General features: G+C 59.9%; 62 protein-coding genes (1 of these 62 cut by a window edge). 22 read left to right on the plus strand and 40 right to left on the minus strand.

The features are described from left to right. From B9Z49_RS14145 to B9Z49_RS14185, 9 genes are all read right to left on the minus strand, one after another. Positions 1-397, minus strand: a 397-nt coding sequence (locus tag B9Z49_RS14145; RefSeq protein ID WP_199225065.1) for a GTP-binding protein, incomplete at its 3' end; no start/stop codon positions are given. A 208-nt stretch (positions 398-605) separates the two neighbouring features. Then, positions 606-2708, minus strand: a complete 2103-nt coding sequence (gene fusA / locus B9Z49_RS14150; RefSeq protein WP_108354088.1) for an elongation factor G — start codon at positions 2706-2708, stop codon at positions 606-608. Positions 2709-2807: 99 nt separating this feature from the next. Next, positions 2808-3278, minus strand: coding sequence for a 30S ribosomal protein S7 (gene rpsG / locus B9Z49_RS14155; protein WP_019426275.1), 471 nt, complete (start codon positions 3276-3278; stop codon positions 2808-2810). Positions 3279-3442: 164 nt separating this feature from the next. Next, a complete protein-coding gene (rpsL, locus tag B9Z49_RS14160) occupies positions 3443-3820 on the minus strand; it encodes a 30S ribosomal protein S12 (RefSeq protein WP_011466063.1) in 378 nt (125 codons plus the stop codon). A 151-nt stretch (positions 3821-3971) separates the two neighbouring features. After that, positions 3972-5060, minus strand: a complete 1089-nt coding sequence (locus tag B9Z49_RS14165) for a D-alanyl-D-alanine carboxypeptidase family protein (protein ID WP_233254643.1) — start codon at positions 5058-5060, stop codon at positions 3972-3974. Between the two features lie 171 nt (positions 5061-5231). After that, complete coding sequence (locus tag B9Z49_RS14170) at positions 5232-5858, minus strand: alpha/beta hydrolase (protein WP_108354090.1); 627 nt, start codon at positions 5856-5858, stop codon at positions 5232-5234. Further along, positions 5858-6202, minus strand: a complete 345-nt coding sequence (locus B9Z49_RS14175; RefSeq protein WP_108354091.1) for a ferredoxin — start codon at positions 6200-6202, stop codon at positions 5858-5860. The genes B9Z49_RS14170 and B9Z49_RS14175 overlap by 1 nt, the downstream gene beginning before the upstream one ends. 44 nt (positions 6203-6246) lie before the next feature. Next, positions 6247-7353: a VanZ family protein gene (locus B9Z49_RS14180; protein ID WP_108354092.1), complete on the minus strand. Its 1107-nt coding sequence runs from the start codon at positions 7351-7353 to the stop codon at positions 6247-6249. A gap of 19 nt (positions 7354-7372) precedes the next feature. Continuing rightward, entirely contained in the window at positions 7373-7801 is a 429-nt protein-coding gene (locus B9Z49_RS14185) for a CopD family protein (RefSeq protein ID WP_108354093.1), read from the minus strand. A gap of 322 nt (positions 7802-8123) precedes the next feature. On the opposite strand from B9Z49_RS14185, the gene hemB reads away from it, so the two are divergent. Continuing rightward, on the plus strand, positions 8124-9128 hold the full coding sequence (gene hemB / locus B9Z49_RS14190; protein WP_108354094.1) for a porphobilinogen synthase: 1005 nt from the start codon (positions 8124-8126) through the stop codon (positions 9126-9128). A gap of 32 nt (positions 9129-9160) precedes the next feature. Beyond that, the gene (locus tag B9Z49_RS14195) at positions 9161-10306 is read left to right on the plus strand and encodes a magnesium transporter CorA family protein (protein WP_108354224.1); all 1146 of its coding nucleotides are present in this window, start codon (positions 9161-9163) and stop codon (positions 10304-10306) included. 95 nt (positions 10307-10401) lie between these two features. On the opposite strand, the gene B9Z49_RS14200 is transcribed toward B9Z49_RS14195, so the two are convergent. Both B9Z49_RS14200 and B9Z49_RS14205 read right to left on the minus strand, forming a co-directional pair. Further along, entirely contained in the window at positions 10402-11091 is a 690-nt protein-coding gene (locus B9Z49_RS14200) for a dienelactone hydrolase family protein (RefSeq protein WP_108354095.1), read from the minus strand. Positions 11092-11118: 27 nt separating this feature from the next. Continuing rightward, positions 11119-11721 carry a 2-hydroxychromene-2-carboxylate isomerase gene (locus tag B9Z49_RS14205; RefSeq protein WP_108354096.1) on the minus strand — a complete coding sequence of 201 codons (603 nt, stop codon included), beginning with the start codon at positions 11719-11721 and terminating at the stop codon, positions 11119-11121. Positions 11722-11802: 81 nt separating this feature from the next. Here B9Z49_RS14205 and B9Z49_RS14210 point away from each other — a divergent pair, with 81 nt between their 5' ends. From B9Z49_RS14210 to B9Z49_RS14220, 3 genes are read left to right on the plus strand one after another with little or no spacing between them, the layout of a single operon-like run. Continuing rightward, positions 11803-12549, plus strand: a complete 747-nt coding sequence (locus tag B9Z49_RS14210) for an SDR family oxidoreductase (RefSeq protein WP_108354097.1) — start codon at positions 11803-11805, stop codon at positions 12547-12549. Then, on the plus strand, positions 12549-13010 hold the full coding sequence (locus B9Z49_RS14215) for a MaoC family dehydratase (RefSeq protein ID WP_108354098.1): 462 nt from the start codon (positions 12549-12551) through the stop codon (positions 13008-13010). Before B9Z49_RS14210 ends, B9Z49_RS14215 begins: the two co-directional genes overlap by 1 nt. Before the next feature lie 19 nt (positions 13011-13029). Further along, positions 13030-13665 carry a MarC family protein gene (locus B9Z49_RS14220; protein ID WP_108354099.1) on the plus strand — a complete coding sequence of 212 codons (636 nt, stop codon included), beginning with the start codon at positions 13030-13032 and terminating at the stop codon, positions 13663-13665. Positions 13666-13686: 21 nt separating this feature from the next. On the opposite strand, the gene B9Z49_RS14225 is transcribed toward B9Z49_RS14220, so the two are convergent. After that, a complete protein-coding gene (locus tag B9Z49_RS14225) occupies positions 13687-14622 on the minus strand; it encodes a LysR family transcriptional regulator (protein WP_108354100.1) in 936 nt (311 codons plus the stop codon). A 253-nt stretch (positions 14623-14875) separates the two neighbouring features. On the opposite strand from B9Z49_RS14225, the gene B9Z49_RS14230 reads away from it, so the two are divergent. From B9Z49_RS14230 to B9Z49_RS14240, 3 genes are all read left to right on the plus strand, one after another. Then, entirely contained in the window at positions 14876-16387 is a 1512-nt protein-coding gene (locus B9Z49_RS14230) for a CoA-acylating methylmalonate-semialdehyde dehydrogenase (protein ID WP_108354101.1), read from the plus strand. Between the two features lie 215 nt (positions 16388-16602). Continuing rightward, positions 16603-17091: a porin family protein gene (locus tag B9Z49_RS14235; RefSeq protein ID WP_108354102.1), complete on the plus strand. Its 489-nt coding sequence runs from the start codon at positions 16603-16605 to the stop codon at positions 17089-17091. A 488-nt stretch (positions 17092-17579) separates the two neighbouring features. Beyond that, positions 17580-18338 (plus strand): TSUP family transporter, encoded by a 759-nt coding sequence (locus B9Z49_RS14240; protein ID WP_108354103.1) that lies wholly within the window; start codon positions 17580-17582, stop codon positions 18336-18338. Between the two features lie 4 nt (positions 18339-18342). Here the strand turns inward: B9Z49_RS14240 and B9Z49_RS14245 are convergent, their stop codons facing one another. From B9Z49_RS14245 to B9Z49_RS14280, 8 genes are all read right to left on the minus strand, one after another. Beyond that, positions 18343-19266, minus strand: coding sequence for a DMT family transporter (locus tag B9Z49_RS14245; protein ID WP_108354104.1), 924 nt, complete (start codon positions 19264-19266; stop codon positions 18343-18345). Between the two features lie 151 nt (positions 19267-19417). Next, positions 19418-20452 (minus strand): DctP family TRAP transporter solute-binding subunit, encoded by a 1035-nt coding sequence (locus B9Z49_RS14250; protein ID WP_108354105.1) that lies wholly within the window; start codon positions 20450-20452, stop codon positions 19418-19420. 28 nt (positions 20453-20480) lie between these two features. Beyond that, on the minus strand, positions 20481-21779 hold the full coding sequence (locus B9Z49_RS14255; protein ID WP_108354106.1) for a TRAP transporter large permease: 1299 nt from the start codon (positions 21777-21779) through the stop codon (positions 20481-20483). Then, a complete protein-coding gene (locus B9Z49_RS14260; RefSeq protein ID WP_108354107.1) occupies positions 21776-22294 on the minus strand; it encodes a TRAP transporter small permease in 519 nt (172 codons plus the stop codon). Before B9Z49_RS14260 ends, B9Z49_RS14255 begins: the two co-directional genes overlap by 4 nt. Before the next feature lie 153 nt (positions 22295-22447). After that, positions 22448-23422, minus strand: a complete 975-nt coding sequence (locus B9Z49_RS14265; RefSeq protein WP_108354108.1) for an alpha-ketoacid dehydrogenase subunit beta — start codon at positions 23420-23422, stop codon at positions 22448-22450. Next, positions 23413-24384 carry a thiamine pyrophosphate-dependent dehydrogenase E1 component subunit alpha gene (locus tag B9Z49_RS14270; protein ID WP_199225074.1) on the minus strand — a complete coding sequence of 324 codons (972 nt, stop codon included), beginning with the start codon at positions 24382-24384 and terminating at the stop codon, positions 23413-23415. The genes B9Z49_RS14265 and B9Z49_RS14270 overlap by 10 nt, the downstream gene beginning before the upstream one ends. A 172-nt stretch (positions 24385-24556) precedes the next feature. Next, the gene (alr, locus tag B9Z49_RS14275) at positions 24557-25651 is read right to left on the minus strand and encodes an alanine racemase (RefSeq protein ID WP_108354226.1); all 1095 of its coding nucleotides are present in this window, start codon (positions 25649-25651) and stop codon (positions 24557-24559) included. An 89-nt stretch (positions 25652-25740) separates the two neighbouring features. Further along, positions 25741-27063: an esterase-like activity of phytase family protein gene (locus tag B9Z49_RS14280; protein WP_108354227.1), complete on the minus strand. Its 1323-nt coding sequence runs from the start codon at positions 27061-27063 to the stop codon at positions 25741-25743. A gap of 260 nt (positions 27064-27323) precedes the next feature. Here B9Z49_RS14280 and B9Z49_RS14285 point away from each other — a divergent pair, with 260 nt between their 5' ends. Genes B9Z49_RS14285 through B9Z49_RS14295 form a run of 3 tightly spaced genes read left to right on the plus strand, consistent with a single transcriptional unit; the run spans position 27324 to position 29369 of the window. Then, on the plus strand, positions 27324-27959 hold the full coding sequence (locus B9Z49_RS14285; protein WP_108354109.1) for a DedA family protein: 636 nt from the start codon (positions 27324-27326) through the stop codon (positions 27957-27959). An 11-nt stretch (positions 27960-27970) separates the two neighbouring features. Continuing rightward, positions 27971-28864 (plus strand): DMT family transporter, encoded by an 894-nt coding sequence (locus tag B9Z49_RS14290; RefSeq protein ID WP_108354110.1) that lies wholly within the window; start codon positions 27971-27973, stop codon positions 28862-28864. A 22-nt stretch (positions 28865-28886) separates the two neighbouring features. Further along, positions 28887-29369 (plus strand): glutathione peroxidase, encoded by a 483-nt coding sequence (locus tag B9Z49_RS14295; RefSeq protein ID WP_108354111.1) that lies wholly within the window; start codon positions 28887-28889, stop codon positions 29367-29369. Between the two features lie 155 nt (positions 29370-29524). Here B9Z49_RS14295 and B9Z49_RS14300 read toward each other — a convergent pair whose 3' ends face one another. Continuing rightward, complete coding sequence (locus B9Z49_RS14300) at positions 29525-29905, minus strand: hypothetical protein (protein ID WP_108354112.1); 381 nt, start codon at positions 29903-29905, stop codon at positions 29525-29527. A 301-nt stretch (positions 29906-30206) separates the two neighbouring features. Between B9Z49_RS14300 and B9Z49_RS14305 the strand changes: the two genes are divergently transcribed. After that, positions 30207-30464, plus strand: a complete 258-nt coding sequence (locus B9Z49_RS14305) for a DUF1272 domain-containing protein (RefSeq protein ID WP_108354113.1) — start codon at positions 30207-30209, stop codon at positions 30462-30464. 105 nt (positions 30465-30569) lie between these two features. Here the strand turns inward: B9Z49_RS14305 and B9Z49_RS14310 are convergent, their stop codons facing one another. The 9 genes from B9Z49_RS14310 to B9Z49_RS14350 form a co-directional block, all read right to left on the minus strand. Next, positions 30570-30866, minus strand: coding sequence for a YciI family protein (locus B9Z49_RS14310; protein WP_108354114.1), 297 nt, complete (start codon positions 30864-30866; stop codon positions 30570-30572). 38 nt (positions 30867-30904) lie between these two features. Next, positions 30905-32143, minus strand: coding sequence for a glycolate oxidase subunit GlcF (gene glcF / locus B9Z49_RS14315; RefSeq protein ID WP_108354115.1), 1239 nt, complete (start codon positions 32141-32143; stop codon positions 30905-30907). An 11-nt stretch (positions 32144-32154) separates the two neighbouring features. After that, positions 32155-33300: a glycolate oxidase subunit GlcE gene (gene glcE, locus B9Z49_RS14320; RefSeq protein WP_108354116.1), complete on the minus strand. Its 1146-nt coding sequence runs from the start codon at positions 33298-33300 to the stop codon at positions 32155-32157. Positions 33301-33377: 77 nt separating this feature from the next. Next, positions 33378-33806: a TA system VapC family ribonuclease toxin gene (locus B9Z49_RS14325; protein WP_108354117.1), complete on the minus strand. Its 429-nt coding sequence runs from the start codon at positions 33804-33806 to the stop codon at positions 33378-33380. Continuing rightward, positions 33806-34069, minus strand: a complete 264-nt coding sequence (locus tag B9Z49_RS14330) for an antitoxin (RefSeq protein WP_108354118.1) — start codon at positions 34067-34069, stop codon at positions 33806-33808. The genes B9Z49_RS14325 and B9Z49_RS14330 overlap by 1 nt, the downstream gene beginning before the upstream one ends. Before the next feature lie 96 nt (positions 34070-34165). Then, on the minus strand, positions 34166-35143 hold the full coding sequence (locus B9Z49_RS14335) for an SMP-30/gluconolactonase/LRE family protein (protein WP_108354228.1): 978 nt from the start codon (positions 35141-35143) through the stop codon (positions 34166-34168). A 186-nt stretch (positions 35144-35329) separates the two neighbouring features. Beyond that, positions 35330-36877: an ammonium transporter gene (locus tag B9Z49_RS14340; RefSeq protein WP_108354119.1), complete on the minus strand. Its 1548-nt coding sequence runs from the start codon at positions 36875-36877 to the stop codon at positions 35330-35332. Between the two features lie 22 nt (positions 36878-36899). Next, on the minus strand, positions 36900-37238 hold the full coding sequence (gene glnK / locus B9Z49_RS14345) for a P-II family nitrogen regulator (RefSeq protein ID WP_053173185.1): 339 nt from the start codon (positions 37236-37238) through the stop codon (positions 36900-36902). Between the two features lie 28 nt (positions 37239-37266). Further along, on the minus strand, positions 37267-38001 hold the full coding sequence (locus tag B9Z49_RS14350; RefSeq protein WP_108354120.1) for a TorF family putative porin: 735 nt from the start codon (positions 37999-38001) through the stop codon (positions 37267-37269). A 196-nt stretch (positions 38002-38197) separates the two neighbouring features. On the opposite strand from B9Z49_RS14350, the gene B9Z49_RS14355 reads away from it, so the two are divergent. Both B9Z49_RS14355 and B9Z49_RS14360 read left to right on the plus strand, forming a co-directional pair. Further along, positions 38198-39730 carry a YifB family Mg chelatase-like AAA ATPase gene (locus tag B9Z49_RS14355; protein ID WP_108354121.1) on the plus strand — a complete coding sequence of 511 codons (1533 nt, stop codon included), beginning with the start codon at positions 38198-38200 and terminating at the stop codon, positions 39728-39730. A gap of 111 nt (positions 39731-39841) precedes the next feature. Further along, a complete protein-coding gene (locus B9Z49_RS14360) occupies positions 39842-40228 on the plus strand; it encodes a hypothetical protein (protein WP_108354122.1) in 387 nt (128 codons plus the stop codon). 11 nt (positions 40229-40239) lie between these two features. Here B9Z49_RS14360 and B9Z49_RS14365 read toward each other — a convergent pair whose 3' ends face one another. Genes B9Z49_RS14365 through B9Z49_RS14375 form a run of 3 tightly spaced genes read right to left on the minus strand, consistent with a single transcriptional unit; the run spans position 40240 to position 43307 of the window. Then, a complete protein-coding gene (locus B9Z49_RS14365; protein ID WP_108354123.1) occupies positions 40240-41010 on the minus strand; it encodes an SDR family NAD(P)-dependent oxidoreductase in 771 nt (256 codons plus the stop codon). Positions 41011-41013: 3 nt separating this feature from the next. Next, positions 41014-41991, minus strand: coding sequence for a tripartite tricarboxylate transporter substrate binding protein (locus tag B9Z49_RS14370; RefSeq protein WP_108354124.1), 978 nt, complete (start codon positions 41989-41991; stop codon positions 41014-41016). Then, the gene (locus tag B9Z49_RS14375; protein ID WP_108354125.1) at positions 41985-43307 is read right to left on the minus strand and encodes an MmgE/PrpD family protein; all 1323 of its coding nucleotides are present in this window, start codon (positions 43305-43307) and stop codon (positions 41985-41987) included. Before B9Z49_RS14375 ends, B9Z49_RS14370 begins: the two co-directional genes overlap by 7 nt. Positions 43308-43434: 127 nt before the next feature. Here B9Z49_RS14375 and B9Z49_RS14380 point away from each other — a divergent pair, with 127 nt between their 5' ends. The 6 genes from B9Z49_RS14380 to B9Z49_RS14400 all read left to right on the plus strand — a co-directional run bounded on the left by B9Z49_RS14380 (position 43435) and on the right by B9Z49_RS14400 (position 47758). Continuing rightward, entirely contained in the window at positions 43435-44655 is a 1221-nt protein-coding gene (locus tag B9Z49_RS14380; RefSeq protein WP_108354126.1) for an MFS transporter, read from the plus strand. A gap of 126 nt (positions 44656-44781) precedes the next feature. Continuing rightward, a complete protein-coding gene (locus tag B9Z49_RS14385; RefSeq protein ID WP_108354127.1) occupies positions 44782-45732 on the plus strand; it encodes a sulfurtransferase in 951 nt (316 codons plus the stop codon). A 9-nt stretch (positions 45733-45741) separates the two neighbouring features. Continuing rightward, a complete protein-coding gene (locus B9Z49_RS14390; protein WP_108354128.1) occupies positions 45742-46815 on the plus strand; it encodes a YeeE/YedE thiosulfate transporter family protein in 1074 nt (357 codons plus the stop codon). 10 nt (positions 46816-46825) lie between these two features. Then, a complete protein-coding gene (locus B9Z49_RS22055; RefSeq protein WP_199225068.1) occupies positions 46826-46993 on the plus strand; it encodes a hypothetical protein in 168 nt (55 codons plus the stop codon). Between the two features lie 98 nt (positions 46994-47091). Beyond that, positions 47092-47361 carry an AbrB/MazE/SpoVT family DNA-binding domain-containing protein gene (locus B9Z49_RS14395; RefSeq protein WP_108354129.1) on the plus strand — a complete coding sequence of 90 codons (270 nt, stop codon included), beginning with the start codon at positions 47092-47094 and terminating at the stop codon, positions 47359-47361. A gap of 1 nt (position 47362) precedes the next feature. Next, positions 47363-47758 carry a PIN domain-containing protein gene (locus tag B9Z49_RS14400; RefSeq protein WP_108354130.1) on the plus strand — a complete coding sequence of 132 codons (396 nt, stop codon included), beginning with the start codon at positions 47363-47365 and terminating at the stop codon, positions 47756-47758. Between the two features lie 240 nt (positions 47759-47998). On the opposite strand, the gene B9Z49_RS22575 is transcribed toward B9Z49_RS14400, so the two are convergent. The 5 genes from B9Z49_RS22575 to B9Z49_RS14425 are packed head-to-tail and all read right to left on the minus strand — an operon-like array spanning position 47999 to position 51937. Continuing rightward, a complete protein-coding gene (locus tag B9Z49_RS22575; protein WP_158273507.1) occupies positions 47999-48427 on the minus strand; it encodes a hypothetical protein in 429 nt (142 codons plus the stop codon). Then, a complete protein-coding gene (gene phnE / locus B9Z49_RS14410) occupies positions 48424-49293 on the minus strand; it encodes a phosphonate ABC transporter, permease protein PhnE (protein WP_108354131.1) in 870 nt (289 codons plus the stop codon). The genes B9Z49_RS22575 and phnE overlap by 4 nt, the downstream gene beginning before the upstream one ends. Continuing rightward, positions 49290-50174 carry a PhnE/PtxC family ABC transporter permease gene (locus B9Z49_RS14415; protein ID WP_369913585.1) on the minus strand — a complete coding sequence of 295 codons (885 nt, stop codon included), beginning with the start codon at positions 50172-50174 and terminating at the stop codon, positions 49290-49292. The genes phnE and B9Z49_RS14415 overlap by 4 nt, the downstream gene beginning before the upstream one ends. A 34-nt stretch (positions 50175-50208) precedes the next feature. Further along, positions 50209-51048, minus strand: a complete 840-nt coding sequence (locus tag B9Z49_RS14420) for a phosphonate ABC transporter ATP-binding protein (RefSeq protein WP_108354133.1) — start codon at positions 51046-51048, stop codon at positions 50209-50211. Positions 51049-51067: 19 nt separating this feature from the next. Next, positions 51068-51937 (minus strand): putative selenate ABC transporter substrate-binding protein, encoded by an 870-nt coding sequence (locus B9Z49_RS14425; protein ID WP_108354134.1) that lies wholly within the window; start codon positions 51935-51937, stop codon positions 51068-51070. 111 nt (positions 51938-52048) lie between these two features. Here B9Z49_RS14425 and egtD point away from each other — a divergent pair, with 111 nt between their 5' ends. After that, positions 52049-53017 carry an L-histidine N(alpha)-methyltransferase gene (egtD, locus tag B9Z49_RS14430; protein ID WP_108354135.1) on the plus strand — a complete coding sequence of 323 codons (969 nt, stop codon included), beginning with the start codon at positions 52049-52051 and terminating at the stop codon, positions 53015-53017. A gap of 102 nt (positions 53018-53119) precedes the next feature. Next, a complete protein-coding gene (locus tag B9Z49_RS14435; protein WP_108354229.1) occupies positions 53120-53884 on the plus strand; it encodes an SDR family NAD(P)-dependent oxidoreductase in 765 nt (254 codons plus the stop codon). Between the two features lie 16 nt (positions 53885-53900). Here the strand turns inward: B9Z49_RS14435 and B9Z49_RS14440 are convergent, their stop codons facing one another. Continuing rightward, positions 53901-54749: a TauD/TfdA family dioxygenase gene (locus tag B9Z49_RS14440; protein ID WP_108354136.1), complete on the minus strand. Its 849-nt coding sequence runs from the start codon at positions 54747-54749 to the stop codon at positions 53901-53903. Positions 54750-54763: 14 nt separating this feature from the next. Next, positions 54764-54892, minus strand: the 3' portion of a protein-coding gene (locus B9Z49_RS14445) for a TRAP transporter large permease (protein ID WP_108354137.1). The gene runs 1191 nt beyond the window's last position; only the last 129 of its 1320 coding nucleotides appear in the window; its start codon lies beyond the right edge, outside the window — the gene reads right to left on this strand; it ends in the stop codon at positions 54764-54766.

Raw genomic sequence — 54892 nt, forward strand, 5'->3', positions numbered from 1 at the left:
CGATGATGTAAGGCACGCCCACCTGGCGGGCCAACAAGATGTGCTCGCGGGTCTGAGGCATAGGGCCGTCAGCAGCGGAACACACCAAAATAGCGCCGTCCATCTGGGCAGCACCCGTGATCATGTTCTTCACATAGTCAGCGTGGCCAGGGCAGTCCACGTGCGCATAGTGACGGTTAGCCGTCTCGTACTCAACGTGGGCGGTGTTGATCGTGATACCACGGGCTTTTTCTTCGGGCGCCGCGTCGATCTGGTCGTAAGCTTTGGCAGCACCGCCGAACTTGGCAGCCAACACGGTCGTGATGGCCGCTGTCAGCGTGGTTTTGCCGTGGTCAACGTGACCGATGGTGCCCACGTTAACGTGGGGCTTGGTCCGTTCAAATTTTTCTTTAGCCATTTTTCAAATCCTTAAAAAGAGCAATGCCCGTGTGTTGGTTTAATGTTTGCATCAGGTTGCTGAATCACTCCGCACGGGCACAGAGTGGCACTTGATCGCAGACAGTTTCTGTAGTTTCAGATCTGACTATCGCTTGCTTTTCGCTGGCTTTTAGTCAGAGGTGCCCGAGCAAATTCGCTGGGGCGAATTTGGTCCGGCACGCTTATCATTATTTAGCCCTTGAAGCCACAATGGCTTCGGCCACATTGCGAGGGGCTTCAGCGTAGTGCTTGAATTCCATCGTGTAAGTGGCGCGGCCTTGCGACATGGAGCGCAGAGTGGTCGAATAACCGAACATTTCAGACAAGGGCACCTCGGCCTTGATGGCCTTGCCACCACCGACCATGTCGTCCATGCCTTGAACCATACCGCGGCGTGAGGACAAGTCGCCCATCACGTTACCGGCGTAATCTTCTGGGGTCTCGACTTCCACAGCCATCATGGGCTCGAGAATCACGGGCTGGGCTTTGCGGCAGCCTTCTTTGAAACCAAAGATGGCGGCCATCTTGAAGGCCATTTCGTTCGAGTCCACATCATGGTATGAGCCGAAGTGCAGGGTGACCTTGACGTCCACAACGGGGTAGCCCGCCAACACGCCTTGACCCAGAGCTTCGATCACGCCTTTTTCCACCGCAGGGATGTATTCACGAGGAACCACACCGCCTTTGATGGCGTCCACGAATTCGAATCCCTTGCCAGGTTCCTGAGGCTCAACCTTGAGCACCACGTGACCGTATTGACCCTTACCACCAGACTGACGCACGAATTTGCCTTCGGCTTCTTCGACGGTTTTGCGGATGGTTTCGCGGTAAGCCACTTGAGGCTTGCCCACGTTGGCTTCCACACCGAATTCACGCTTCATGCGGTCAACGATGATTTCCAGGTGCAATTCGCCCTGGCCACCAATGATGGTCTGGCCGGATTCTTCGTCGGTCTGCACGCGGAAAGAAGGATCTTCTGCGGCCAAACGGGCCAGGGCCATGCCCATTTTTTCTTGGTCGGCCTTGGTCTTGGGTTCCACAGCTTGGCGAATCACGGAATCCGGGAACACCATGCGCTCCAAGGTGATCACGGCGTTGGGATCGCACAAGGTTTCACCGGTGGTCACGTCTTTCAAACCCACGCAAGCGGCGATGTCACCGGCACGAATTTCGTCGACTTCTTCACGGTTGTTGGCGTGCATCTGAACGATTCGGCCAATGCGTTCTTTTTTGCCACGCACAGCGTTGTAGACGGTGTCACCCTTTTTCAGAACGCCCGAATAAACACGCACAAAGGTCAACTGACCCACAAACGGATCGGTCATCAATTTGAAGGCCAAAGCCGCAAATTTTTCGTTGTCGTCCGCTTTGCGGGTGATTTCTTTTTCGTCTTCGTCAAAGCCTTTAATGGCTTTCACGTCCAAAGGCGAAGGCATCAGTTCGAGCACCGCATCCAGCATGCGCTGAACGCCTTTATTCTTAAACGCCGTACCGCACAACATGGGCTGGATTTCGCTGTTGATGGTGCGAGTGCGCAGGCCGTGTGTGATTTCCTCTTCTGTCAAGTCACCTTCTTCAAGGTACTTGTTCATCAACTCTTCAGAGGCTTCAGCTGCCGCTTCGACCATCTTCTCGCGCCACTCTTTGGCCAACTCGAGCAAGTCGGCTGGAATTTCTTCGAAATTGAACTTCATGCCCTGGGAAGCTTCGTCCCAGATGATGGCCTTCATCTTGCGCAGGTCCACCACACCGGTGAAGTTTTCTTCTGCGCCGATTGGGATCACGATCGGCACGGGGTTGGCCTTCAGGCGCAACTTCATTTGCTCGACGACTTTGAAGAAGTTGGCGCCGGTACGGTCCATCTTGTTCACAAAGGCCAAGCGTGGCACTTTGTACTTGTTGGCCTGACGCCACACGGTTTCAGACTGGGGCTGAACGCCGCCCACAGCGCAGTACACCATGCAAGCGCCGTCCAGAACACGCATGGAACGCTCAACTTCAATCGTGAAGTCCACGTGGCCGGGGGTGTCGATGATGTTGATACGGTGGTCTTCGAAAGAGCCGTCCATGCCCTTCCAGAAACAGGTGGTTGCCGCAGAGGTGATCGTGATGCCGCGCTCTTGCTCTTGCTCCATCCAGTCCATGGTGGCAGCGCCGTCGTGCACCTCACCAATTTTGTGGTTCACGCCAGTGTAAAAAAGAATACGCTCTGTCGTCGTGGTCTTGCCAGCGTCAATGTGCGCTGAAATACCGATGTTGCGATAGCGCTCGATGGGGGTGATGCGAGCCATATATTTCTCCGATGATGATGTACTAAAGCCCGCCACCCCTTTTGGGGCCAGCGGGCTGGCTTCTGACAGTGTGGGACTTCTTTATGAAGCCCCTGTGAATCAGAAGCGGAAGTGTGAGAACGCCTTGTTGGCTTCGGCCATGCGGTGAACTTCGTCACGCTTTTTCATGGCACCACCACGGCCTTCGTTGGCCTCGAGCAATTCATTGGCCAAACGCAGGGCCATCGACTTCTCACCGCGCTTGCGAGCGGCTTCTTTGATCCAGCGCATCGACAGGGCCAAGCGACGAACAGGGCGAACTTCAACAGGCACCTGGTAGTTCGCACCGCCCACGCGGCGGGATTTCACCTCCACCATGGGCTTGACGTTGTTGATGGCGATGGAGAACAACTCGACAGGGTCTTTGCCTGTTTTCTTTTCCATGTTTTCGAGGGCACCGTAAATGATGCGCTCGGCCACAGCTTTTTTGCCGCCTTCCATGATCACGTTCATGAACTTGGACAACTCGACATTGCCGAACTTGGGATCCGGCAGGATTTCACGTTTAGGGACTTCGCGACGACGTGGCATATTTCACCTCATATTGCTTCAGTTGGTATCTTTTCAGACACCGCGAGCGCTATTAAAAACACTCACTTACTCGACCCACCTGGACAATTCCGGGCTTCGGGTCACTTCGCTGGATCACCGCGCCACGCGGGAAACAGCTCCGAGAAAATTCAACCCAAAAGGGTTTACTTGGCTTTTGGCTTCTTCGCGCCGTACTTGGAGCGAGACTGCTTGCGGTCTTTCACGCCTTGCAAGTCGAGCGAACCGCGCACGATGTGGTAACGCACACCTGGCAAGTCTTTGACACGACCACCGCGCACCAGAACCACCGAGTGTTCCTGCAGGTTGTGGCCTTCACCGCCGATGTACGAAATGACTTCGAAACCGTTGGTCAAGCGAACTTTGGCCACTTTACGCAGCGCCGAGTTAGGCTTTTTTGGCGTCGTGGTGTACACGCGGGTGCACACGCCACGACGTTGTGGAGAGTTTTGCATCGCAGGGCTTTTGGACTTGATCGTTTCGACCTCGCGCCCCTGACGCACCAATTGATTGATGGTTGGCATTGTTTGTAACGTCCCTAAACGTTGAATTTTGACAAAAGAAACTTCCCCGCCCCAAAAGCGGAAAAGCCCGCCAGTATAACCGCATGGTGAATGAGTGGCAAGTTATCCACAATTTAACGGAACTTCGGCGGGCGCTGGCGGTTCCAGCAGGTCATTTGATCCAAAGCCTCACAGCGTCCCATGCCCGCCCGAGAACGCCGGCTTGTTCGACCGGCTCCAGCACCTGCAAAGGCACCTCAAACAATGCTTTTTCACCCTGCAATAGCTTCAAGCTACCCAGCGCCTGTCCTTTGGCATAAGGCGCGACCAAGGGGTCCGGGCGTACCACCTGGGTTTTGAGTTGCGCTGCGCTGCCTGCTGGGATGGCCACCACCAAGGGGCGCACCGAGCCAAGCTTGAGCATCGGCTGTTTACCTTTCCAAACCGGTAGCGTGACCACCGCCTGGTTGGCGTCAAAGAGCTTCACCGCATCAAAGGCTGCATAACCCCAGTTGAGCAGCTTCTGACTCTCATTGGCACGGGCATTTTCACTTTCGGCCCCCAGCACCACGCTCAGCAAGCGCCGCGTGCCCACATTAGGTAACTGGCGCTTGGCTGATGCCACCAAGCAATAACCAGCAGCCTGGGTGTGGCCGGTTTTGAGGCCATCCACGCTGGCATCCCGAAACAACAACAAATTGCGGTTGGTGTCATTGGCCGCCGGAGTGCCTTCGTAACGGTACTTTTTGATGGCGTAATAAGGCACATAGTCTGGAAAATCACGCATCAACCGCGTGGCCAGCAAAGCCAAGTCACGGGCGGTGGTGGTGTGACCAGGGGCTGTGAGGCCTTCGGGGTTTTTGTAAAGCGTTCTGTGCATGCCCAAAAAGACCGCCTGGTCGTTCATCAATTGCACAAAGCGCTCGACGCTGCCAGCCACCCCCTCGGCCAATGCCACCGTCGCGTCGTTGCCCGACTGGACAATCATGCCTTTGAGCAAGTCCTCTACGGGCACCTTCATCTTGGGGTCAATAAACATGCGCGACCCAGCCATCTTCCAGGCCCGCTCGGACACTGGCAAGGCCTGTTTGATGTCGATCTTGCGATTTTTCAAAGCGTCAAAGACCAAATAGGCCGTCATCAGCTTGGTCAGCGAAGCGGGCTCCACTGCCATATCGGGGTCTTTGGCCGCCAAAACTTGATTAGCGGTCACGTCCATCAGCAAATAGGCTTTGACCGCCATTTCGGGCGCTTCAGGCATTTGGGCCTGGACGCACCAAGAAGCAGCGGCCAGCCAAGCACCGATCCAAAATTTCAAAAATGCGTTCATGCGCTCGTTTGTTATTCAGAAAGTTGGCAAACCAGGAAGGCCCGAGCCGAGCGGCACAAACGGCCTATCGATCAAAAAGGGGTTGAACACAAGACCCAGCCATCAGGACCTCAAATGGCGCACCACCAAGGATTTGAGAAGGGGTAATTGTCCGTGAAAGAAGTGTTCACATCCGGGAATCACCGTGATGGGCAGGGATTGTGGTCGGGCCCAGTCCATCACGCTGGCCAATGGCACTGTGTCGTCTAGCTCGCCATGCAACACCAAGCAGCGCTCGTGCAAATCGAGGGCCACCGGGGCCAACTCAAAACGCGACGCTGCCGTGCCCACCAGCACCAGTTGTTGTGGCGGCCGTCGATCGCCCAAGGCTTGCACCACATGGCTGGTGACAAAAGCACCAAAAGAAAAACCGGCCAACGCCAGCGGCCCCTCGGGTGCCACCTGTGCGATGACCTGGAACATGTCTGCAGCTTCACCTCGGCCTTCGTCGTAGGTGCCCTCGCTCGCGCCCACGCCCCTGAAATTGAAGCGCACCGCTCGCCAGCCGCTTTGCACAAAAGCACGCGCCAAGGTCTGCACCACTTTGTTTTGCATGGTGCCGCCAAACAAGGGATGGGGGTGGGCAATCACGGCCGTGCCCTGCACCGCGCCTTCAGCAGGCTCGTCCAGCAAGGCTTCGATGTGCCCTGCCTGGCCTTGCAGACTGAGCGTTCGGGTCGTGGCGTTCATCAACGCCCCAGGTGCTCGGGGGTCACCAAACGCTGGACCACCTGGCCATTTTTCAAATGCGACTCGACGATCTCGTCGATGTCAGTTGTGTCCACGTAGCTGTACCAAACGCCTTCCGGGTAAACCACGGCCACCGGCCCGCCCGCGCAGCGGTCCAGGCAACCGGCCTTGTTGACCCGAACTTCGCCAGGACCTGCCAGGCCGAGAGCTTTCACACGGGACTTGCAGTGGTCAAAAGCGGCTTGGGCGTTTTGTTGTGCACAACAGGCCTCGTTGTTTTTGCGCTCGTTCAGGCAAAAAAAGATGTGGCGCTTGAAATAGGGGCTGGGGGTTTCGGTGCTCATCCAGCAATTTTAGGCCCCACCAACGGGCAAGGGGTTCACCCGGCTCAGGAAAGGCCGGGCGAGGACAGTCGGCGCACCAGATACACCAGCAAGGCATAGGGCCACAGCCAACCCACCCACTGAATCAGGCCATGAAAACGGATGAAGCGCCCCTGCTCCCAAGTCTGCAGGGTCAAGGAAAAATACACATCGGCCGATGCGCTGTTGAGCAAGCTCAACTGCAGCACCAAAGCCGCCAAAGCCAGCACCCAGCATAAGCGGGGCGGACACAGCGACAGCACCACCGCCCCCACCAATGCCCACACCAAGCCCATGAACACCTCAGGGCTGATCCATCCCCAAGCGTGCACGGGGCCATATGTCAAAGCGGCCGACAAGGCGCTGGCCAACAAGCCCATCGCCAGGCACGCCCCGGCTACCACCCAGCGCTGCGGCCTGCGGCGCACCACGCCATACGCCAGCAAACAAGGCAGCAGCAAACCGACGGCCACACACAAGGTCTCGGTCAAGGGCAACAAAGGCTGGAGTTCTGCCACGCGCACAGGCCACCAATCCAGCCAGGGTGTGTCCTGCAACCATTCGATCCAAGTGGTCTCCACCCGCTCAAACACATGCCCTAGACCAAACGGGACTGGGGCCGGAAACAGCAAGGCCAAGGGCCACAGGGCCAGCAAGGCCAGTGCACCACTGGCTTCGGCTTCAAACCAACGGTCCCTGAAACGACTCCAGCGCTCGAGCAGCCCCGCCCAAGCCAGACCCCGGGCCACCAAGGCACCTGCCCAAGCGCCCCCCACATTCAGCACCCAATCGAGGTTGGAAGGCACCCGCACCGGCAAGAACATCTGCAACGACTCCATCACCAGCGACAAGGCGGCGGCCACCAAGGCCGCCATGGTGACGGCAGGCCATTGTCGGCGGCTGCGGTGCACGGCCAGCGCCAGCAAAAAGCCCAAGGGGGCATAGCCCAGCACATTGGAAAAAACGTCAAACCCAGTCCAGTAGCGTGGCCAGGGTGCGGTCAGGAATGCCCAAGACACCAGACCCTGAAAGCGCCAATTGTCGAAGGGGTACAGGCTGGCGTAGCCGATCAGGACCGCATACAGCCAGAACAAAGGCCAGGCGGTTGTTTTGCGCCAGGTGGGCTTGCGCATAAGCCTGACTGGTCAGCCTTTAAAAAGGCTTGACCACCACCAAAATAACCGCCAGCAGCAGCAGCAGCACCGGCGCTTCGTTGAACCAGCGGAACCAGACATGGCTGCGCTGCATCTGGCCGTTTTCAAACTGACGCAAGAGCACACCGCAACTGTGGTGGTAACCCAACAAAGCCAGCACGATCAGCAGCTTGGCATGCATCCAGCCTTGGCCCGAGCCCAGACCGATGCCGTAATAAAACCACAGCCACAAACCCAGCGCCAAGGCCGGAACAGCCAAGATGGTCATAAAGCGGTAGAGCTTTCGTGCCATCAGCAGCAGGCGATCGCGCTCGGCGGCCGAGTCGGCTGGCACCATGGCCAGGTTGACGTAAATGCGTGGCAAATAAAACAGGCCGGCAAACCAGCTGGCGATGAAAACGATGTGAAGGGCTTTGATCCAGAGCATGCTTTAAGTGTAGCCAGTGATGCCCGAGCTAGGGCCTATTTACTGGGCAAAAAAAACCCCCGGCCAGGGGCCGAGGGTGGGAAGCCTTTTTGCTGTCACACATCAAGGCGCCCGCTCAGGGAGGAAAAGCGGGAGGCAGCAAGCTACCCAATCAGGAATTTATCAAATAACAAAGCCAATAACAAGCATGTGTTTTGCTTTTATGTTGTTTTTATCATTTGATGCTGTCCATGCATTTCACCAGGAGCGCACTGCCACCTGAGCGACTGCGCGCACCCAGCTACTTTTGGCATCCACGGGGACTTCAGGCACAATTTTCAACATGAACCCAGTCGCCTCCTTCCCTTCCAACCGCCCACGCCGCTTGCGCCGTGACGAATTCACCCGCAATCTGGTGCGTGAGCACCGGGTCACAGCGCACGACCTGATCTACCCGGTCTTTGTGCTGGACGGGCAAAACCAGCGCCACCAAGTGGGCTCTATGCCCGGCGTGGAGCGCCTGAGTCTGGACCTTTTGTTGCCTGTGGCCGAAGACTGCGTCAAGCTGGGTATCCCGGTCATGGCGCTGTTCCCGGTGATCGACGCCAGCCTGAAAGACCCCACAGGCAGCGAAGCCATGAACCCCAATGGCTTGGTGCCGCGCGTGGTGCGTGAGCTGAAAAAGCGCTTTCCCGAACTGGGCGTGATGACCGATGTGGCGCTCGACCCCTTCACCAGCCACGGCCAGGACGGCCTGCTGGATGAGACCGGCTACATCCTGAACGACGAAACCACGGCCGTGCTGGTGCAGCAAGCCTTGACCCAAGCCGAAGCGGGCGTGGACATGGTGGCACCCAGCGACATGATGGACGGGCGCATTGGCGCGATCCGCCAGGCGCTCGAAGCACGCGGCCTGATCCACACCCGCATCATGGCCTACAGCGCCAAGTACGCCAGCGCCTTCTACGGCCCCTTCCGCGACGCGGTCGGCTCGGCGGGCAACCTGGGCAAAAGCAATAAAAAGGTCTACCAGATGGACCCCGGCAACACCGACGAAGCCCTGCGCGAAGTCGCCATGGACCTGGCCGAAGGCGCTGACATGGTCATGGTCAAGCCCGGAATGCCTTATCTGGACATCGTGCGCCGCGTCAAAGACGAATTCAAGGTGCCCACCTTTGCCTACCAGGTCTCGGGCGAATACGCCATGCTCAAGGCCGCTGCGCAAAACGGCTGGCTGGACCATGACCTGGTCATGATGGAAAGCCTGCTGGCCTTCAAACGTGCCGGAGCCGATGGCGTGCTGACTTACTTTGCCCGCGACGCTGCTCGCTGGATCGCCGCCCATTGAAAGACGCCCACAGCCTTGCGGGCGTACCCGGCTTGCGAGTGTTCAGCATCACCGGCAACCAGGTGCAGGCTTGGCCTGAGCACAGCGCCGAAACCCTGCAGCCCCAGGCCTTGCCCGAAAAAGGCTTTCTCTGGCTGGCTTTTTCCCGCTCGCATTTCGAGCGCCATTTGCCCGCCATCCAAGCCAGTCTGCAGCAACTGACGGGACAAAGTCTGGTGGACCTGCATGTCGCGGACTTGCTCAACGGCCAACTGCCCTCACGCTACGACTTCACCTCGCACTACGACCTGTTGGTGTTTCGCCGATTGGCGCAACATACGGGCGCTACCCCTCGTCACAGCGAAACCAAGGCCGCACACGTCCAGGTCAAACGGCCAGGCCCACCCATCTTGCAGCGCATCGACACCAGCCCAGTGGGTTTTGCGGTGTTTGAGCGAGTGCTGTTGAGCGTGCACCCCGACGACTGCGTCGTGCGCGAAGCCTACGCCAGCCGCCTTTTGAACGCGACGGGCGACAAACCCCCGACCAACGACCCACGATCTGCGGGTGCACGGGGCATTCCTTTGAGCCCAGCCGACATGATGCTGCGCATCGTCAGCCAAATGGTGGACGCCTACCTCGACTTGCGCCGAGAACTGAGCCGCCAGCTCGACCATTGGCAGGCCGAACTGATCCACCCGGGTGCGCGCTTTCGACGTTGGGACGCCTTGCTGCAAGCCCGACTGGCCTTGCACCAGCTTGAAGACCTTTGCGACGACCAGCACACGGCCATGCTCAACTGGAACGAAACCCTGGACGACTGGGTGGTGAGCGATGACCAGACCGCGCTTCGCGAGCACGAGTTGCTAAAAGTACGCTGCCGGGACGTTCTGGAACACATCGACCGGGTGGTTCACCACGTACGCCGCTTAGAACACAACACAGAAACCGCCGTACAAATGCACTTCAACGCCCAAGGCAACCGCACCAACGACATCATGCGCACCTTGACGGCGCTAACCGCGATCTTCTTGCCGCTGAACCTGATCGCGGCGGTGTTCGGCATGAACTTCGAATTCATGCCCTGGCTGCACAAGGCCAGCGCCTTTTGGTGGACGCTGGGCGGCATGGCAGCCGTTGCCACCACCTTGGCCCTGGTGTTTTGGCGCAAGCGCTACCTGGCCCGCACGGGTGAATGAGCCCACCTGTATCACCCTCGACTTGATCGGGGGTCCATGACTGCGGCTGCCATGGTGACCCGCATGCGCGGTTATGGCCAACCTAACTCACCCGCTCAGCCCAAATGCTGCTTGAAAAACGCCAGCGTGCGCTCCCGTGCCAGTTGGGCCGAAGGTGCATGCCAAGAACCGCGCTGGTCGCAATTGAAGCCGTGGTGGGCCGTGTAGGTGAACACCTGCACTTGCGGATGTGCATTTTTGAAAGCCTCGACCGAATCCAGCGGGATCCATTTGTCTTCTTCCGCAAAATGCGCCATGACCGGCACCTGAGGCTGGCGGGCGATTTCGGCAGTGGTGGTGACGCCGCCTCCGTAATAAGGCGCTGCAGCACTCAAACCCGTCAAGGTGCAGGCCGCACGCCAAGTCAGCAAACCGCCCCAGCAATACCCCACGATGGCGACCTTGCCGCCTGAGGCCTGCCCGGCATGGTCAATGGCCGCCTGAATGTCCTGCATCACGCCGGGCGCGGGCAAGGCCTCCACAGCCGTTTTGTAGCCAAAGCCCTCACCCATGTCGGCATCGGCGTACCCCAGCTCCACCCCCGGCTTGACGCGGTGGAAGGCGGCCGGGGCCACAGCCAGGTAACCCTCTGCCGCATAGCCATCGGCCACTTGGCGGATGTGGCTGTTCACGCCAAAAATTTCCTGAATCACCACCACCGCCCCCTTGGGTGTGCCAACAGGCCTGGCCTCGTAGGCGGGCACCCGTGTGCCATCTGCGCTTTGAAGTTCAATCATCGTTCCCATGTGTTTTCCTTTCGGGTAGAGGTCAGTTCAACGGGCCAGCGCACGTTCGACAAACTCAAGGCGATCCTGGCCCCAAAAAATCTCGCCATCAACCACATAGCTGGGGGCACCAAACACCCCTGCATCAATGGCCGACTGGGTGTAGCGTTCATAACGCTCTTGCACCGCCTGGCTGCGCGACTGTGCCATCAAGCTTACCGGCAAATTCTGCTCTTGCAGCAATTGGACCAGCACCTTGTCGTCGGCCATGTTGCGCTCTTGCGCCCAGCAAGCCGCCAAAATCGCACCCGCAATTTGCATGGCCGCCAATGGGCCATGGGCCAGATCGGTGGCAATGGTCAGACGGGCCGAGTCGTCGCCACCCACCGGAAAATACTTGGGTTTGAGGTTCAAGGGCACATTCAAGTGCTGGCTAAAGCGCTGCAACTCCATCAAGCGATAAGCCTGGCGCTGGGGCGCACGCTGGCCTAAGGGCAAGCCGCCCGAAATCGGAAACACCTTGCCCCCCAGATCGATGGGCATGACACGCAGCGTGGCCCCCGTGCGCTGCACGATGTCAGCCAAGCGCTGGTGGCCCAAATAGGCCCAGGGGCTTTGCGGTGCGAGGTAATAGTCCACTGTGCGACCCATGCTGTCTCCTTGTGTGTTGTGTAATCTTTGTATCGAACAAGGGTTTTAACCGTTCTCAACATTTTTTGCAGGAGATATGCCGTGAACAAAGTCTTGTTGGTGACCGGCGGTAGCCGAGGGATCGGCGCGGCAACCGCCCTTTTGGCGGCAAAAAATGGCTGGTCGGTGGCAGTGAACTACACCGCCAACTCGCTGGCCGCCGACGAAGTGGTTCGGCAAATACGCGCATCGGGCGGGCAAGCCATGTCGGTGCAGGCCGACGTGGCCGAAGAAGCGCAGGTGCTGCGCATGTTCGAGCACATCGACGCCAAATTGGGCCGCCTGACCGGGCTGGTCAACAACGCCGGCGTGGTCGACGTCAAGGCCCGCGTAGACGAAATGAGCGTGGCCCGTTGGAAACGGATGTTCGACATCAACGTGATCGGCAGCCTGATCTGCGCCCGCGAAGCTGTGCGCCGCATGAGCACCCTTCACGGCGGAGAAGGCGGCAGCATCGTCAATGTGTCCAGCGCCGCCTCTCGCTTGGGCGCGCCTGGCCAATACGTGGACTACGCCGCTGCCAAGGGCGCGATCGATGCCTTCACCCTTGGCCTGGCCAAAGAGGTGGCCGCTGAGGGCGTCCGGGTCAACGCGGTGCGCCCGGGTCTGATCGACACCGAGATCCACGCCTCTGGCGGCCTGCCCAACCGGGTAAAAGACCTGCAGCATCTGGTGCCCGCTGGGCGCGGTGGCAGCGCCGAAGAAGTGGCCGAGGGCATTGTCTGGCTGCTGTCGGACGCGGCCAGCTACACCACCATGAGCTTTCTGGACATTTCGGGAGGCCGTTGATGGCCGAAATCAAATACTTTTGGGAAGACATGGCGGTGGGCGAGGTGCGCGACTTGGGCAGCCTCACGCCAACCCGAGAAGAAGTCATCGCTTTTGCCACCCAGTTCGACCCACAACCCTTTCACCTGGACGATGAAGCGGCCAAAGCCTCGGTCTTTGGGGCCTTGTCGGCCAGCGGCTGGCACACCTGCGCCATGGCCATGCGGCTGATGGTGACCAACTTCCTGCAAGAGACCTCCAGCCTGGGCTCACCCGGCATTGAAGGCCTAAAATGGCTCAAACCGGTGTACCCGAACGACACCCTGCGTCTGCAAAGCACGGTGCTTGAGACCAAACCCATGAGCAAACGCCCCGATGTGGGCATGACGCGCAACCTGTGGGAAATGTTCAACCAGCATGGCGACAAGGTGCTGCACATGGAAGGTTGGAGCATGTTCAGAAGGCGCACACCGGCAGCCTGAGGCAGCGCACAATCGGGCGATGGACTTCAAACCACTCATCACCCTGCTGGCCATCGTCAACCCTCTGGCGATCGTTCCGTTTTTCATCCACTACACCCAAGGGTTTAGCGCTGCCCAGCGAAAAAAAACCATTTGGGTGTCGTCTTTTTCTGCTTTCGTGGTGATCACAGCCAGCGCCTTGCTGGGCCTGCAAATTCTGGAATTTTTCGGCATCTCGCTGGCCAGCTTTCAGGTGGGCGGGGGCATGCTGCTGCTCACATCGGCTTTGTCGATGCTGAATGCTCAGCCCGCAGAAGCCCGCGCCAATGCCGAAGAAGTGCACGACGCAGAAGCCAAAGCGGCTGTGGGTGCCAGCATCGCCGTGGTGCCACTGACCATTCCGCTGCTCACAGGTCCTGCCACTATGTCCACAGTGGTGATCTATGCGGAAAAAGCCAAGAACTTCGCACAACTCGGCACCCTGGTCGGCTACGGCGTGGTCATTGCGTTGGCCACTGCCTTGTGCTTTTCACTGGCCACCCCGATTGCCCGCATCTTAGGCAAAACCGGCATCAACGTGATGACCCGGCTGATGGGTTTGATTCTGGCCGCGCTGGCTGTGGAAGTGATGGCAGATGGGCTGCACAAGCTATTTCCAGTGCTGGCCGGTCGCTGAACTGCGCCTTGACTGTGAGGGTCAGACGCCGAAACCGCTCTCCAAACTTGACCTCAAATGCGCTACCAGCGCCGTCACCGCCCGGGGAACATGCGGTGCATACGGGCGGATGGCGTAAATGGTTTCGGCAAATGCCCCCACGGGTTTCCAGCCAGGCAGCACCCGTACCAAGTGCCCCTTGCGCAGTTCGGCCTGGGCACTGAAATCGGGCAACAGAGCAATGCCTGCGCCCGAGAGTGCGGCTTCGCGCAGGGCCTCGCTGTTGTTAGCAGCGAAATTGCCCGACACGGGCACCGTGACCCGTTCGACCGCTTTTGCATCGAGGACCTCAAAGGTCCAGACCGGGGTGTCTTGCGAGCGGGGGTAGTGCAAGCAGTTGTGGGTTTGCAGGTCGCCTGGAACTTGCGGTACGCCATGTTTGTTTAAATAAGTTGGAGTAGCCACCAGCACCGATTCGGTCGCGCACAGCGCCCAAGCCACATGGGTGTCGGGCGGGCGGGCGGTGTGGCGAATGGCCAGGTCGTAGCCTTCGGTGGCCAAAGCGCTCAGGCGGTCTGACAGGTCCAGCTCGATGCGCACGTCCGGAAAGTCTTGCAAGAAAGCTGCAAACAGCGGCACCAGCTGCTGCCTTGCAAACGCCACTGGGGCCGTCACCCGCAACAAGCCACCGGGCTGCTCGGCCAAGTCGCGAACCTGGGCAAAGCTCTGCTCGATCTGTTCAAAGGATGCTCGGGTTTCATCCACCAGCCTTTGGCCCGCCTCGGTCAGGCGCAGGCTGCGGGTGGTGCGCTGCACCAACGTGACTTTGGCAGCTCGCTCCAGCTCGGCAATGCGCTGGCTCATCGCGGCCTTGCTCACGCCCAGCCGGGCAGCGGCGGCCGTGTAACTGCCCTGCTGGGCCAACACGCTGAGCCAGTGCAGATGGGTCCAGAGGGTGTTGATTTTTTGGTCTTCCATACATTCATTGTTCACTATTTTGAACAATCAATTCAGGTTTACGGTCTTGTGGCGGGTTAAGGGGGTGCCTACACTGGGCTTTGTTTCGGCGCTTTTTATTGGCAAGAGCTGCATACAAGGCGCTGAATTCTTGTAGGAGCCCACCCCTGTGGGCGATCAAAGGGTCACCACATGATCGGAGAATCGCCCACGGGGTGGGCTCCTGCAACAGACAAACCGACGATCAATCGGCGCAAGCCAAACGGAGACAACCATGAGCATCACGAACATCGGTCATTACATTGGCGGCCAAGCCGCCGCAGGCACGTCAAGCCGCAGCCAGCCGGTCACCAACCCCGCCACCGGTGCCGTGACCGGCAGTGTGGCCCTGGCCAACAGCGCTGAGGTCGCCAAGGCTGTGGCTGCTGCCCAAGCGGCGTTTCCCGCTTGGGCCGACACGCCACCCCTGCGCCGCGCCCGCGTGATGTTCAAGTTCCTCGAACTGCTGAACACCCACAAAGACGAGCTGGCCCACATGATCACCGCCGAGCACGGCAAGGTGTTCACCGACGCGCAAGGCGAAGTGAGCCGAGGCATCGACATCGTGGAATTTGCCACCGGCATCCCGCAGCTGCTCAAGGGCGACTTCACTGACCAAGTCTCCACAGGCATTGATAACTGGACGCTGCGCCAGCCGCTGGGCGTGGTGGCGGGCATCACACCCTTCAACTTCCCCGTCATGGTGCCCATGTGGATGTTCCCGGTCGCCATTGCGGCTGGCAACACCTTCATCCTCAAACCCAGCCCAACCGATCCCAGCGCGTCGCTGTTCATGGCCGCGCTGCTCAAAAAAGCCGGTCTCCCTGACGGCGTGTTCAACGTGGTGCAAGGCGACAAGGAAGCCGTGGACGCGTTGCTCGAACACCCCGATGTGAAAGCCATCAGCTTTGTGGGCTCCACCCCGATCGCCAACTACATCTACGAAACCGGTGCCCACCACGGCAAACGAGTGCAGGCCTTGGGCGGTGCGAAAAACCATTTGGTCGTCATGCCCGACGCCGACATCGACCAGACCGTGGACGCGCTGATTGGTGCAGGCTACGGCTCGGCGGGCGAGCGCTGCATGGCGATCTCGGTCGCGGTACTGGTGGGCGATGTGGCCGACAAGATCTTGCCCAAGCTGATCGAGCGCACCAAGGCGCTGCAAGTGCTCAACGGTGAAAACCTGGCTGCCGAGATGGGCCCCATCGTGACAGACGCCGCACGTCAACGCATCAAGGGCTACATCGATGCAGGCGTCGCCGAAGGCGCCAAGCTGCTGATCGACGGTCGCGAGTTTGACGGCGCGAAGGCCGGTGCCGGTTGCGAGCAAGGATTCTGGCTCGGCGGCACGCTGTTCGACAACGTGACCACCGACATGAAGATCTACAAAGAAGAAATCTTTGGCCCGGTCTTGAGCTGCGTGCGCGTGCCCGACTTTGGAACGGCGGTGCAGATCATCAACGACCACGAGTTCGGCAACGGCGTGAGCTGCTTCACCCGCGACGGCAACGTGGCTCGAGAATTCGCGCGCCGCATTCAGGTGGGCATGGTCGGCATCAACGTGCCGATCCCGGTGCCCATGGCCTGGCACGGCTTTGGCGGCTGGAAGCGCTCGCTGTTTGGCGACATGCACTCTTATGGCGAAGAAGGTGTGCGCTTTTACACCAAGCAAAAGTCCATCATGCAGCGCTGGCCCGAGAGCATTGGCAAGGGTGCCGAGTTTGTGATGCCGACGGCCAAATAAGCACGCATGAAAATTGGCCACCCCGGGCCTTTGACCCCGGGGCCTGCTTCATGCGTTTAGGCATGGCTTTGAAACCATTAGCCAAATTGAAAAATAGTTTTAAAGGCCGCTATTATTTACAAATATGTACAAATAAAATTTATCAAAATTAATTTTGAGTTCTTTCAATTGGTAAAATTTTTGACGGTTCTTAACCCTCTTAACTTTCAAAACCCATGAAAAAACTCATTCTTGCATCTTCTTTGGCACTTTTGGCCATTTCCGCTCAAGCTCAAACTGCTGGCTACTACGGTGGTGTTGAGATGTTCAACAACCGCTTCACTGACCACACTTCAACCACTGGCGGTGGTATTTTTGCTGGCTACCGTCTGGGCAATGGCTTGGCTTTTGAAGTCAACGGCAACCGCATTGGCACTTTAAATATCGGCACAGACAAACTCAGCGTCAGCCAAATGAGCGTTTCGGCTCTGTATTCCCTTCCCGTGTCCAACACAGTCAGCGTGTTCGGCCGTTTGGGCTACGGCAACATGCGCGTTTCACAAGCCAACAGTTTCTCCAACCGCGGTTTCAAACTGGACGACGGCATGATTTACGGTGGCGGTATCAGCTACCAAGTCAACAAGCAAGTGGCCATTCGTGGCGAGTTCCGCAAGCCTGAATCAGATATCCGCGGTTTTGGCGTGGGTGTGAGCTACAACTTCTGATTCCGAACGGTTTTAAACACCGTTTCAAAAGCCACCGACAGGTGGCTTTTGTTTTTGGGGTCATGGATCAGGGCCACTTGCCCAAACCACAGGCATTGGCGCACAAGCATGACCCGGGACCTGATCACGGAAAAAATAGGTTCGCTGAATCTTGGAGGACGCAACGCACTGGCCCATCCAACGCCTCGGGCAACCCCAAAGTACGCACATTTGTCAGAAAGGGGTCGGTTTGGGTCAGGGATTTCCCCTGAATGGGGAAATCCCTTAGCAAAACGGAGGGCTTGCGGGCTTACATTTCATCCACTCGATGCAAAGCAGTACTTGCATCCCGAGGGCCGAGGAGACACTGAAGCCTAAGAACTCCAACATTGAACAGCATCCAACGAGGTGTGTTTTTTCAAAGCGTCGCGCAAGCGGCGCTTTTTTTTGTCCCTCTGGCCTCCAGCCGGTGACATCCACAACACGGGCACACTGCCACAATCGCGCCCATGGAATTACTGATTGTTTCGCTGGCCTCCTTGCTGGCAGGGATGATGGACGCGATCGTGGGCGGTGGTGGCCTGATCCTGATCCCCGCCTTGTTTGCCACCTTTCCGGGGGCAGCTCCGGCCACTTTGTTTGGCACCAACAAAAGCGCCGCGATCTGGGGCACGGCTTTTGCCACCTTGCAGTACAGCCGCAAGGTGGTCATGCCCTGGCGCGCCTTGCTGCCCGCTGCCGGCGCGGGTCTGTTGGGCTCCTTGATCGGGGCATGGGTGGTCACACAGGTCGACCCCGCACTGTTTCGCAAAGCCTTGCCCGTCATGATGGCCGCTCTGCTGATGTACACCCTGGCCAAAAAAGACATGGGACGCACCCACGCGCCCCGCTATGCAGGTGCAAAGCAGGCCTGGGTTGGGGCCGCTATCGGCTTGACGATCGGCTTCTACGACGGGTTTTTCGGACCCGGCACGGGCAGTTTTTTGGTGTTTGCCTATGTCCGCTTGATGGGCTATGACTTCTTGAACGCTACGGCCTCGGCCAAACTGATCAATGTGGCCACCAATTTTTCAGCGCTGGTGCTATTTGCCATTCAAGGGCATGTGTGGTGGCACTTGGCTTTGGCCATGGCGGTGTCCAACATCATTGGCAGCCTGATCGGCACCCGGCTGGCGATGAAACACGGCTCGGGTTTTGTGCGCCAGGTGTTCATTGTGGTGGTGCTGGCCCTGATCTGCAAAACCGCTTACGACACCTGGTTACGCTAGGCTTTCACCGCAAACGCCACTTGATCTGCCCCGCGTACTGCGCCAGCGCCACGCCCAATAAGGTCACACCGGCCCCGGCGATCTTGATCCAGCTGTAATGCTCGCCCGACAAAGCCCAAGCAAACAAGCCCGCCATGGGGGGCATCAAATACATCAAAGGGGCCGTGCGGGCCACGCCGCGCACCGTGTTGATCCAGCCCCAAGCCAACCAGCCAATGAAGGCTGAGACCAATATGGACCAAAATAAACCCACCCAAGCCCAAAAGTCGAGCACCGACCAATTGGCGGCCATGCCGGCGGGCACCGACAAAAGCATCACGGGCAAACCGCCCAGTAAGGTGGCATAACCCATGGTCAAGACCGGCCCATGTTTTTCCATCACGGGTTTGACGGCCACGGTGTAATAAGAAAAGAAAGCGGCGGCGACCAACAAAACCAAATCGCCCCCGCCTGCCCGCCAATTGCCGCCCAGCAACTTGTCGGACAGGAACATCAACACCCCGCCAAAAGCCAGGGCCACACCGGACATTTGCGCTGCGGTCAGGCGCTCAAGCCCCTGGTACCGCAGGATCAACAAAGTCAAAATCGGTCCACACGCCAAGATCACCGAACTGGAAAACGCCGTGGACCAGTGGATGCCGTAAGTGACCAAGCCCACATGCACAGAGTGGCCAAGGAAGCCCAGCCAGGCCATCTGCATCCAGTCCTTGCGGGGCAAAGGGGGCAGCCAATGGCCAAAACGCCAACGCATCAGCAACAGCGCACACGTGGGCATGATGAGGTAACGCGCCCACAAAAATCCACCCGGTGTGATCAGGTCAAACAGGTACTTTTGCAGGGTAAAGTTGCCTCCCCAGATGACCACCAGCACAAGCGCCACAAGCAGGGCACGTCGGTCGTGACGGTGTAAGTGAGTCGGGTCGGGCATGCAAGGATTGTGGTGCCAGCTGGCAGCATCCCGTGTCTCGCTCGCATCAAGAAGGCCACAGGGTCACCGCGCAGCGCCTTTGGGCTGGGTCATGGCCTGAACCCAGACAGAAAACGCCTGGCCAACAAGTTGTGCTGGCCAGGCACTGACATCACTTCTTGCGCGCAGCGACGGCGGCTTCGGCCTCTTTCACCAGGGCAGGGCCCACGGTGTTTTTCCACTTCTCGTACACCGGGCGTGTGATTTTGACGAAGGCATCGCGCTCATCGGCGGAGAGCGATGTCACCGTCACGCCCATGGCGGCGATGTCCTTGAGCACGGGCTTGTCGGCTTCTACCAGGCCTTTGCGGGCAATGGCGATTTCAGCTTTGCCCGCGTCCACAGCGGCCTGACGCACAATGGCCTGGTCAGCGGGTGTCCACGATGCCCAGATGTCCTTGTTGACCACAAAGATCAGCGGGTCGGCCACATAGCCCCAGGTGGTCACGAATTTCTGGCCCACGGTGTGCATTTTCAGCACGGTGAACAAAAAGAGCGGGTTTTCCTGACCATCCACCGCGCCGCTGGACAGCGCAGGCTGCGCATCGGCCCAGCTCATTTGAGTGGGGTTGGCCCCCATGGCGCTGAACATGTCCGAGTAAATGGGCGAGCCCACCACACGGATTTTCATGCCCTTCAGATCGGCCGGCGACTTGATGGGGCGCTTGGAGTTGGTGAGTTCACGGAAACCGTTTTCACCCCAAGCCAAGGGCACCACACCCGACTTGTCTAGGGTCTGGAAAATCTTCTGGCCCACGCTGCCTTGCGTCAACGCGTCGATGGCGGCGTAGTCGGGCATCAGGAAGGGCAGCGAGAACAGGTTCAGTTCCTTGACCTGAGGTGACCAGTTGATGGTCGAGCCCACGGCCATGTCGATCACGCCCTGGCGCAGTGCGCTGAATTCGCGGGTCTGATCGCCCTGGATCAGTGAAACACCGGGGTAGAGCTTGATGTTGATGCGACCTTGGGTGCGCTCTTTGACCGTGTCGGCCCACATCTTGCCGGCTTGGCCCCAAGGTGTGGGCGGGCCCAACACCAGGGACATGCGGTACTCGGCCTTGTAATCGGCGGCCACGGCCGGGGCGGTAAAAGCACCCAAACCAGCAGCTACAGCCAGCAGGCTGAGCAAATGACGACGAAGTTTCATGGTTGTCTCCTTGTTGAAAAAATGAACATCAATAACCCAAATAACGCGGCAGCCACAGGGCCAGTTCAGGCCAAGCAATCACCGCCAGCATGACCAAGAACATGGAAAACAGCATCCAGCCGACCCAGCGCACGGTTTCTTCCATGCGCACCCCGGCAATGCGGCAGGACACCATCAGGTTCACAGCCAGCGGCGGCGTGAACTGGCCCAGCGCCACTTTGAGCGTGAGGATCACGCCAAACCAGACCGGGTCCCATTTGTAGTACTGCACGATGGGCCACAGGAGCGGCACAAAGATCAAGAAGATCGACACGCCGTCAAGGAACATGCCGACGGTGATGAGCATGAGAATGAGCAGCGCCAGCACACCGTATTCGCCCAGGCCCGAGTTGACGATGGCGTTCGTGACCGGATCGATCACCCCCAGCGTGGACAGCGAAAAGGCAAAAATACCCGCCAGTGACACCACCAGCAAGATCACAGCCGACAGCTCGCCCGACTCGCGCAAGATGACAAACAGATCGCGCACCTTGATCGTGCGGTAAATCACCATGCCCACAAACAGGCCATAGAACACCGCCACCACCGCCGCCTCGGTTGGCGTGAACCAACCAGCACGCATGCCGCCCAAAATCAAGACCGGCGCGGCCAAGCCCCAAATGGCTTCAACAAAGCTTTTCCACAACTCAGGGCGCGGCAAACTGGCCTCCAGCGCACCCATCTTGTGCTTGCGGGCCATCCACACCGTGGGCACGATCAAGGCCAAGCCCGCCAAAATACCCGGAATCATGCCCGCCGCAAAGAGCGCGGGCACCGAGGCGCCAGGCACCAACACCGAATACACAATGAAGGCCACCGAAGGCGGAATCAAAATGTCCGTGGCCGCTGCCGCGCCGACCACACTGGCCGAAAACGAAGCGGGGTAACCGGCCCGCGACATGGCCGCGATCATGACCGCACCCACCGCCGCTGCGTTGGCAGGACCTGAGCCCGAAATACCGCCCAAAAACATGGCCACCACAATCGCCACCAACGGCAGCATGCCGGGGCCACGGCCCACGATGGCCACAGCAAAATTGACCAAACGCAACGCCACACCTGAGCGGTCAAAAATGGAGCCCACCAGCACAAACATGGGAATGGCCAGCAGCGGGTACTTACCCAGACCAGCATAAAAGTTTTGCGGCACGGCCAGCAGGCCAAACCACTGCGCATCAGAGTTGGCCAGGGCAATGCAAGCGGCACCGGCCAAACCCAAAGCCGCGCCAATCGGCACGCCCATGAGCATCATGACCACAAAGGCCACAAACAGGAGAGTCGGGATCATGGCTGACGCCCCCGGCGGATGAACAAGCCCAGAGCACGCCCGGCAATGGCCACCGACAAGACCGGCAGCCAGATGGTGTACCACCACTGCGGCACGCCAATGCCCGGTGAGGTTTCACCGAAACGGAAGTCGTCCCAGACCACGCGCACGCTGAGCACCGCGATCAGGGTAAACAGCACAAACACCATCAAAGCACCAAAGCGGGCCAGCGCCCGCTGGCGTTTTTCTGAGCCGCTGTCGGCAAAATATTCGATGCGGATTTGACGGTTGCGGGCCACCGAGGCCGAACCCGCCACCAGCGCCAGCACGATCATCAAGAACACCGAAAACTCTTCCGTCCAGGCAAAGGACTGGTCGGTGAAATAGCGCACCAGCACATTGGCAAAGGTGATGAGCGAGAGCAGCCCCATCACGATCACCGTGAGCCAGTCTTCTATTTTCAGAGGAACGGCGGTTTCTTCATCGGAATCAGCAGCAGCCACTTCGGCGGGGGCCTGCTCGTGCAAATGGGTCATAGGTCTCAAGTCAAATTAAAATTCACTTTACCATGGGGTTCTTGACCACAAGCCGCTCGAACAGGCCCCAAAGCGCCTCTTGAGCACAGGGATTACCCCATAGAAGCCCGCTGAATGCAGGTGCAGGCTGATCACAAACAAGGAGCAACACCCTCACCGGGTGACGGGCTTCAGGCAGTCCTGAGCTGCGGCAACGATCTGCTCGGCCGACACGCGGGCCACCGCTTCGAGCACGGGGGCGTATCCCACTGGGATGCGCGGTGCGCCCAAGCGCTTGACACGCACGCCCAGGGTTTCGGCCACGGTGGCGGCGATTTCGGCCCCAAAGCCTGCGGCCTGAATGGCTTCGTGCACCACCAGCAGGTGCCCTGTTTTGGTGGCAGATTTGAGCACCGTTTCCTTGTCCCAGGGCCACAGGGTGCGCAAATCGATCAGCTCGACCTCAATACCCAGAGCTGCCAGTTGATCACACGCCGTTTGGCACACCTGCACCTGGCGGCTCCAGCTGACCATCGTCAGGTGGCCTCCTGGGCGAAGCACAGCAGCTTTGCCCAAGGGCACTTGCACGTTTTCGTCTACCGGCCCTTCGAGACCCCAGAGGGTCTTGTGTTCCATGTAGACCACCGGGTCGCCGCACTGCATGGCCGCGCGCAGCAAGGAATAGTTGTCCTGCACCGAGCCCGGACACACGACCACCAAGCCAGGCATGTGGGCAAACCAGGCCTCTAGTGACTGCGAATGCTGCGCCGCCGAGGCATCCCAGATGCCAATGGGCATACGGGCCACCAAGGGCACGCGGCCCTGGCCGCCAAACATGTAACGGTTTTTGGCGGCCTGGTTGATGATTTCGTCCATGCCGCACAGGGCAAAGTCGACCACGCGCATCTCCACCACCGGGCGCATGCCCGCCAGCGCCATGCCCACGCCGCCGCCCATGATGGCCGCTTCGCTGATCGGTGTGTCGATGATGCGGTGCGTGCCAAAGGTCTGTTGCAGGCCTTTGTACTGGCCAAAGATGCCGCCCCGCCCCACGTCTTCGCCCATGACCACCACGCGCTCGTCGACTTCCATTTCGCGCTGCACGGCCAGCACGGCGGCCTGGCTGTAGCTCATCGTGTTCAAAACCATTGACCTTCTCCTGTGGTCTGAATGTCGGTGTAGGCTGCTGTCACATTGGGCCAGGGCGCCTGGTCAGCTGCCTGCATGGCGGACTGCACTTCGGACTGGGCTTGCTTGTCCATCTGGTCGCACGCGGCATCGGTGCTACCGAGCGCCAGCAGAGCGCGGCGGGCGTTCTGGATGGGGTCGTTTTTCAAGGCTTCTTCGACTTCGCGGGGGTCGCGGTAAGCGGCCAGGTCCACCGACACATGGCCTTTGACGCGGTAAGTGAGCGCATGCAACAGTCGCGGCCCATGACCCGAGCGAATGGTCTGCACCAGCTCGGCGGCTTTTTCGTGAACAGCCCACACATCGTTGCCATCGACCAGGTGCGCTGCAATGCCCAGGCTTTCGCTGCGCGCCGAAGCACCGGGGCCAGCGATCATGGGGCCGCTGGCGGTGGTGGCACTCCAGCGGTTGTCTTCACACACAAAAAGCACCGGCAGCTGGTGCACCTGTGCCCAGTTGAGCGCTTCTAAAAACGGTCCCCGGTTGGTGGCACCGTCACCAAAAAAACACACGGTGATGTCGCTGCGCTTCTGCAATTTCTGGGCGTGTGCAGCGCCCACGGCAATGGGCAGGCCCGCCGCCACCACGCCATTGGCCCCCAGCATGCCGACCGAAAAATCGGCAATGTGCATGGAGCCGCCCTTGCCCCCGTTAAAACCTGTGGCTTTGCCGTACAGCTCGCACATCATACGGCTCAGGTCCGCTCCCTTGGCCAGGGTGTGGCCATGGCCACGGTGGGTGGAGGTCAGGTAATCGCTGGGGGTGAGGTGGGCGCACACGCCGGCGGCCACACCTTCCTGCCCGGTGGACAGGTGCAAGGGGCCGCGCACTTTGGCGCTGCCGTCGGCGGTTTTGTTGTAGGCGCTGACGCCTCCCTGGCTCAGGATTTCTGCGGCATTTTCAAACGCCCTGATGCGGGCCATGCACAGGTATAAAGCGGCTAATGCGTCTTTTTGAGCGATGGAGGGCAATCGATGTCTCCTGAGTTGAGATCGCCCCGGAAAACAACTTTCTCAAGGCCATGACACTCTAGTGGCATTTGACTTAAAGACCTGCGCGCAGGTGACAGCGGCCCTTGAGCTTTTGAACGAGGTCTCAGACCACCACCACGGGCACACGCGCAGCCAGCGCGCACATGAGCTCGTAGCCCACGGTGCCTGCCGCTTGCGCCACTTCATCAATGCTGAGCACCGCACCTTGGGTCGACTGCCCCCAAAGCGTGACGGTGCTGCCCACATCTGCATCGGGAAATGAACTCAGGTCCACCGTCAACATGTCCATGCTCACCCGACCCACCGTGCGGCCCCGAGCGCCGTCCACCAGCACGGGCGTGCCTGTGGGGCAGCTGCGCGGGTAACCGTCGGCATACCCGCAGGCCACCACACCCATTCGCATGGGGCGGTCTGCCACAAAGCTGGAGCCATAACCCACGCTCTCCCCCGGCTGCAAGTGCTGCACCGCGATGATTTGAGCATGCAAGCTCATGGCGGGCTGCAAGCCCCAATGGGCAGCGCTTTGCTCGGGAAAGTCAGGCGAGCTGCCATAAACCGCGATGCCGGGGCGAATCCAGTCGGCTTTGACGGCCGCATCCTGCGCGTGGCGCAAGGTGGCGGCGCTGTTGCTGACAGTGCGCTCTCCGGGCAAGTCGCGTGTAGCTTCTTCAAACCGGGCCATCTGCTCGTCAATGCCTTTGGGGCCGTCGGCGTCGCTGAAATGGGTCATGAGCGAAATCTCGTCGACCTGCGGCAAGGCGTTCAACCGTGTCCAGGCCGAACGAAAGCGCTGTGGCGCAAAGCCCAGCCGGTTCATGCCCGAGTTCATCTTGAGGAAAACACGGTGCGGCTCGTGCGTCTTGTGCAACGCCAGCATGTCAATTTGCTCGTCACAATGCACCGTGTGCCACAGGTGCAGGCGCGAGCAAAGCTCCAGGTCTCGTGCCTCAAATGCGCCTTCGAGCAGCAAGATCGGGCCACGCCAGCCCAAAGCACGCACGCGTTCGGCCTCGCCCAAGTCCAGCAGGGCAAAACCGTCAGCACCGCGCAAGCCTTCAAACACCCGCTCAATGCCGTGCCCGTAAGCATTGGCCTTGACCACCGCCCACACCTGAGCATCGGGCGCAGCTTGGCGCGTCAAAGCCAGGTTGTGGCGCAAGGCAGCGGTGTGGAGGGTGGCTTGAATGGGGCGGGGCATGGTCATTGCATGAAAAAGGCCGATGGAGTATGCCAGCTTCATCGGCCCTTGGAAGCCCAGCGCCCAAGCGAGCTCTGGGCTGTTGCAGGTCAGCGCGCCTTCAAAAAGTCGCCCACTTCCAGCAACACCAGTTCGTTGTCGTCGGCCTTGTTGGGGTCGCGGCTGCTGGAGAACGGCAGGTTGTTGTCGTTGCCCACCACAATGTGCGTGGCGTCAACAACGTCCACGTTTTCAATGGTGAAAAATGGGAAGCTTAAAACGCCATTGACCAGCGGCTTGCGGGCCAGCTTGTTGGGGTCTTGCATGTTCATCAAATCGATGTAGCCGATCTTGCGCAGCGGGCCGCCCACATTGGCTTCTGTCAGCTCGACCTTGTACACGCGCTTGAACTTTGGCAGGTCGTGGAAGCAATCGGCGCGCTTGACGCCCTCGGGGCACGCCTTGTCGGGTGTACCTTCGCCATTGTCACGCTCAATGATCAGGCCCGTGGTCTCGTCGATCATGTTGAAGTCACCAATGGCGTGGTGGTTGGCTTCCATCACATACTTCCAATGGCGGCCGGTCCATTTTTCGGCTTTGACATCAAACTCCAGCACGCGCAAGTACTGCTTGCCGTCCATCATCTCTGGGGCTTTGGTGGCTTCGTCCCACAAAGCGCCTTCCAGCAAGGCATAGAGCTTACTGCCATCTTTGGAGGCGGCCATGCCTTCATAGCCCCTGGAGCGGCGTGACTGGAAACGCACCAACTGGTCTGGCGAGCCGGGCGTGGTGACGGCAGGGTGGTCGGGCGAACGCACGACTTTGCCTTCGACTTGTGTCTCGAACACCGCTTGCACTTTGCCCTTCATGTCGGCCTTGACCAGGAAAGGACCAAATTCGTCGCCAATCCAGATGGCGCCACCCGCGAACTGAAAGCTCTCGGTGTCAAAGTCCGAGCCAGTCAGGTAACGCTGCTTGGTGCCTTCGTGGACGATGCGAAACGGCACTTTTTTGTCTGGGTCGTGCAAAAACACTGTGTTCAATCGTTTGAATTCGCCCGTTTTGAAATCCACTTTGTAATGGTTCAGGTGCAGCATGAAATCGGGCGAATTGGCTTTGGAACCCGCGCCGTTGTCGGTCAATATCCAGAAGCTGCCGTCGGCCATGCGCTTGATGCCCGAATGGCCCTGAACAGGCTGACCCTTGAAGGGCAAAAACACGCCGGTGGGGCGACCCGCCGACTGGCCTTCGACACTGCCGATTTTCTCGACGCGCTGACCAGTGGTGAATTTGCCGCTGACCTGCAAATCAAACGGGGCGTCTTTGGGCGCGGGGATCAAGGTCATGGCTGGCAGCACGGCGTGGCCTGCCAAGGTGGCGGGGAAAGCGTTTTGCGCTTGGACTTGCAAGGCCCCTGTGGCGCAAACCACCATCCAGGCCGCAGCAATGGCGCTCAAACGGTAAGGCAATGGGAATTTCATGGTGGTCTCAGCAGAAGTTAAGGATTTTTGAACTTAATCAACCGCCATGAAACGGTCATGAACCTTCCATGACAAGGGCAAGACGGGCAGTGCCTGTTGCACCCCTTTCCCCAAGCCAAAAGGGGCTTGTAAATGATTTACACTGATCCGTAGCCTTTTAACCCCGCGCAATTTGCCTGAGCTGTTCAGGCACTGGCTGAATCTTGTCATCCATGGAAGTTTTTGAGTTCTTGATGCCCATCTTCACCGAATACGGCTATTTGGCCGTGTTCGTGATGCTGTTGATCTGCGGCTTTGGTGTCCCCGTTCCAGAAGATGTGACCCTGGTCACGGGCGGTGTCATCGCGGGTCTGGGCCACGCAGATGTGCACACCATGTTTGCCGTGGGCATGGCAGGGGTCATGATTGGTGATGGCCTGATGTTCACGCTGGGGCGCCTGTATGGTGAGCGCATTTCCAAATTGCCCGGTTTTCGCAAAATCCTGACACCCGAGCGCTTCGCCAGCGCACAAGATGCCTTTTACAAATACGGCAAATGGGTCATGTTCGTGGCCCGTTTTCTCCCTGGTCTGCGTACCCCAGTGTTCTTTTCTGCGGGCATGAGCCAACGGGTGAGTTTCGGCACCTGGTTTTTGATGGACGGCTTTGCCGCCCTGATCAGCGTGCCGATCTGGGTGTACCTGGGTTACTTTGGCGCGCAAAACTGGGACTGGATGTTTGGCGTGTTGCGCCAATTCCAGCATGGCATTTTTGCCCTGTTGGGTATCGGCATCGTCTGGTTGGGTTGGCGTTGGTGGCGCAAGCGCCAGGCCACGCTGGCCTCCAAAGCCTCTGGCGACGTCTCTTAAGCTGCCCACGCATGGGCTTCACCTCCCCCAAAAGCCTGGCGGTCGCCGGGCTCCTGTTCAACGCTTTTGTCTGGGGCGTATGCTGGTGGCCCTTCAAACAACTCGAGGCCCAGGGTCTGCACCCACTGTGGGCCACAGCGATCGTCTACGCCTTCGTCTTTGTGTCCATCGCCTTGTGGTTGTGGCGCAGCGGGCAACTGCTGAGCTGGCGCGGCCACCCCGGGCTGTGGCTCATGCTGCTGACCTCGGGCCTGACCAATGTGGGCTTCAACTGGGCCGTCACGGTGGGCGACGTGGTTCGCGTAGTGCTGCTGTTTTATTTGATGCCCGCCTGGTCGGTGCTGGTGGCCTGGTGGCTGCTGGGTGACAAGCCCACCCCCATGGCATTGCTGCGCTTGTTGCTGGCGCTGGCAGGTTTGTTCATTGTGCTCAAAACCCCCGAGACCCCCTGGCCCGTGCCCGAAAGTTTGGCCGACGTGCTGGCCCTGATCGGTGGCCTGACCTTTGCCATCACCAACGCTCTTCTTCTCAAGCTCAAGGACACCCCCAGCTCATCGCGCACCCTGGCCATGTTTGGTGGCGGCGCAGTCATGGCCACGCTGGCGGCCATCGCGGGCTTGGCCACAGGGGTGGTGGCCATCGGTGCGCCCCCCGCCTGGAGCTGGCTGCCCATGGTGGCGCTTCTGGGCATCTCGTTTTTGTTTGGCAACCTGGCACTGCAATACGGCGCAGCGCTCCTGGCCGCCCACACCACGGCGCTGGTCATGCTTTCCGAAGTTCTGTTTGCCAGCGTGTCCTCTGTTTTGTTGGGTGCTGCACAATGGGAAAGCCGCACGCTATGGGGTGGTTCGCTGATTTTGCTGGCGGCACTGCTGTCGGTGATGGACACTTCACAAAAAGACTGAAACACACCAACGGAGCCCATCCATGAGCCTTTATGACTTTGAAGCCCAAAGCATCGACAACCAAACCGTGCCCCTTTCGCGCTACAAAGGCCAGGTGATGTTGATCATCAACACCGCCAGCGCTTGCGGGTTCACGCCGCAGTTCACAGGGCTGGAAAAGCTGCACAAAACCTACGGCGATCAAGGCCTGGCCATACTGGGATTTCCGTGCAACCAATTCGCCAGCCAGGACCCGGGCGACGACGCACAAATCGCCAACTTCTGCCAAAAGAACTACGGCGTGAGCTTCCAGATGATGAGCAAGATCAAGGTCAACGGCTCTGATGCCCACCCACTGTACCAATGGCTCACGGCCGAAGCCCCCGGCATTCTGGGCAGCAAGGGCATCAAGTGGAACTTCACCAAGTTTTTGGTGGGGCGCGACGGTCGCGTGATCAAGCGCTACGCGCCGCAGGACTCGCCAGAGAAGATCGCCAAGGACATTGAGGCGGCGCTGGCGGGTTGACGGTAACTTGGCGGTTTTTGGTGGTAATTGAATGGTAAATGGATGTTGTTTTGATATCTATCCACTTCGCCACCCATCGGCGTAGGGGCCCTACAAACTTGCCCTTGGGCTCTGTGCCACAGGCATCAGGTCCATTCAGGGCCGCCTGATCAAAACTACCAATTCAGCACCGTCAACCACAGCAACACTGCTGCACCGCCCCAAACCAAGACCCGAGTGCGCAGGCGCAGCACTTCCACAGCGCTGACCAAGCGCGCGTTTTGCTCGGCCAACTCGGCCAGGGTTTCGGTCAGTTCGCGCTGGGTCTGGGCTTGGCTGTCGATTTGGCCTTGTGCGGCGATCAAGGCGTTTTTGATTTCACCCAAGCTTGGCACCGCACTGAGCGGGGTGATCGCAGCCGGGGTACCTCCTTGGCCGTTGGGCTGCGAAGGCTGACGGTCCAGCAACTTGCGTGCGGCTTTGAGCACCGTGGGTGCGTGTTCGATCACATCACCCCAGGGAATCACTTTGAGGGCCATCAACCAAGGTATCGCCATCGTCTTGTCCTTTGTGTGCGCTTAGCAAGCGCGGTCTGCCTTACAGAGCCAAATACTAACTCTGTTGGCATTTTGGCGTGGTCGGGCGCGGGCCTTGCCGGATGGGGGAAAGGACTTAGGAGATCTCACATCAGTAAGGTTCCCCATCAATTGATCCTTGAAATACCAATAAAAGACGTTCAAACTTCAAGGGAAAATGAATCACTATGGGCAATGAGCACATCTTGGCTTATCTCTTGGCGTGCATCTTCTCCATGGATACTGGCCAGTCCAGCCTTTGAAACGTCAACCAGGGAAATACATGCTCCAACTGCGCCCTAATTGCGAATGCTGCAACCGCGACCTGCCGCCTGCTGCAGTGGATGCCCGCATCTGCTCGTTTGAATGCACCTTTTGCGCCGATTGCACGGACACGCGCTTAAAGGGCATCTGCCCCAATTGCGGCGGTGACTTGGTGCGCCGCCCGATCAGGCCTGCGGGCAAGTTATTGAACAGCCCCGCATCGACCGAACGGGTGTTCAAGCAGCAAGGCTGTCCTCCATTGGGCTCATCACTTTGATATTTCACGCGCCTGTTCAAGCGGTCCACAGGCATCCACCTGGTGAATGATCAGTAGCAACTGCGCAAGACGAAAACGCAAAAGTGAATGACAAGCAACCCGGCATCAAATCAGCGCTTGCCTTTCGCTATTGGCTTTGGACCAATGCAGAATCTCGTAACTTTGTCGCAGTCCCGCCAGATAAAAAGGATCCATCTGAAGCAGGGCTTCGAGCTGTTGCTTAGAGTCAGCTTGCGCGATCCATAAACCGCCTTTGGGCGTTTCTGAAGGTTCATGTCGCAACGATCCACCCACAGGAATCACATCGCTGTGCCGCTCAAGCCAATCTAAGTGCGCCTGCAAGTGGGCGACCCGCAGGTGCCCATGGTCTGGCTTGTCGGTGAAAAGAACAACAAACAACATGTGGGGACTTCCTGCATGAGTTCAGCCTGGGCCGCCATCTATGACTGGATGGCCTCATCCAGCAACTCCACCCAATGCCGCACTGGCAGGCCGCTGCCGCTTTGCAGGTGGGTGATACAGCCGATGTTGGCGCTGAGCACGCCTTGGGGCTCCAGCGCATTCAAGTGGCCCAGTTTGCGGTCGCGCAGTTGCTTGGACAAATCCGGGTTGAGCACGCTGTAGGTGCCCGCCGAGCCGCAGCAAAGGTGAGACTCATTGGCCGTGACCTTGATCTGGAAGCCCAGGTCGGTCAGGTGCTTTTCCACACCGCCTTTGAGTTGCTGGCCGTGTTGTAGTGTGCAGGGCGGGTGGTAGGCCTGCAGGCCTGCGGCTTGCAGAGCCTCAGGTTTCAGCTTGTCCTTGAGCATAGGCACCAGTTCGGGTAGCAGCTCGCTCAAGTCTTTCGTCAACGCGCCGATGCGGGCGGCTTTGTCGGCGTACTGCGGGTCGTCTTTGAGTACATGGCCGTAGTCTTTGACCATGACTCCGCAGCCCGAGGCGTTCATCACGATGGCTTCGACGTCGCCGCTCTCCACCAGCGGCCACCAGGCGTCGATGTTGGCGCGCATGTGGTCTTTGCCGCCATCGTGGTCGTTCAGGTGGAACTTGAGCGCGCCGCAGCAACCGGCCTTGGGTGCGGTCACGGTTTGGATGCCTGCAGCATCGAGCACACGGGCGGTGGCGGTGTTGATGTTGGGGCTCATGCTCGGCTGAACGCAACCGGCCAGCATCAGCACCTTGCGGGCGTGCGTTTGCGTGGGCCAAGTACCGGCGTCTTGCGGCACAGGCACTTTGGTTTTCAGGCTGTCGGGCAGCAGTCCGCGCACCATTTGGCCCATCTTCATGGCGGGCGCAAACAGTGGGGATGGCAGGCCTTCTTTGAGCGCCCAGCGCAGCATCTTTTCGCCCATAGGGCGCTCGACTTTGGCGTCCACCAGCTTGCGGCCGATGTCGACCAAATGGCCGTACTGCACGCCGCTCGGGCAAGTGCTTTCGCAGTTGCGGCAGGTGAGGCACCGGTCCAGGTGCATCTGGGTTTTGCGGGTGGGCGTTTCGCCTTCGAGCACCTGCTTAATCAAATAGATGCGGCCACGCGGGCCGTCGAGTTCGTCGCCCAACAGTTGGTAGGTGGGGCAAGTGGCGGTGCAAAAGCCGCAGTGCACGCACTTGCGCAAAATGGCTTCGGCCGCCAGGCCATCGGGGGTGTTTTGGTATTCGGGGGCGAGTTGGGTTTGCATGACGATTCGCCTCAGAGGGGGTGCATGCGACCGGTGGCGAAGACGCCTTTCAGGTCGAACTGTTTTTGTAACTGCTGTTGAATGCGGTTTTGCACAAAGTCCAGCGGGGTGTTCACGCCGGAAATTTTGTCCAGCTCGGGATGCGTGGCGCTGGCACGGAACAGCGTGGCATGGCCGCCCACCGATTGCGCCAACTCGCGCAATGGTACGGCCGCCGTGGCCGGCGCCCATAGCCAACGCTGCGCACCTTGCCATTCGATGTAGGTGGCGTAGGGCAAATCCAGAACCGGTGCGGTTTGCGGCACCGACAGGCGCCACAGGCAGGCATCGTGGGAAGGTGAATCGAAAAACTGCAGTGTTTGCTCACCGCTGGCACGCCAGTCTTGCGCGGCTTCGGCATGGGCCATCTGCTGCACTTGCGCGCCCAGCGCCGTCGCATCGGCGCTCATCTTGGCAATGGCAGATTGCACCGCCGCCACCGCGCCGCGCAAACGTACAAACAAATAATCGGCCTCGGGTTGGGCGGTGGTGTCGCGCACCCAGGTGCTGGCGTTCAGGGGCAGGGGCTGGCCGCCCCAGCGGTGCAACAAATCCAGCGCCGGGCCTTGTGCCAAACCCGCGATCATCAGGGTTGCTTCGGCGGGGGCCACGGGCAAGACCTTGAGGCTGACTTCGGTGATCAGGCCCAGCGTGCCCCAGCTGCCGGCCATGAGGCGGCTCACGTCGTAACCGGCCACGTTTTTCATGACCTGGCCACCAAAGGTCAGGTGCTCGCCCAGGCCATTTATGAAACGCGCACCCAACACGTAGTCGCGTACAGCGCCCGCAGTGGCGCGGGCCGGACCGCTTAGACCGGCAGCGACCATACCGCCAACGGTGGCACCTACACCAAAATGCGGCGGCTCAAACGCAAGGTATTGGCCTTTCTCATCCAACACGGCTTCCAGCTCCGCCAATGGCGTGCCGCACCGTGCCGTGACCACCAACTCACTGGGCTCGTAACTCACGATGCCCTGGTAGCCCCGGGTGTCCAGCACCTCGCCCGTGAGGCTTTGGCCCCAAAAGTCTTTAGTGCCGCCTCCGCGCAAACGCAAAGTGCGGCCATCCGCAGCGGCATGGCGCACTGCGTCGATGAGTGAATTGAGTTGAGCTTCCATGAGCGAAGATGGTAACGCCCGGCCTTAAGTGACGGTGTGAATTTTTTGAACGATCAGGTTGTGGGAATTTGCGCGTATCAAAGCACGACCAGGTGCTCCGTGGTGGCGCCGCGAACAGCACTGATCGGAATTCGTTGATCCAGCGTCACCAGTCTTCCTTGGTTCTTGACGGCCAAGGCCAAGAGATACAGATCCGTCAATTGCCTCGCGCTGTGAATGTGCCCATGTTGAAACTGCAGGGGATCCAAGAGGCTGATCTCATCGAACCAAAATGCGTGATGATCTGTGCGCGTTGAGTTTTGCAACATGCCGACCAGCATGGGCATGGGTTGCGGGCTGCTGTAACCGGGTTGGCCCATGATGCGAAGGCACCCATTTTGGGTCAATGCACAGGTGGCCCAACCCTGTTGAATGTTCTTTTCAAACCATTGAGCGGCACAAACATGGTGAACATGATCACGGTCATGCAAGGCAATCAGCACATTGACGTCAAACAGCGCGCGCATCAAACACCCTCGGCGTCGCGCAAGCGTTCGATCAACTCATTGCTGATGACCACGCCCCTTGAAGGCAAGGGCTGAATGCCATATTGGGCCAAACGCTCTGAGACATGGGGCACGGTTTGATCTGCTTGCGGCTGATAGTTGCCCACTGCAAATGCTTTTCTCGCCAAATCACTCATGACTTGCCCGATTGATTTTTTCTCTCTTTGCGCAATTTCTTTGGCAGCAAAAAGAACATCGTCTGCAATGTCTAAAGTAGTACGCATTGTGTTTCCCTATGTTTTGATGTTTGATGCTAGCACATCAAACATCCAGCTGGCTTGATCCCCCTATTTCAATGGAACATGTCTTCGCCTAGGGCTTCAAACCGCAACAAACTCATTCACCGGCAACCCCGCCACTTCCACCTGCGTCGCAAACACACACCCCGCCCCCGGGTACTGCGCCAGCTCTTGCGCGCTGCGGCCCTGGCGGGAGGTGGTGATGAACAGGGTTTTCAGGTCCACCCCGCCGAAGCAGAGCATGGTCGGACAATGCACCGGCGTAACCAATTCGGCCAATAACTCGCCTTTGGGCGACAGGCGCAGCAGGCGTTGGCCTTCGTATTGGGCAGACCAATAGCAACCATCGCTGTCCACGGCGGCACCGTCGGGGCGGCCGCCATACTCTGGCGTATTGGGCATCTCGCTGCCCCAAACCCAGCCAGCGGGCTTGGGCGTCATGGTGTGGAACACGCGCCCAGCGCTCAGTTGGCCGGTGGTCGAATCCACATCAAACGCCCGCACCTGGTGCGCGGCGGTATCGGCCCAATAGGCGGTGCGGCCGTCGGGTGACCAAGCCAGGCCGTTGGCCGTCACCACGCCATGGTTCGCACCGTCCTTCTCGCCGCCCATCATGGCGTGCAGCCCTTGGCCGTCCAGCATGTAAAGCGCACCCAGTGCCTGGTCCTTGGGCTCGTACAGGCTGCCTGCCCAAAATCGGCCTTGCGCATCACACTTGCCGTCGTTGAAACGCAAGCGCGCGGTGTCGTAAGGCGCTGGGGCCAAGGACTGCAAATAGCCCTGCCAGTCACGTGCCACATAAATGCCATCGCGCAGGGCCATGATCAGGCCACCACCTTGCACAGGCGCGATGCAGCCCGGCTCTTGTGCCAAGGGCCAATACTCAACCGGCCCTTGGGCCTGCAGGCCCTGCACCGCCACACGTGCGATGCGCCGCCCGGGAATGTCCACCCAATACAAGCGCTGCTCTTGCGGGTGCCAAAACGGCGATTCGCCCAAACCATCGGGTTCGATGGTCAGGACGGTCCAGGAAGGGGTCAACAAGGTGGCTGTGTGCATGAAAACCATTGTGCCCGAGGCCCTGTCGTCCAACGGCGCGCCCGCAGGCACGTACCCCGATCAAAGTTCAGGACAAACTGGCCAACACCCTACCCCAAAGAAACAGCCCGCAGGGCCGAAGCACTGCGGGCTGATGAGGGGGTGGCTTGCGCCACCGCTTGCAATGAAACCTGTCGTAAAAGGCTTTTAGCCGTGGTAAGCCGACTCTCCATGGGAGGAGATGTCCAGACCTTCTCGCTCTTCATCTTCAGTGACGCGCAGACCAATGGTCAGGTCCACAATCTTGAAGGCGACCACCGAGACCACGCCCGACCAGACGATGGTCAACAGCACAGCCTTGGCCTGTGTCCAGACTTGCGCAGCGATGGAGTAAGCATCGGGGGCAATCATGGCCACCGTGACCCAGTCACCCACAGCGCTGGGGCCACCCAAAGCAGGCGAGTTGAACACACCGGTCAACAAGGCGCCAACGATACCGCCCACACCGTGCACACCGAACACATCCAGGGAATCGTCAGCACCCAGCATCTTCTTGAGGCCATTGACACCCCACAGGCAAGCAAAACCTGCCACGACGCCGATCACCAGACCGCCTCCGATGCCCACGTTACCCGCAGCAGGCGTGATGGCCACCAAACCGGCGACAGCACCCGAAGCGGCACCCAGCATGGAGGCTTTGCCGCGCATCATGGCTTCACCCACACACCAGGCCAGCACCGCACCGGCTGTGGCCACCAGCGTGTTGATGAAGGCCAGCGCTGCAAAACCGTTGGCTTCCAGGGCCGAACCAGCGTTGAAGCCGAACCAACCCACCCACAGCAAGGACGCACCCACCATGGTCAAGGTCAGGCTGTGCGGGGCCATAGCTTCACGGCCATATCCCACGCGTTTGCCAATCATGAAGGCACCGACCAAACCAGCCACAGCGGCATTGATGTGCACCACGGTGCCGCCTGCAAAGTCCAGCGCACCCCACTGCCAGATCAAACCGGCTTTGCTGGTCATCTCATCGGCCACTTCTTTGGCGGAGTAGGCGTCAGGGCCCATCCAGAACCAGACCATGTGTGCAATAGGCAGGTAACTGAAAGTGAACCACAACGCCATGAAGGTCAACACGGCAGAGAACTTGATGCGCTCTGCAAAGGCGCCCACGATCAGTGCGCAAGTGATGCCAGCAAACGTGGCTTGGAAGGCAGCGAACGAGATCTCGGGAATGACCACACCCTTGCTGAAGGTGGCGGCATTGGCAAAGGTGCCTGCTGCGTTGTCCCAGATGCCTTTCATAAACAGGCGGTCAAAACCACCGATGAAGGCATTGCCCTCGGTGAACGCCAAGCTGTAACCGTAGATGAACCACAACACGGTGATCATCGAGAAGGTGACCACCACTTGCATCAGCACCGACAGCATGTTTTTGCTGCGCACCAAGCCACCGTAAAACAAGGCCAAGCCAGGAATAACCATCATGATCACCAGGATGGTGGACACCATCATCCAGGCGGTGTCGCCTTTGTTGGGCACCAACACGGGCGCTGCTTCGGCGGCGGCCGGAGCAGCCGTGGCTGCTGCTGCGGGTACTGCAACGGGTGCAGCGGCATCGGCCGGTTTGGCTTCAGCAGCCGGTGCCGTCACGGCAGCAGGGGCAGCGGTTTGTGCAGTGGCCACAGAAGCCGTGCCGAACACACCCAAACCCAGACTCAGGCCCAAGGCCAAGGTAACGAGAAAATTTTTCATTTTCGACTCTCTTTCTTATTCGTCAAAGGGCTTCGCCGCCGGTTTCACCGGTACGAATGCGAATCACCTGTTCGAGGTCGTACACAAAGATCTTGCCGTCGCCGATCTTGCCGGTGCGGGCACCGGATTCGATGGCTTCAATCACGCGCTCGACGAGTTCGTCCGAGACAGCGGCTTCGATCTTCACTTTGGGCAAAAAGTCGACCACGTATTCCGCGCCGCGGTACAGCTCGGTGTGGCCCTTTTGACGACCAAAGCCTTTGACTTCGGTCACGGTGATGCCCTGCACGCCGATGCCCGAAAGTGCTTCACGCACCTCATCCAGCTTGAAGGGTTTAATGATGGCGGTCACCAGTTTCATGATGGCTCCTTGTTGAATTGAGTGGCAATCAGAAGGCGTATTTCAGGCCCACAACCACGCCGGTTTTGCCTGTGAATTTACCCGCGGGTGTGTAGTACGCCGCTTTGTCTGCATCGGTGCCCACCAAAGCGGCTGTCGCTGACAGACCGTTACCCAGGTCTTTGCCCAAGGTGAGCGAGTAATCGGTGTACGAGAAAGCGCCATTGTTTTTGACGGACTGGTAACCCACATGCGGCACCAGGCTGAACCCGTTGCCCATGTCAAAGGTGCCGCTCAGGTCCAGGTAATAGCTGTTTTTGCTGTCGGTGAATCCGAACAAGTTGGACACCGCATGCGAGTACTTCAAAGTGGCGGGTCCCATGGTGACTGCGCCATAGACTTCACTCGTATTGGCACTCACGGCCAGCTTATTGCTGGGGTACTCATAACGCAAGAAACCCACGTCGTAGGCCACATCGCCCACAGCGCCCTTGTAGCCACCGTACAGATCGACTTCAACCGAAGCATCGCCACCCACGTCCTTGATCCACTTGATGCCGGAAGCCCAGGCTCCGACATAAAAACCGCTCTTGTCCGCGTAGTCAAAGCCGCCTTGCATGGCAGGCTTGAGGCGCGACTGGGAAATGCCACGGTAACGGTAGTCGCTGACGGCGCCCACATTGAAAGACAGACTGCTTTCGGGCGCTGCCGCCTGTGCTTGTGCCAAACCACTCACGGAACCCAAAGCCAAGGCGATGAGTGAAGGAACGAAGATTTTTTTCATGAGGAACTCCAATGAAGTGAAAAGGGTTGTCCATCTATGCAGGGAGCGTGCCAACCCTATTTCATGGCCTTCTACAAGGGCATTTACCAGTGCTTTTTAACTCTGTACATGGTTGAATAGCATTCAAACAACTTACGTGCATCACGTCTGGCTGCACGAGTACACACCATGCACCAGCATGGGGCAGGGAGGGGATATGAGTCTCAGTTTGGTGCACAGCCGCGCTTTGGTTGGCTTGCAGGCGCCCGCCGTCACCGTTGAGGTGCACCTGGCGAATGGTCTGCCCAGCTTCACGCTGGTGGGCCTGGCGGATGTCGAAGTCAAAGAAGCCCGCGAACGGGTGCGCTCGGCCCTGCAAAACAGCGGGCTGGACTTTCCGCACAACCAACGCATCACCGTCAACCTGGCCCCGGCCGACTTGCCCAAAGACTCCGGGCGTCTGGATTTGCCCATCGCGCTGGGCATCTTGGCGGCCAGTGGACAGATTGACGCGAGCAAACTGGCGGGCTACGAATTTGCAGGGGAGTTGTCGCTGTCGGGTGAGCTGCGTCCGGTGCGCGGCGCACTGGCCATGAGCTTGGTGCTGCGCCGGCAGCAGGTTCGCACGCGGCTGGTCTTGCCCCCGGGCAGCGCCGAAGAAGCGGCGCTGGTGCCAGATGCTGAAGTGTTCAGGGCTCGCCACCTGCTCGATGTGGTGCAACAGTTTTTGCCGCCATCCAATGAGCCGCCACCCGAGCCCAGCGACGGCTGGTCGCGCATGGCCGCCACCACGCCCAGCGCCCCTCCACGCTATGCCGACCTGGCCGATGTGAAAGGCCAAGCAGGCATCAAACGGGTGCTGGAAATCGCCGCTGCAGGAGGCCATTCGCTGCTCATGATCGGCCCGCCGGGTTCAGGCAAGTCCATGCTGGCGCAGCGCTTTGCGGGTTTGCTGCCGCCCATGGCCATCGAAGACGCCTTGGAATCGGCCGCCATCGCCGGCCTGGCAGGGCGTTTTGACCTGACACGCTGGGCACAACGCCCCACGGGCCAGCCCCATCACTCCGCCAGCGCGGTGGCCTTGGTGGGCGGCGGCTCGCCACCGCGCCCAGGTGAAATTTCACTGGCGCACCACGGTGTGCTGTTTCTGGACGAGCTGCCCGAATTTCCGCGTGCAGCGCTGGAGGCCCTGCGCGAACCTCTGGAGACGGGCACCATCACCATCGCGCGGGCCGCTCGGCGAGCCGAGTTTCCGGCGCGCTTTCAGTTGATCGCCGCCATGAACCCCTGCCCTTGCGGCTATTTGGGCAGCGCCTCCCGCGCCTGCCGCTGCTCACCCGACCAGGTCAGCCGCTACCAGGGCAAGCTCAGCGGCCCGCTGCTGGACCGCATCGACTTGCACATCGAAGTGCCCAGCCTGCCTGCGCACGACTTGCTGAGCGCCCCACCCGGAGAAAGCACCGCTACGATTGCGGCGCGCAGCCTGGCCGCCCGCGAACTCGCCCTGGCACGGCAAGGCTGCACCAACGCCGACCTGCAAGGCCAGGCCATCGACAATCAATCGCGCCTGGAAGACAACGCCACTGCCTTGCTGCAAAAAGCCGCCGTCAAACTCGGCTGGAGCGGCCGCAGCGTGCACCGCAGCCTCAAAGTCGCCCGCACCATCGCCGACCTGGCGGGCAGCGACACGATTGCCGCCGCCCATGTGGCAGAGGCGGTGCAGTACCGGCGGGTGCTCAAAGAACAGTGAGCCTTACGTGCCTCTACAAGCGCTTACAACTTCAGCGTCCTGCTGCGCCGCGCAGTCAACGCACAGCGGCACCAGCCGTTATAGAGGCACCTACACCCACAAGGTCCTTCCATGAACAAAGTCTTGCGCCCACTGATTTTGGGAGTTTTGATCGCCAGCGTGAGCAGCTTGGCCCTGGCCGAAGGACGCCACGGCCCCCGCCACCCAGGCAACAGCCACGGCAACTACGGCAACCATGGAAAACATGGCAGTCACCGAGCCGCAGAGTGGCTTGGGGCTTTGGTGGTTTTGGGCCTGGCCGGTGCGGCCATCAATGCCGCAGCCAGCCAACCCGAACCTGCAGCGCCCTCCGTTAGCTACGTTTCACCGCCCATCAGCTACGCAGCACCCCCGCCTGCACCGGTCAACGCCAGTTATTTTTGCGCTTCGGCCAGACAGTTCTACCCTTACACCGCCTACTGTCCTGAAGGCTGGCAACTGGTGTTGCCTGCGCGGTAATGGCTTGCCCATTACACCAAAGACAAGCCGCCGTCCATCATCAAGGTGTGCCCGGTGACCAGGCCCGAAGCCGATGAGGCCAAAAACATGATCGCGTGCACGATGTCTTCTTCGGTGCCGGTGCGCTTGAGCGGGATGCTTTGCGTCTTGGTGCGCACGTAATCCGGGTTGGCAAACAAATCCTTCGTCATGCCCGAGGGAATGGCGGTGGGCGCCAGCGCATTCACCCGCACCAGCGGCGCCCACTCGACGGCCATCACCTTGGTCATGTGCGAGACGGCCGCTTTTTGAATGCCGTAAGGCGTGCCCTTGCCCGAGACCACCACCCCATTGACACTGCCAATGTTCACAATCGCGCCACCCCGGCTGCGCATGGGTTCGCCAAAAACCTGGCAGCTGCGGTAAACACCGTTCAGGTTCACATCGGTCAGCGTCATCCAGGTTTCTTCGTCACAACCGGCAAAGTCCGAGCGGATTTGCAAGCCATGCGCATTGACCAGCACATCCAGGCCTTCGGTAAGCGCCACCTCGGCCTGCACCGCTTGCAGCGAAGCCCGGTCGCGCACATCGGCTACGCGGTGCGTAATTTGTGGGTGCTGCTCACCGCCTTCAGCGGGTGACTGGTCCACACTCCAGACTTGCGCACCCAAAGACGCAAAGCCCCGGCAGATCGCTGCCCCCAGCGTGCCGCGCCCGCCCGTCACCAGCACGTGGGCCCCCACCAAATCACGGTAGGGGAAGGCGTAATCGCCACTTGGCGCAAAGTTGCCCAAAGCCACCATGGCTCAGTCCACCGTGGCGCCGGAGATCTTCACACCCTCGGCCCACATCTCAATCTGGCGCGTCACAAACTGGCGAAACTCGTCAGGCTTGTTGCCCACCACGGTGCTGCCCAAATCGTTCATCTTCTGCGCCACATCGGCTTGCTTGAGCGCGTCTGCCAAGTCCAGCGCCAGCTTGTCCACCACCGATTTGGGCGTGCCCTTGGGGGCAAAAAAACCAGCCCAAGGCGCTGCATTGAAATTGGCAAAGCCTTGCTCGGCCACCGTTTTGTAATCAGGCGCACCGGGCGCACGCTGGGGCGTGGTGATGGCGATCATCTTGAGCTTGCCCGCCTTCAAATGCTGTTGCACCGCCGGCAAACCCGTGACGCCCACCATCAACGTGCCGCCCAGCAAGTCGGTGATCATGGGGGTGCTGCCCTTGTATGGGATGTGGGTCAGTTGCACATTGGACCTGGCTTTCAGGATTTCCATGCCCAGGTGCGAGGCCGTGCCATTGCCGTCCGAGCCATAGGAAAATTTTCCAGGTTCTTTCTTGAGCAAGGCGATCAGCTCGGGCAGGGTGTTGGCGGGCACCTGTGGGTTGACCACAATCGCGTTCGGGTAGATGGTGGCCTGCGTCAAGGGCTCGAAATCGTTCAGCGGGTGGTAAGGCATCTTCTTGTACAAGGAGATGTTGATCGAATGCGATCCGGTCACGCCCAGCACAATGTTGTAGCCGTCTGGAGCCGATTTGGCCACCAGGTCCGAGCCCACGTTGCCGCCCGCACCCGCCTTGTTGTCAATGACCACAGGCTGCCCCCACTTGGTGCTGAGTTTTTCAGCCACCACACGGGCCGTGATGTCGGTCGCGCCACCGGGCGGGAAAGGCACCACGATGCGCACCGGCTTGTTGGGAAAGTCGGTGGTCTGCGCCGCCAAGGGTCCAGCCAGCCAGGCTGTAGCCAGCACAGCGGTCATGGCAAGGGTTTTCTTCAACATGGGGTTTTCTCCTGGGGTGAATTCCAAAACGGAAAAGGGTGGGCCTCCAACGGGGCGTGCAGCAATTGCGCGGCCCAGTCAGCGGCTTGCGCGGCTGGCAAACTGCCCTCGCAGTAACTCAAAAATTTGTCCATCAACGCCTCTTCGGTGAAAGGCATTTGTGCATCACCGGGCACGGCCGTCACTTCGTGCTCGTGCCGACTGCCGTCTTGGCAGGCGATCAACAGCCGTGCGCCGCGCAGGCCCTGCTGCGTCCAGGGCGCGTCCACTTGCACCTGCACCTTGGCTTCCAGCGCACGCAACGCAGGGTCTTGAAACTGCGGTTCGCGGTAAATCCAGGGGTCCAGTCGGCCCCAGCGCAACATGGCGGCCAGACCAAAACTCAGCGAGAACTGAGCTTGCAAAGGCGTTTGGGGTGCCCGGTTGCCACAGTAAATGGTGGCTTCTTCATAGATCTGCAACACCACGCTGTCCACTGTGTCCAGATCGATCACGTCCCGCAGCGCATGGGCTGCCAGAGCGCCGTAATGCACATGTCGCACCGCCGCATAGGGCTTGAAATACGCCTTCAACAATTGAAAGTCCGGCGCATGGTCAAAAGCCACGGGCGGTTTGCCCAGACCAACGCTTGCGTATTCGGCCACCGAACCGGCAGGGGCAGTGATGCCGCTGGCCACCGCCAGCGCGGCACTTTGCCCCAGTTGCGCCGCATGGCCCAAATAGGTGTTGCGTGCGGTATCGCCTGATCGCACAGGCCAATACAAACTCATGGGCAACTGGCAAGCGGCCATGTTCACGGCCTGGACGATTTGGTCGGGCGTCAGGCCCAGCGCATGGGCCACCGCAGCGGCAGCGCCCAAGGCAGGCCAGTTGCCGTCCACATGCATGCCCGGGTTGATGCGCAAACTGGCCCCCATGCGGGCACCGATTTCGTAGCCCACCACCCATGATTTCAGAAACTGCCCATAGGTCAACCGCGACGCTATGGGCCACAGCGCCGCCAAGGCCGCCACACCCGGACGGCCATGGGCACCGGCATGGCCCTCACAGGCCTCGTCCCAGCATGCGGCCATGGCCAGCACCAACGCGGCATGGCCCACAGACAGGCCGGGTCCATCGGGCGTCAGGCGAAAGTTGCCCGGATCGGCCGCCGCAGCGCGCTGCGCCAATTCGGCCACGGGCCCCGCGCGCAACCCCGCCGTGATGCAACCCAGGGTGTCGAGCACCAGCCAACGGGCGTGGGTGTGCAACGCCGGGTGTGCGTCCAGATCGACGGCTTGTAAACGCTGCAAAACCGAGAGCAATTGAGCATCCATATCTTGTCCACTTTGCGCTTACTCTAAAGCGTATTGCGCCCGCCAAACCGCACCGATGCGACAGCTTTTCTGACCCGATGCACGCAAGTTGAAGCGTGGTGCTTGACCGTGTCACGATAATGAGCCCATGCGGTATTCACCTCGCCTTTCGTTGAGAACTTTAGATTTGGGCCCTTTCAGCTTCTGGCTGTCGTTGCCCCAGCTCATCACATGGGGCAGTGTTTTCTATACCTTCTCACTGCTGATGACGCCCCTGGAAGCCGAGCTGGGCATGAGCCGGGCCGAGTCGTCGCTGGCTTTCAGTTTGGCGCTGCTGGCCGAAGGTTTGATGGCCTATGGGGTGGGGCGCTGGATCGACGAGGGGCGCGAGCGCTGGGTCATGACGCTGGGCTCCTTGTGGATTGGCGTGGGCCTGGTGGGCCACAGTTTCGTCACCACGGTGGCGGGGTTTTATGCCGCCTGGATCTGGCTGGGCCTGGGCACAGCGGCCACTTTTTACACCCCCGCCTTTGCCGTGGTCACTCGGCGTTTTCCGCAGGATTTTCGGCGCGCCATCATCACGCTCACGTTTTTGGGCGGGCTGGCCAGCACGGTGTTCATTCCGTTGTTTGCTTGGTGGATGGATCTGTGGGGTTGGCGCCAGGCCCTGTGGGGACTGGCGGCACTGCAGTTTTTGATTTGTGCGCCCTTGCATGCCTGGTTACTCCAAGACGCGCCACTCAAAGTGCTCGAGACCACTTCGCACGACAAAGTGCAACCGGCTTCGGTGCGCGAACACCTGCGCCACGCGCCGTTTTGGCTGTTGGCGCTGTTCATGGTGCTGATGATGTCGGTCACCTCGGCGTTGCCCGCGCACATGATCGCCTTGCTGCAAGAGTCGGGCTTGTCCCCGGCCTGGGTGATTGCCATCCCGGCGGCCATCGGGGTGATCCAGGTGTTGGGGCGGTTGGTGCTGTTTGTGTTTGAGCGTTACTGGGACGTGCACGCCGCCAACCGCTGGATTCCCACGCTGATTCCGGCGGGCGTGCTGACTTTGCTGATTGGCGGTCTCAGCCCTCTCGCCTCGCTGGTGTTTGTGCTGCTTTATGGCCTGGGCAATGGCATGAACACCATCGTCAAGGGCACGGCCATGGCGCAGTACGTCAGCCGCCAGCATGTCGGGCAACTCAACGGCTTGCTGGGACTTCCGATTGCGCTGGCCCGCGCCGCTGCCCCCTTGACCTTGGGCCTGCTGTGGTCGCCACAACACGGCTACACCCTGGCGCTGTGGTGGCTGTTATTGGCCAGTTTGCTCGGCACGGCCGCGCTGTGGTCAGCGCAAAGCTATGCCCGTGCTGCGCAGCACTGAACCGTGCATCCGGATGGTCTTATATCTACACAGGCATATATAACCAACTAAAAAATCGTTCCCATGTCTGAAGGGGTTGCCCACAATCTGGCCATCTTTTGCTCTTCTCCTTTTGGAAACGTCCCCATGAAACACCTCTCTGCTTTGATCCTGGCCTTAACGGCCGCCAGCTTCAGCGTCAGCGCCCTGGCGACTCAACCTCTTCTCACTCCTGCCGAGCTGCAAGCCAAGTTGTCCGATGCCAACGTGCGCGTGATCGACATCCGCGACCCCAAGTCGTATGCCACCAACCACATCCCCGGCGCACTGAATGCACCCTATGGCACCTGGCGCGGCCCGGCCAACAACCCTGGCGAACTGCCCGGCCTGCCCAAGCTGACCACCCTGGTGCAAAGCCTGGGCCTCACGCCCAGCACCCACGCGGTGATTGTGTCCAGCGGCGCGGACGCCACCGACTTTGGTGCCTCGGCTCGGGTTTACTGGACCCTCAAAGTACTTGGCTTCCAAGATCTGTCGGTGCTCAACGGCGGCGTCAAGGGCTGGAGCACGGCGGGCCTGCCACAAAACAACGCGGCCGTGAAAGTCGCGGCCAGCAGCTTCCAGCCGCAAATCGACAAGAGCTTGGTGGCCACCAAAGAAGAGCTGGTAGCCCGCGTGAAGTCGGGCGATGCCACCTTGATCGACGCCCGCCCGGCTGAATTCTTCAAAGGCGACACCCGCCATGTGGCCGCCAGCGTGCCCGGCACCTTGCAAGGTGCAGTGAACGTGGAGCACGACAAATGGTTTGCCCCTGGCACCTCCACCTTTGTGAGCACCGACCAGGCCCAAAAAGTGGCAGCGTCCAGTCCCATCGATCCGGCCAAAGAGACCGTGTCGTTTTGCAACACCGGCCACTGGGCGGCGACCAACTGGTTTGCCATGTCCGAAGTGCTGGGCCAGAAAAACGTGAAGCTCTATGCGGGCTCCATGGTTGAGTGGTCCAAAGACCCCAACGGGCTGCCCATGGCCAACGTGCCCAGCCGCCCCAAGCAGCTGCTGATCGACGCCAAGTTCTGGGCGGAAAAAACTTTCAAATAAATTCAAGTCATGAAACGCCTTCCTTTGGCGGCCTTGCTGGCCGCCTTTTTCATCTTTTTGGCACTGACCGTGTCCATCCGCCAAGCCGTGCTGATGGGTGTGGGCGTGGGCATGGGGGCAGCACTGGCCGGTGCGCGATTTGGTTTCACCACCGGCTGGCGACAGCTCATAGAGCAGCGCAACCCACAAGGCGTGACCGGGCAGGTGCTGCTGCTGGCACTGGCCAGCTTGGCGGCGTTGCCGCTGCTGGGGCAATTTTCTGAACTGCACGCCGCCCTCGGGCCACCGAGCGTGAGCCTGCTGGTGGGCGCCTTTGTGTTCGGGCTGACCATGCAGATTGCCGACGGCTGCGGCTCGGGCAGCTTGTACAAGGCGGGCCTGGGCGTGCCGCTGAACATGGGCATCTTGCCGCTTTTCGCCTTGGGCAGCTTCCTCGGTTCGGTGCACCTGGACAGCTGGTTGTCACTGGGCCAAACGGCCCCGGTCAGCTTCTCCGCCAGCCTGGGCATGGGCGGCGCTTTGGCCCTGACACTGGCCCTGCTGGCCGCCATTTTGGTGGCCGTGCGCCTGTGGGTCGGCGCGGGCCAAAGCTGGTTCGACAAACGCTGGGTCTGGGGAGCGGTGGCGCTGGCCGTGTTGGCGACATTGAACTTGTTGCTGGCCGGGCAGCCTTGGGGCGTGGTCTATGGCTTTGGCCTGTGGGCCGCCAAGGTGTCGGTGGCGCTGGGCGCGTTTGACCCTGCGACCAACGCCTTTTGGGGCCAAGCGGGCAACGCACAGCGCCTGACCCAAACCGTTTTCATGGACGTGACCACCATCACCAACATCGGTATTCTGGGCGGTGCGCTGTGGGCCTCGGCCAAGTCCCCGGCCGCTAGCAAGCCCCTGACCACGCAGCAATGGATGATTGGCTTGGTGGCCGGTTTCATCATGGGCTACAGCTCGCGTCTGGCCTTTGGCTGCAACATCGGCGCCATGCTCAGCGGCATTTCCACCGGCAGCCTGCACGGCTGGCTGTGGGTGCCTTTGGCCTTTGCGGGCACGCTCATTGGCGTGCGCGTGCGCCGCCATTACCAGTTCTGATGGAGGCCACATGAACACGACGCACAAACTGCAAGCGGTTTTCTGGCTGACCCTGGCCGCTTTTCTAGCCTGGGACTTTCAGGCCTCCGACCCGGTAGACCTGCGCAATGAACCACCCCTGATCGCTGCAGGCTCGGGCCAGGCCAGCAGCGGGGGGCATTGCTCGATGGCGAAGTGAGGCTGAAAACCAAACCCCGGCCCTGCGAATCGGTCACACAGGCTTGACCGATCGGTGCTGGATGGCTATTCTTCCTTACCGCATCGTAAGGAAAAATCATGCTCAGCACCTTGACCAGCAAAGCGCAAATCACGCTGCCCAAAGATGTTCGGCAGATGCTTCAACTCGAGCCCGGCGACAAAGTGGCCTTTGTGCCGCAGGCCAATGGCCAAATTGTGGTGAGCAAAGCTTCCAAGGCCTCCTTTGCCAGCTTGCGCGGCTTGCTGCCAGCGCCTTTTCAAGCGCACACGGTCGAAGAAATGAACCAGGCCATCGAAGCGCAGGCCAGCAGCAAGCCTTTACTTGCGCGCAAAACCCGCAAGCCTTGAGATGCTGGCGGTTGACACCAACGTCCTCGTTCGCCTGATCACCAACGACGAGCCCAAGCAAGCGCTGCGCGCTCAGCTTGCACTGGACGCCGAGCTGAATCTGGGCCGGGAATGCATGGTCGGGCACATTGTGGTGTGCGAAGTGATGTGGGTTTTGAAGGGGCTCTACGGGTATTCATTGGTGCAATGCCAAGCGACTTTGACGGCCCTGCTGGCTTTTCCAGGACTGCGCTTCGAGGCCATGCCGGTCTTGTTATCCGCTGCCAAAGCATGGCAAAACCAGGGTGGAAATTTCGCAGATCACCTGATCGGCGCGCAAATGCAGTCATTGGGGTGCGAGGCTGTGCTGACCTTCGATAAGCGGGCCAGCAAAGCGGGCACACACCGGGCTGTGTAGGTCAGCCGCTGGGGCCTACGGCTTCTGGGCATTTTGTGGTCATGCGTCCAGAATCTATCGATCCGGCCCTGTGAAGTCTTTAACAACATTCAAGGGATGGGGTTTTTGTTGGAGCCCACCTCTGTGGGCGATGGCTTGCCTTGGTGATGAGGATGCAATCGCCCACGGGGTGGGCTCCCACAAAGAAAAAATACGCATGGCCGACACAACTATGGGCCATTCAAACATCTTCGGGCTGGATCAATAGTCTTTCACCTGCCGCAAATGCAATCGCGCAGCGGATTTGACGGCTTCGGTCAGGCGCTGGGCTGACGGGGCCTCGCGGGCCCAGTGCTGCCAGTACAGGGCCACATCTATAGCAGGCAGGCATTTAAGCGGTTTTTGCGTCCCACGGCCTTGGTGCTTAACGCCACCCAAGAGGTCAACGCAAACGCCGAAGCAAAAACACCGCGCGTGCAGGCCGCTCCCATCAAGGCGCTGGAAAACACCCTGGGCCAGCGCCTGCTGGTGCGGGGCAAGCAGGTGCGGGCCACTCCGGCTGGGCAAAGCTTGCTGGCCCATGTCAAACAGGTGCGCATGCTTGCAGGGTTTGCGTGGGGTCAGTGTGCAAGGCAGAACTTTGCGCCAGGTGTTGCTCGGGCACCATGCCCCAGCCCAGGCCCAGTTCAACGCGTCAGCCAGCGCCGCGCCGCAAAGCTCAGCGCATCCACGCAGGCCACCATGAGCAGCATGGCCGCCAAAATGGTGGCCGTCTTGTTCATGTGGAACAGGCCCATGTGAAAGGACAGCAGCTGCCCCAAACCACCTGCTCCCACCACGCCCAGCACAGCGGCAGCGCGGATGTTGTTTTCCCATCGGTACAGGGTGTAGCTCATGAGCTGCGGCAAGACCTGGGGCAAGGTGGCATAAAAGAACACGCGCAGCGAGCCCACGCCTTGGGTGCGCAGGGCGTCGCCGGGGCCGGTAGGGATGTTCTCCATGGCCTCGGCGAATAGCCTACCCAGCACACCGCTGGTGTGCAGCGCCAGCGCCAGCGTGCCCGCCATGGGCCCCAAGCCCGCTGAGATCAAAAGCAAAGCGGCCCAAACCAGTTCAGGAATGGCGCGCAGGGCATTGAGCAACCAGCGCGTGGGGCTACGCAACCAAGCCGAATCTTGGGCAGACATGCGGCTGGCGGGCACGGCCAGCGCCAAGCCCAGCACCGCCGCAATGACCGTGCCCAGCGCCGACATGGCCAGGGTTTCCCAAGCGGCCCAGACCACTTTGTTCACAAACACGGGCGACAGATCGGGCGGAAAAAATTCCGCCACAAAGCGGCCCATGCTGCGCGCAGCTTCCATGGACGCAAAAGCTGCCCAATCGAGCTCCAGCGACACAAAGCTGGCCACCACCAACACCAGCAGGGCGGCAGTGAACCAGCAGGCGCGGCAGCGGGCGTTAAAGAGGGGTGGTGGCAGTTTCCAGGGCGGGTTGGCCGCTTCGGTGGAAAAGGCTTGGGCTACAGAGACGGTGTCCGGTGTCGTGGTGGGCTTCATGCCAAAGCCTTTCGCAGCCAAGCACTCACGCGATCGGCCAAGGCCACCAAGGCAATGAACACCAGCAACAAAGTGGCCACTTCGCCGCCGTTGAACATCTTCATCGAGTTGTCCAGCTGCTGGCCCAACCCCCCCGCGCCCACAAAGCCCAAGACCACCGAGGAGCGGATCGCGCATTCCCAGCGGTACACGGTGTACGACGCGAGCTCCGCTGCGTGGCTGGGCAGCAGCGCATAAACAAACGCCTGCAAACGGCCACTGCCGTTGCGCATCAGGGTTTGGGTGGCGTGGCTTTCGCCGCTTTCCAAAATTTCGGCGTACACCTTGCCCAGCATGCCACCGTAGGTCAGCGCGATGGCCAGCACACCCGCGGTGGGCCCCAGGCCCACCACACGCACAAACACCAATGCCCAGATCAATTCAGGAATGCTTCGCAAAACAATCAAAGTGGCCCGTACACACCAGCGCAGCACGGCTGGCCAGCGGTCCATGCGGCCGGACAAGGCTGACAACGACAAAACCCGCGTGGCCAGCAAGCTCAGTGGCACGGCCAGCACCAGCGCCAACGTGACACCTGCAGTCGCCATGGCCACGGTGCGCCAGGTTTCGCGCACCACCATTTCCAAAAACTCAGGGTTGTGCACCAGCGGCCAAAAGCTGCGCAAAAAGTTGGCGGTGACTTTGCGGTTCTCGGGCTCCCAGAGCACCCACAAACGAAATTCGGTGGCCACACACAGCGGCCACAAAAGGACCAGAGCCAAGCCCAGCCAAAACACACGCCCGGCAAAAGCAGGGTCGCGCGCGGTTGCTTGCGTGTGCGGTCGAACAGGCGGCAACCCGGAAGGACGGTCTGCAGACGAATGGGGGGCAGCAACAGACATGTGCAGGACGAGTGGCGTGTAGGACCTGACCGCGTCAGCGGCAGTGCATCACCACAGGCGCGGGCGCTTCGGGTGTGGCCGCTTGCAGCGCCACGGGCAGCGCCTCGCTGCGCAACTCGTGTTCGTATTGATCGTACAAATGCGCCAGACGCTCGGGGCTGACTTGTGCGGCAGGCAAATCAAAAACCAGCTGTCCGTCGCGCAGACCGATGATGCGGGGAAAGTGCGCCAGCGCCATGTCCACCTGGTGCAGCGTGGCCACCAGCGTGACCTGCCTTTCACGCGCCAGGTTCACCAAAGCGGCCATGGCCATGCGGGCGCGCATCGGGTCGAGCGCCGACAAGGGCTCGTCGATCAACCACAGGCTGGCCGGGGCCAGCAAAGCGCGAGACAGGCCCACGCGCTGGCGTTCACCGCCTGACAAGCGGTCGACGCGTTCAAACAATTTATCGCCCAAGTCAAAGTGCACCAGCGCTGCGTAAGCTGAAGGAATGTCGGTGGGGTAAAACAGCGAGCGCAAACTGGCCCACAAACCCATGGCGGGCAAACGCCCCGCCAGCACCGACGTCACCACGCGTTGGCGCGGCGGCAGCGGCGGCACCTGCGGGGCCAGAAACAACTGGCCGCGCAAACGGCGCAAGGCCCGTGCGGGCAAGGTCCAGGGGTTCACACCGCCCAACTGCAGCTGGCCTTGAGTGGGCGGCTGTGCGCATGCCAGCACCTGCAGCAAGGTCGTCTTGCCCGCACCCGATGGGCCAATGATGGCCACCTGCTCGCCAACGGCCAGCTGCAAGTTCAATGCACGCAAGGCAGCCGGTGCACCCGGCAGCGCTGCCGGATGCCTGGCTTCTAGGGCTTGAAGGTCGATGTTCAAACCTGTGTGCTCCGTCGCTTCAAAGCAGGCCCAGATTTCGTGCGGCAGCCTCTAATTCCTTGTAGTTCTCAGGCTTGGTTTCAATGTAGCGCGTTGCGCGGTTCAAACGCAAAATTTCAGCGTGTTCGGGATTGGCCGGGTTCAGGGCCAGCAAAGCCGCTTTGATCTTTTCTTGCAACGCAGCCGGCATGTCGGCATGCACTGACCAGTTGTAATTGAAGTAGGTTGGCGTGGTAAAGAAAACGTTCACGTACTTTGTATCGACCTTGTTTTCCGTCACGAACTTTTTCCAAACGGTGATGTCGAGCGCGGCGGCATCGACCTTGCCACTGACTACCGAGGCGATGGTCGCATCGTGCGCGCCGCTGTAGGCGATGCGTTTGAAGTCTTTTTCAGGATTGATCCCCGCTTGCACCAGCACGCCCCTGGGCATCGCATGTCCAGAAGTGCTGCTGGCAGAACCAAAAGAGATTTGCTTGCCCTTCATGTCGTTCAGCGTCTTGATCCCTGAATCGGTTTTGGCGATGAACACCGACTGGAATTTGGTGTCTTCTTCGCGCTGCGCCAAGGGCACGACTTTGTCACCCGAGCGGAGTTTGGCCTGAACGTAGGTGAAGCCGCCAAACCAGACCAAATCAACCTTTTTGTTAACCATCGACTCCACGGCAGCTGGGTAATCGGTCACAGGCGTGAACACCACTTTCATGCCGAGCTGTTTTTCCAGGTAACTGGCCAAGGGCGTGAATTTGCGCACCTGCTCAGTGGCCGCTTCTTCGGGGATGGTGGTCACGCGCAGCGTGGTTTGGGCACTGGCGTGGGTCATGGCGGACATGGCCAGCAAACCCATGCAAGCAGTGGACAGGAATTTAGTGAGGAGGGCGTGGAACATAGTGACTTTAAAAAAACAAAAAGAGATTACACCCTGAAATCCTTGCACCCCGTGCTGCTGGGGCCAAACCTGCACCGTCCTGCCGCTTGAACACTGGCTTAACATCCTTACATGAGCACACCCCAATTCATCCAGCTGTACCAGCACAACGCAGCCGCCGTGGCGCAAGAACTCTTGCAGGGCCTGAGCGCCCCACAAGCATTCACTTCGCCCAAATACCTGTACGACGCCTTGGGCTCGCGTCTGTTTGAGGCCATCACCCAGCTGCCCGAGTACGACCTGACCCGCACCGAGGCCAATTTGATGCAGTTGCACAGCGCCAGCATGGCTGCTGAACTGCCACTCGGCGCGTGCTGGATCGACCTGGGCGCAGGCAATTGCGAAAAAGCCGGGCGTTTGCTCGGCCCCATGGGCGCAGGCCGCTATGTGGCAGTAGACATTTCGGTGGACTTTGTGCGCCAGGCCCTGGATGTGCTGCAACGCCAGCACCCCGGCTTGCCCATGGCGGGTCTGGGCGTGGACTTTTCGGGGGGCCTGCCCCTGCCAACTGAACTGGCGCTTGACCCGGCGCAGCCGCGTGTGCTGTTTTACCCAGGTTCGAGCATCGGCAACTTCACGCCCGAACAGGCGCTGGATTTCCTGCGCAATTTGCACAGCGCCTGCGGGACAGCGCCGGGCAGCGGTTTGCTGATTGGCGTGGACTTGCTCAAAGACCCGGCCGAACTGGAAGCGGCCTATGACGACGCGTTGGGCGTGACCGCCGCCTTCGACCTGAATTTGTTGCTGCACATCAACCGCTTGGTGGGCAGCAACTTTGCCGTGCGCGACTGGCGGCACCTGTCACGCTTCAATGCGGCGCAATCGCGCGTGGAGATGCACCTGCAGGCGCGCCACGCGCTGACGGTGCAGTGGCCCGGTGGCCAACGCCAGTTTGCAGCGGGAGAAACCATCCACACCGAAAACGCCTGCAAATGGACCGTGAAAAACTTTGAGTCACTGCTGCTTTCAGCAGGCTTTGAATCGACCCGCGTCTGGACCGATCCAAAAGAGCGTTTTGCGGTTTTTTGGGCACTAGCCTGAGCTTGTCGCCCATTTGATTGGGTCACTGAACAAGCCTGCCCATAATGAATCCAGACCAGCGCTCATGCTGGGTTCATATTCAATAAATAGGAGACTTGCATGTTGAACGATCTGAAAGACAAAGTGGTTCTGATCACCGGCTCGAGCACGGGCATCGGCGCAGCCGCCGCCGTGGCCTTTGGCAAGTTGGGCGCCCGCGTGGCCGTGCATTACAACAGCAGCCAAGGGCCTGCCGAAGAAGTCCTGGGCCGCGTCAAGGCCACGGGCGCGCAGGCCATCTTGCTCAAAGGCGATGTGCTCGAATCGGCACAATGCCAACGGCTCGTGGACGAAACCGTCAAGGCTTTTGGCCGCATCGACATTCTGATCAACAACGCTGGCGCTTTGGTGCAACGGGTCCCCATTGAAGAGATCACCGATGAGCTGTTTGACAACGTGGTGTATCTGAACGTGCGCTCGGCCATGATGTGCACGGCCGCCGCGGTAGCGGCCATGCGCCAGCAAGGCCAAGGCGGTGTGGTGATTAACGTGACCTCTGTGGCTGCGCGTCACGGAGGCGGCGCAGGCGCCTCGCTGTATGCAGGCTCCAAGGGATTTGTGTCCACCATGACACGGGGGCTGGCCAAGGAACTGGTCAAGGACAACATCCGCGTCAATGCCGTGGCGCCAGGCGTCATCACCACCCCATTTCACGAACGTTTTTCAACCCCGCAAATGCTCGAAGGATTCAGGGCCACGATTCCCATGAACCGATTGGGAACAGCAGAAGAATGTGCGGGTGCTTTTGTGTACCTGGCCTCAGAACAGATGTCGGGCTACGTGACCGGCCAGATCATCGAGGTCAACGGCGGGCAGTACATGCCCTGATGCAATGCCCTGATGCTCAATGCCCTTGAGGGTTGAGCACGGTCACGCGCCATAAGGTGCGTGGCCGGGTCAGGTCGATCAAGGGTGCGCTGTGCAACAGCAAAGCGTTGTCCCAGACGATGACATCGCCATTTTCGTAATTGTTGGTGTAGCAGTATTTGTCCTGCGTGGCATGTGCTGCCAGTTCACGCAACAAGTCCAGGGCCTCGTCATCGGGCATGCCCTCAATCCCAAAAGAGCTGCCGCTCACCGCGTACAGCGCAAGCTGCCCGGTGAAAGGGTGTGGCCTGACCAGCGGGTGACGCACCCAATTGACCCTTTGGGCTTGCTCGGCATTGAGCACAGACGCGACGCTTCGGGATTGTTTGTCCAGGTTGTCGCGGTTGCCATAGTGGTGCTTGACCACCAAGCCTTTGATTTTTTCTTTCATGCCCGAGGGCAAGTCGGCATAGGCCTTGGCCTGGTTGGCAAAGGTGGTGCCGTTGGGCGCGGGCGGCACGTCTTGGGCATGCAAGATGGTGCAGCGCGCCACATCGTCCAGATAAGAATAATCGGTGTGGAAATACGTGCCCGCATCCACCAGCCCCGTGGGCTTGCCGTCCTTGAACACGTTTGAAAGGATCAGGATGTTGGCATCTTGCGGGTGGTGAAAAGTGTCAATGACATGGGGCGAAGGTCTGCCCCATTGTTTGGCAAATGTCACCATCTCGGCTGGCGTCAACGACTGGTTTTTCAGCACGATGAAGCCGTGCCGATGCAAGGCGTCCGCCAACCACTGACTTTGATGGGCGTCCAGGGGTGCGGACACATCCAGCCCGTCGATGCGGGCGCCCAACACATCACTCAACGGCGTCAACAAAGTCATGGCATCGGCTTATGTCAGTTGATCATTTCGGGAGAAAAAATTCGAGGTAGAAACAAAGCAATTTCAGGAAAGACGATAACCGCAAACAATACCACCAGCATGGGCACCACCATGATCATGGTGTCCTTCAAGGCATACCTGAG

Origin of the sequence: Limnohabitans sp. 2KL-51 (assembly GCF_003063645.1) — a bacterium.
In the GTDB taxonomy this organism is placed as follows: Bacteria; Pseudomonadota; Gammaproteobacteria; order Burkholderiales; family Burkholderiaceae_C; genus Limnohabitans_A.

Bases quoted from the DNA above. Each gene is read 5' to 3' on its own strand.
- fusA (WP_108354088.1), bottom strand. From the start codon at position 2,708: ATGGCTCGCATCACCCCCATCGAGCGCTATCGCAACATCGGTATTTCA.
- rpsG (WP_019426275.1), bottom strand. From the start codon at position 3,278: ATGCCACGTCGTCGCGAAGTCCCTAAACGTGAAATCCTGCCGGATCCC.
- rpsL (WP_011466063.1), bottom strand. From the start codon at position 3,820: ATGCCAACCATCAATCAATTGGTGCGTCAGGGGCGCGAGGTCGAAACG.
- B9Z49_RS14165 (WP_233254643.1), bottom strand. From the start codon at position 5,060: ATGCCTGAAGCGCCCGAAATGGCGGTCAAAGCCTATTTGCTGATGGAC.
- B9Z49_RS14170 (WP_108354090.1), bottom strand. From the start codon at position 5,858: ATGAACGCCACGACCCGAACGCTCAGTCTGCAAGGCCAGGCAGGGCAC.
- B9Z49_RS14175 (WP_108354091.1), bottom strand. From the start codon at position 6,202: ATGAGCACCGAAACCCCCAGCCCCTATTTCAAGCGCCACATCTTTTTT.
- B9Z49_RS14180 (WP_108354092.1), bottom strand. From the start codon at position 7,353: ATGCGCAAGCCCACCTGGCGCAAAACAACCGCCTGGCCTTTGTTCTGG.
- B9Z49_RS14185 (WP_108354093.1), bottom strand. From the start codon at position 7,801: ATGCTCTGGATCAAAGCCCTTCACATCGTTTTCATCGCCAGCTGGTTT.
- hemB (WP_108354094.1), top strand. From the start codon at position 8,124: ATGAACCCAGTCGCCTCCTTCCCTTCCAACCGCCCACGCCGCTTGCGC.
- B9Z49_RS14200 (WP_108354095.1), bottom strand. From the start codon at position 11,091: ATGGGAACGATGATTGAACTTCAAAGCGCAGATGGCACACGGGTGCCC.
- B9Z49_RS14205 (WP_108354096.1), bottom strand. From the start codon at position 11,721: ATGGGTCGCACAGTGGACTATTACCTCGCACCGCAAAGCCCCTGGGCC.
- B9Z49_RS14215 (WP_108354098.1), top strand. From the start codon at position 12,549: ATGGCCGAAATCAAATACTTTTGGGAAGACATGGCGGTGGGCGAGGTG.
- B9Z49_RS14220 (WP_108354099.1), top strand. From the start codon at position 13,030: ATGGACTTCAAACCACTCATCACCCTGCTGGCCATCGTCAACCCTCTG.
- B9Z49_RS14225 (WP_108354100.1), bottom strand. From the start codon at position 14,622: ATGGAAGACCAAAAAATCAACACCCTCTGGACCCATCTGCACTGGCTC.
- B9Z49_RS14230 (WP_108354101.1), top strand. From the start codon at position 14,876: ATGAGCATCACGAACATCGGTCATTACATTGGCGGCCAAGCCGCCGCA.
- B9Z49_RS14235 (WP_108354102.1), top strand. From the start codon at position 16,603: ATGAAAAAACTCATTCTTGCATCTTCTTTGGCACTTTTGGCCATTTCC.
- B9Z49_RS14240 (WP_108354103.1), top strand. From the start codon at position 17,580: ATGGAATTACTGATTGTTTCGCTGGCCTCCTTGCTGGCAGGGATGATG.
- B9Z49_RS14245 (WP_108354104.1), bottom strand. From the start codon at position 19,266: ATGCCCGACCCGACTCACTTACACCGTCACGACCGACGTGCCCTGCTT.
- B9Z49_RS14250 (WP_108354105.1), bottom strand. From the start codon at position 20,452: ATGAAACTTCGTCGTCATTTGCTCAGCCTGCTGGCTGTAGCTGCTGGT.
- B9Z49_RS14255 (WP_108354106.1), bottom strand. From the start codon at position 21,779: ATGATCCCGACTCTCCTGTTTGTGGCCTTTGTGGTCATGATGCTCATG.
- B9Z49_RS14260 (WP_108354107.1), bottom strand. From the start codon at position 22,294: ATGACCCATTTGCACGAGCAGGCCCCCGCCGAAGTGGCTGCTGCTGAT.
- B9Z49_RS14265 (WP_108354108.1), bottom strand. From the start codon at position 23,422: ATGGTTTTGAACACGATGAGCTACAGCCAGGCCGCCGTGCTGGCCGTG.
- B9Z49_RS14270 (WP_199225074.1), bottom strand. From the start codon at position 24,384: ATGGCCCGCATCAGGGCGTTTGAAAATGCCGCAGAAATCCTGAGCCAG.
- alr (WP_108354226.1), bottom strand. From the start codon at position 25,651: ATGCCCCGCCCCATTCAAGCCACCCTCCACACCGCTGCCTTGCGCCAC.
- B9Z49_RS14280 (WP_108354227.1), bottom strand. From the start codon at position 27,063: ATGGTGGTTTGCGCCACAGGGGCCTTGCAAGTCCAAGCGCAAAACGCT.
- B9Z49_RS14285 (WP_108354109.1), top strand. From the start codon at position 27,324: ATGGAAGTTTTTGAGTTCTTGATGCCCATCTTCACCGAATACGGCTAT.
- B9Z49_RS14290 (WP_108354110.1), top strand. From the start codon at position 27,971: ATGGGCTTCACCTCCCCCAAAAGCCTGGCGGTCGCCGGGCTCCTGTTC.
- B9Z49_RS14295 (WP_108354111.1), top strand. From the start codon at position 28,887: ATGAGCCTTTATGACTTTGAAGCCCAAAGCATCGACAACCAAACCGTG.
- B9Z49_RS14300 (WP_108354112.1), bottom strand. From the start codon at position 29,905: ATGGCGATACCTTGGTTGATGGCCCTCAAAGTGATTCCCTGGGGTGAT.
- B9Z49_RS14305 (WP_108354113.1), top strand. From the start codon at position 30,207: ATGCTCCAACTGCGCCCTAATTGCGAATGCTGCAACCGCGACCTGCCG.
- B9Z49_RS14310 (WP_108354114.1), bottom strand. From the start codon at position 30,866: ATGTTGTTTGTTGTTCTTTTCACCGACAAGCCAGACCATGGGCACCTG.
- glcF (WP_108354115.1), bottom strand. From the start codon at position 32,143: ATGCAAACCCAACTCGCCCCCGAATACCAAAACACCCCCGATGGCCTG.
- glcE (WP_108354116.1), bottom strand. From the start codon at position 33,300: ATGGAAGCTCAACTCAATTCACTCATCGACGCAGTGCGCCATGCCGCT.
- B9Z49_RS14325 (WP_108354117.1), bottom strand. From the start codon at position 33,806: ATGCGCGCGCTGTTTGACGTCAATGTGCTGATTGCCTTGCATGACCGT.
- B9Z49_RS14330 (WP_108354118.1), bottom strand. From the start codon at position 34,069: ATGCGTACTACTTTAGACATTGCAGACGATGTTCTTTTTGCTGCCAAA.
- B9Z49_RS14335 (WP_108354228.1), bottom strand. From the start codon at position 35,143: ATGCACACAGCCACCTTGTTGACCCCTTCCTGGACCGTCCTGACCATC.
- B9Z49_RS14340 (WP_108354119.1), bottom strand. From the start codon at position 36,877: ATGAAAAATTTTCTCGTTACCTTGGCCTTGGGCCTGAGTCTGGGTTTG.
- glnK (WP_053173185.1), bottom strand. From the start codon at position 37,238: ATGAAACTGGTGACCGCCATCATTAAACCCTTCAAGCTGGATGAGGTG.
- B9Z49_RS14350 (WP_108354120.1), bottom strand. From the start codon at position 38,001: ATGAAAAAAATCTTCGTTCCTTCACTCATCGCCTTGGCTTTGGGTTCC.
- B9Z49_RS14355 (WP_108354121.1), top strand. From the start codon at position 38,198: ATGAGTCTCAGTTTGGTGCACAGCCGCGCTTTGGTTGGCTTGCAGGCG.
- B9Z49_RS14360 (WP_108354122.1), top strand. From the start codon at position 39,842: ATGAACAAAGTCTTGCGCCCACTGATTTTGGGAGTTTTGATCGCCAGC.
- B9Z49_RS14365 (WP_108354123.1), bottom strand. From the start codon at position 41,010: ATGGTGGCTTTGGGCAACTTTGCGCCAAGTGGCGATTACGCCTTCCCC.
- B9Z49_RS14370 (WP_108354124.1), bottom strand. From the start codon at position 41,991: ATGTTGAAGAAAACCCTTGCCATGACCGCTGTGCTGGCTACAGCCTGG.
- B9Z49_RS14375 (WP_108354125.1), bottom strand. From the start codon at position 43,307: ATGGATGCTCAATTGCTCTCGGTTTTGCAGCGTTTACAAGCCGTCGAT.
- B9Z49_RS14380 (WP_108354126.1), top strand. From the start codon at position 43,435: ATGCGGTATTCACCTCGCCTTTCGTTGAGAACTTTAGATTTGGGCCCT.
- B9Z49_RS14385 (WP_108354127.1), top strand. From the start codon at position 44,782: ATGAAACACCTCTCTGCTTTGATCCTGGCCTTAACGGCCGCCAGCTTC.
- B9Z49_RS14390 (WP_108354128.1), top strand. From the start codon at position 45,742: ATGAAACGCCTTCCTTTGGCGGCCTTGCTGGCCGCCTTTTTCATCTTT.
- B9Z49_RS22055 (WP_199225068.1), top strand. From the start codon at position 46,826: ATGAACACGACGCACAAACTGCAAGCGGTTTTCTGGCTGACCCTGGCC.
- B9Z49_RS14395 (WP_108354129.1), top strand. From the start codon at position 47,092: ATGCTCAGCACCTTGACCAGCAAAGCGCAAATCACGCTGCCCAAAGAT.
- B9Z49_RS14400 (WP_108354130.1), top strand. From the start codon at position 47,363: ATGCTGGCGGTTGACACCAACGTCCTCGTTCGCCTGATCACCAACGAC.
- phnE (WP_108354131.1), bottom strand. From the start codon at position 49,293: ATGAAGCCCACCACGACACCGGACACCGTCTCTGTAGCCCAAGCCTTT.
- B9Z49_RS14415 (WP_369913585.1), bottom strand. From the start codon at position 50,174: ATGTCTGTTGCTGCCCCCCATTCGTCTGCAGACCGTCCTTCCGGGTTG.
- B9Z49_RS14425 (WP_108354134.1), bottom strand. From the start codon at position 51,937: ATGTTCCACGCCCTCCTCACTAAATTCCTGTCCACTGCTTGCATGGGT.
- egtD (WP_108354135.1), top strand. From the start codon at position 52,049: ATGAGCACACCCCAATTCATCCAGCTGTACCAGCACAACGCAGCCGCC.
- B9Z49_RS14440 (WP_108354136.1), bottom strand. From the start codon at position 54,749: ATGACTTTGTTGACGCCGTTGAGTGATGTGTTGGGCGCCCGCATCGAC.